Raw genomic sequence first — 56914 nt, 5'->3', positions numbered from 1 at the left:
TCGCCATGCTCGCCGCTGTAGGCACCCTTGAACTTGCGCACCAGCTCGGAGGCTTCCTCGGCAATGGCCCGCATCTCCGGCGCCCCGTTGCGCCGCATGTCCAGGATGGGCCGCACGTGCAGCGTGCCGACCGACGCGTGGGCGTACCAGGTGCCCTTGGTGCCGTGCTTGCGAAACACCTGCGTCAGGGCGTCGGTGTATTCGGCCAGGTGGACCAGCGGCACGGCGCAGTCCTCGATGAAGCTCACCGGCTTGCCGTCGCCCTTCAAGCTCATCATGATGTTCAGGCCGGCCTTGCGCACTTCCCACAGCGCTTTCTGCGGCCCTTCGTCGGGCATCAGCACCACCGAGCCGGGCAGGCCCAGGTCGCCCATCAGTTCCTGCAGCTCCTGCAGCTTCTTCAGCAGGGCGGCGCGGTCGGCGCCGGCGAATTCCACCAGCAGCACCGCCTCCGGTTCACCGATGAGGGCCGCGCGCACCGTCGGCGCGAACGCCGGGTTCTGCAGCGACAGCTCGATCATCGTGCGGTCGACCAGTTCGACCGCGGTCAGGCTGCCGTCGCTTCCCAGCTTGACGATGTGCTGCGCCGTGTCCATCGCCTTGTAGAAGGTCGGGAAGTTCACCACCCCCAGCACCTTGGCGCGCGGCAGTTCCGACAACTGCAGCTTCAGGCTGCGGGTGAGGGCCAGCGTGCCCTCGCTGCCCACCAGCAGGTGCGCGAGGTTGACGCTGCCGTCGGCGGTGTACGGCTTCTCGTTCTGGTTGTGGAAGACGTCCAGGTTGTAGCCGGCCACGCGGCGCAGCACCTTGGGCCACCTGGCCTCGATCTCGGGCGCGAGCGCCAGGGCCAGGTCGCGCACGCGCTCGCCCATGGCACGCGCGGCGCCGGTGGCTGCTTCGAAGCGGCCGAAGGTGTGCAAGGCGCCGTCGGACGTCCACGCCTGCGCGCCCAGCACGTTGTGCACCATGTTGCCGTAGGCGATGCTGCGGCTGCCGCAGGAGTTGTTGCCCGCCATGCCGCCCAGCGTGGCCTGCGCCGCGGTGGACACGTCCACCGGGTACCAGAGTCCCAGCTTCTTCAACTGCGCGTTCAGGTGGTCCAGCACGATGCCGGGTTCCACGGTCGCCGTGCGCCGTTCGGCGTCGACTTCCAGCACGCCGCGGACGTGCTTGGAGAAGTCGATCACCAGCCCGGCGCCCACCGTCTGGCCGCACTGGCTGGTGCCGCCGCCGCGCGGCACCACCGGCACCTTCAGGTCGCGGCAGATGTCCAGGGCCAGGCGCGCGTCTTCGGCCGTCCGCGGCAGGAAGACCCCGACGGGCGTGACCTGGTAGATGGAGGCGTCGGTGGCGTAGCGGCCGCGGTCGGCGGCCGAGAACAGCACTTCACCGGTCGTTTCGGCGGCGAGGCGCTGCGCCAGCCGGCCCGCGACTTCATTGCTGGCGCGGGAGACCGCGTCATAGGCCTTGCCTGCGGCTTCGCGGGTCACCTCCAGCGGCAGCGGCGCATTCATGCGGCATTTCCCCGCTGCGCCTGTGCTTCCCGCACCTGCTCCAGCACCACATCGCGCTTGTTGCGCAGGTGGCCCAGCAGGACGTCGCGCATCGCCGCGCCGTCCCGCGCCGCCAGGGCGTCGATCATCTGTTCGTGTTCCTTCAGCGCCCGCTTCCACTTCTCGCCGTCCTGGTTGGAGCGGAAGCGCAAGGCCTGCAGCCGCGCGTTGACCTGGTTGTAGACGGTGGACAGCACGGGGTTCTTGGCCGCCGCGTTAATGGCGTTGTGGATGCGCGCGTTGAGGGTGTAGTACGCGGAGAGGTCGCGCCGCGTGTACGCCGCCATCATCTCGAACTGCATGGCCTGGATTTCGGCCAGTTCCCCGTCGGTGATGCGCTGGGCGGCCAGTTCCCCGGACAGTCCCTCCAGCCCTGCCATGACTTCGAAAGTATTCAGTACGTCATCCTCTGATAGGGAAACTGCTATCGCTCCCCGGTTCGGCAGGAGTTCCACTAGGCCCTCCGCCGCCAGCATCTTGATCGCCTCCCGCAAGGGGGTGCGCGAAACGTGCAGCAGCTCCGCGAGCTCGCGCTCGTTGAGCTTGGCGCCGGGTGCGATGCCGCCTTCCACCAGCATCTGGCGCAGGCGGTGCGCCACCTGCTCATGCAGGCTGGCGCGGGGAATGGAGATCACGTCCGCTGTCATGGCGGCGATTTTGTATGCAAATTTCCGGTGTGGCAAGTCATCCGTAGGGAGAAGAGGGGTTGACAAGAGAATTTTGTATGCAAAAAATGCCAACTCTTGCCCACCCACCGGACCGACCATGCTGACACTCGACTTCCACCCCACCGGCCGCCACTTCCTGCAGATCCCGGGGCCCTCTCCCGTGCCGGATCGCATCCTGCGCGCCATGAGTTTCCCGACCATCGACCACCGCGGTCCGGAGTTCGGCGTGCTCGGCCTGCGGGTGCTCAAGGGCATCCAGCAGATCTTCCAGACCCGCCATCCGGTGGTGATCTACCCGGCGTCCGGCACCGGCGCGTGGGAAGCGGCGCTGTCCAACACGCTCAGCCCCGGCGACCACGTGCTGATGTACGAGACCGGCCACTTCGCGGCGCTGTGGCAAAAGCTGGCGGCGCGCCTGGGCATCAAGACCGAGGTGCTCGGCCTGCCCGGCGTGGAGGGCTGGCGCAAGGGCGTGCAGGCGCACATGATCGAGGAGCGCCTGAAAGCGGACAAGGAACACGCCATCAAGGCCGTGTGCGTGGTGCACAACGAGACGTCGACCGGCGCCACCAGCAACATCCTGGCCGTGCGCCGCGCCATCGATGCGGCGAAGCACCCCGCGCTGTTGCTGGTCGACTCGATCTCCGGCCTGGCTTCCGCGGAATACAAGCATGACGAGTGGGGCGTGGACGTCACCATCAGCGGCTCGCAGAAGGGGCTGATGCTGCCCCCGGGCATCAGCTTCAACGCGCTGTCGCCCAAGGCCATCGAGGCCAGCAAGACCGCGAAGCTGCCCAAGTCCTTCTGGGCCTGGGACGAGATCATCGAGATGAACAAGACGGGCTACTGGCCCTACACGCCCAATACCAACCTGCTGTACGCCCTGTCGGAGGCGTGCGACATGCTGCTGGACCCGCACTTCGGCGGGCTCGAAGGCACGTTCGCGCGGCACCGCCGCTGGGGCGAGGGCGTGCGCGCCGGCGTCAGGGCCTGGGGCCTGGAAATCCAGTGCAACGAGGCAGCGAGCCACTCGCCGGTGCTCACCGGCGTCATCACCCCCGAAGGCGTGGACGCCGATGCGGTGCGCAAGCTGATCTACGAACGCTTCGACCTGTCACTGGGCACCGGCCTGGGCAAGGTGAAGGGGCGCATGTTCCGCATCGGCCACCTGGGCGACTGCAACGACCTCACCCTGATGGCGGCATTGTCCGGTTGCGAGATGGGCCTGAAGCTCTCCGGCGTGAAGCTGGCCGGCTCCGGTGTCGCGGCCGCCATGGATTACTTCGCCGGCCACCCGGCACCCGTCGCCCTGCAGAAGGCGGCCTGAGCAATTTCGACAACCCCCCAGGAGAGAAGACATGCAACGCAGAACTTTCGTGACCGGTGTGGCGGCTTCGGTCGCTTTCCCGATGGCGTATGCGCAGAACCTGCCCACCGGGCCGGTGCGCATCATCGTGGGCTTCGCGCCCGGCGGCGGCACCGACATCCTGGCGCGCGTGATCGGCCAGAAGCTCGGCGACATGTGGAAGACGACGGTGATCGTGGAGAACAAGGCCGGCGCTTCCGGCACCATCGCCTCCGACTATGTTGCCAAGCAGGCCGGTGACGGCACGGTGCTGCACATGGCGCACATCAACAGCCATGCGCTCATGCCCAACCTGCAGAAGCTGGGCTACGACGCCGAGAAGGACTTCCAGCCGATCGCCCTGGTGGGCGTGACGCCCAACCTGCTGATCTGCGGCCAGATGCAGCCCGCCAAGACGGTGAAGGACCTGGTGGCGCTGTGCAAGGCCAACCCCGGCAAGATCAGCTTCGGTTCCGCCGGCCCCGGCTCCGCCCAGCACATGGCGCTGGAAATGTTCATGCTGCAGGCGGGCGTGAAGGCGATCCACGTACCGTACAAGGGCTCGGGCCCGATGCTGACCGACCTGATCGGCGGCCAGGTGCAATACAGCTTCGACACCATGACGGCCGCAACGCCGCACGTGAAGGGCGGCAAGGCCATTGCCATCGCGCAGACACGCCAGAAGCGCGCGTCCGGCCATCCGAACGTGCCGACGATGAACGAGTCCGGCTTCCCCGGCTTCGAGGCCACCACCTGGTACGGCTTCGTGGGCCCGGGCAAGATGTCTCCCGCGCTGGCCAAGCGCATGAATGAAGACGTCAACAAGGCATTGGCCATGCCCGACGTGATCGAGAAGCTGGAAGCTTCCGGCGCGGAAGACGGCGGCGGCTCCACGGAGAAGTTCGCCGAATTCATGCGCGTGGAACAGTCCAAGTGGGCCAAGGTCATCCGCGAAGCCAACGTGAAGGTCGACGCCTGATGCAGACACAGGACACCGGCCGGCCCTTGCCGCTGGCCGGCGTCCGCGTCCTCGATATCTCCCAGGTGATGGCGGGCCCGTTCGCCAGCATGCTCCTGGGCGACCTCGGCGCGGACGTCATCAAGATCGAGACGCCGGGCACGGGTGACCAGACCCGCGGCTCCATGGGTTTCAAGATGAAGGGAGCCGACTCGCTCGGCTTTCTCAACATGAACCGCAACAAGCGCAGCGTCACGCTGGACCTCAAGGCGCCCGCCGGCAAGGAGGTCCTGCTCAAGCTGGCGAAGGACGCGGACATCCTGATCGAGAACTACCGGCCCGGCGCGCTGCGGCGGCTGGGGCTGGGCTATGAGGTGCTCAAGGACGTGAACCCGCGCCTGGTCTACACCAGCATCTCGGGTTTCGGCCAGACCGGCCCGTGGGCCGACCGCCCCGGCTTCGACCTGATGGCGCAGGCCATGTCCGGCGTCATGAGCGTCACCGGTTATCCCGACAGCCCGCCGGTGAAGGCCGGTGTGCCGGTGGCCGATATCGGCTGCGCGCTGTTCGCGGTCTACGCCACCCTGTCCGCGTACATCGGCGCGAAGAACACCGGGCAGGGACAGCATGTCGACGCGTCGTTGTTCGATGCCGCGATCTCCTTTGGCGTCTGGGACATCTGTGACTGGTGGGGCACCGGCCGGCCACCGGAACCGCTGGGCACCTCCAACAAGATGACGGCGCCCTACCAGGCGATGGCCAGCTCCGACGGCTATTTCGTGATGGGCGCCAACAACCAGAAGCTGTGGGGGCAGCTGTGCAAGTTGATGCAGCGCGAGGCGCTCCTGCAGGATCCACGCTTCACCACCATCTCGCTGCGGCTGGCCAATCGCCCCGCCTTGCAGGAAGAGCTGGAGCGGACGTTCAAGCAGCGCACGAAGGAATATTGGGTGGGCCTGCTGCTGGAAAACGGCATCCCCGCCGGGCCGATCCTCAGCTACCCCGAAGCGTTCGGCAGCGAGCACGTCAAGGCGCGCAACATGCGCATGGAAATCGACCACCCCGTCGAAGGCAAGGTGCCCAACATCGGCTTCGCCGTGAAGCTGTCCGGCACGCCGCAGCAGGTGCGCCGCCATCCGCCGCTGCTGGGCGAGCACAACGAGGAAGTGATGGCCGAAATCGGTCTCGACGGACCGGGCATCGAACGGCTGCGCGCGCAAGGCGCGTTCGGATCATGAGCGCCGAAGGCAGCGTCCATCTCTCGCGCGAAGGCGGTGTCGCCTCGGTCACCTTCGACCGGCCCGACGCGCGCAATGCGATGACGTGGGCCATGTACGAGAGCCTGCGCGTCATCTGCGAACAGCTGCGCGCGGACCCGTCGGTGCGCGTCGTGCGTTTCCAGGGCGCGGGCAGCGAAGCGTTCGTGGCCGGCACCGACATCGCGCAGTTCCAGGCGTTCACCACCGGCGAGCACGGCGTGCAGTACGAACGCCAGATCGACGCCACCATCGCCCTCGTGGCATCGCTGCCCATGCCCACCGTGGCGGTGGTGCAGGGTTGGTGCATCGGCGGCGGCCTGGCCATTGCCAGCGCCTGCGATTTCCGCATCGCCACGCCGGGCGCGAAGTTCGGCGTGCCGATCGCGCGCACGCTGGGCAACTGTCTGTCGATCGGCAACGTCGCGGGCCTGGTCGCCGCCTTCGGGCGCCCGCGCGTGCAGCGGCTGCTGTTGCTGGCCGACCTGGTGGGCGCCGAGGAGGCGGCGTCTTGCGGCTACGTGGTCGAGGTCGTCCCCGCCGACGGTATCGAAGCCTCCGCGCGGAAGCTCTGCGCCAAGCTCGCGAGCCTGGCGCCGGTGACGCAGCAGGTCAGCAAGGAAGCGTTGAACCGGTTGCTGAGGAACGGCCTGCCCGAAGCCGAGGACCTGATCCGTCGCACCTACGGCAGCGAAGATTTTCGCGAAGGCGTCACCGCGTTCGTCGCCAAGCGTCCGCCGGCCTGGCAGGGCAAATGACGTCATCCCCGCGCAGGCGGGGACCCAGGGCTCGCTCTCCCCGGCCGCAGGGGGCCGCGTCCTACGCCCTGCAACCGTGCGTGTGCCTATGCTGAAGCCGGAGGCACCCATGGCCAACCCCCAATCCCCCCAGACCCCGGTCTCCCGACCCGGCCATCCGCTCGACCTCGGCACATCCGTCGCCGGCGAAGAAGACCCCGGCGCTTCGTTCGATGCGCCGCGCGGCACCGAAGGCCGCAGCGACCAGCCGGCCGGCACGGCGGGCTCGCAGCCCGCGGCGCCGCCTGCTGACGAAGCACCTGCCAAGCCGCATGCGCGCGCATGAGCCAGGTTGCGGGCCAGGGCAGGTTGCCTCCCGTGCGTGCGCTGCCAACACGCAGGGGACGCCTGTGCTGCATGCTCTCCGGGCGCAGTGCGCCGGCCTTCGTTCTGTTCAGCGGAGCGGGCGTCGGCCTGCAGGGGTGGGAGCCGCTCTATCCCGGCATCGAGCGCCTGGGCCAGGTCGTGGCAGATGTCGCCTGCAGTCATCGGTGCGAAGCGCGCGAACCAGCAGGACCTGGCGCGGCTGTCGTCCCTGGGCGAGCAGGTCATCGCGCAGAAGAGCGGTCCATTTCCCCCAGCTCACGGAGCCGGGACTGGTCCTCGAGGTCCTGGAGAAACTGATCGAGGATGGGAAGGCAGTCCCGGGTCAGCCCGAACTTGCATGCCCGGGGCTGCCGAAGCGCCGGCGGATGCCGTTGGCGACGCGGTCCGACAGCGCGGACATCCTCGAACGGCGGCGCAGCGACGCGTAGTCGCGTTGCGGGTCGTAAGGCAGGCAGGCGACGGTGGGCCCGTAGCTGCGGCCTGCTTCACGCTGCACGCGCGCGGCGTCCGGGTGCACCGCACGGCAGGGTTCGTCCAGGAACGCGTAGCGATCGACGTAGGCCCGCGCATCGCTGTACAGGGTGCCGGGCACATGGCGGTCGAGGAACGTGCGCTCCTCGGAACCCAGGCCGCAATCGTGGATGAACACCACGCCGGGGCGGCAGCGTGCGAGCACGTCGAAGGCCAGGCGCAGCGCGCGATATCCCTTGGGGCCGTCGATCAGCACGGCGTCGCCGGGTTGCACGAGCTCGGGCACGACGACCATGGAGTCGCCGAACAGCAGCTTGACGTTCGCGAACGGGGCCAGGCGGGCCGCCGCGACGGGCACGTCCGGCGAGTTCGGATCGTGCTCGACGCTGAGGATCTGCGTGCCGGGCAGGCATGCGGCGAGCAGGTGCGTGCTCTGGCCGCGCGCGCGGCCCGATTCGACCAGCCGCGGCGGCGGCGAATCGCCCAGCGCGGCGCGCAGGAACAGCATCTCGCTGTAAAGCACGCCTTTGCGCTCGTACGGGATGTCGGCCGCGGTCCGCGAGAAGCTGTCGACGCGGGTCGCCGCCTGGGCCAGGATGCTGTCGAGTGTGATCATGGGAGTGGTGCGCTGCGCGGGGTGGCGCACGGTGGCCGCGATTATAGGTTCGCGTTCCTGACGCGCTCGCGCGTGAACGGCACGGTGCGCAGGTGCACGCCGGTCGCGTCGAAGACGGCGTTGGCCAGCGCCGCGGGCACCGGCGCCGACGGGATTGATCATCAGGTCGCAGTCGTGCACGCAGGCAACGCGCAGCACGCATTGCGCCATGCGGTTCTCCTGGGGATGGGGGAGCTTAGGGGAAAGCTGCGACGCCAGCAATCCGTCATTCGGCGCGGGGGCGGGAACCCAGTGGCCCCGGAAATCCGTCGCTGAATCCGGGCCGGAACGGGGCAGCCCGTCTCGGCGAATGTCCTCCGGAGCGGGCTCGCGCCTCCATCTCCCCCTTTACTTCGCCGAGACGGGCTGCCCCGTCCCGGTCCTCGCTCGTGGCGTGCATGCGCGCGGCCGCGCGGCCGCCACGTCACGGTGCAGGGCCAGGGTGGGTCAGTCCGCTTCGGGGAAGTAAAGGAGGAGGGAGCGGGCGCGCCCGCGACGGGGGACATTCCCCGAAGCGGACTGGCCCACCCTGGCCCGGGACGCGACGCGTCACGAGTCTTACCCCGGTCCCCTCCCGCAAGAGGGAGAGGGAGGAGGTCAGGTTGCCGCCAGCGAATTCGCCATTGCCTGCCCGCCGCCAAAACTCACCTGCTCGGGGGGAACGCCACCGGCAGTGACGCGCACGGCGCAGTACTTCAGCTCGGGGATCTTCGCCACCGGGTCGAGCGCATCGTTGGTCACGCGGTTGATCGCCGCTTCGTAGTAGCAGAACGGAACGAACACCGCACCGCGCGGCGAGGTCTCGTCGGCACGGCCGTACAGCGAGACCTTGCCGCGGCGAGACTCGATCGTCAGCAGCTCGCCCGGGTTCACGCCCAGGGCGGCCAGGTCCAGCGGATGCACCAGCGCCACCGGATCGGGCTCGATCGCATCCAGCACCGTGGCGCGCCGCGTCATGCTGCCGGTGTGCCAGTGTTCGAGCTGCCGCCCCGTGATCAGGATCATCGGGAACTCGGCGTCCGGCTTCTCGGCCGCGGGGATGACGTCCGCGGGCACGAAGCGCGCCTTGCCGGTGTCGCGCGGGAAGTCGTTGACGAACACCACCGACTGGCCGGGGTCGCCTTCGTTCGTGCACGGATACGTGACGGCGTGCTCGCGCTCCAGCCGGTCCCAGGTGATGCCGGAGATGCTGGGCATGGTGTGCCGCATCTCGTCGAACACCTCGGACACGTGCTTGTAATCCCAGTCCACGCCGATGCGGCGCGCGATCTCCTGGATGATCCAGAGGTCCTGCTTCGCGTCGCCGGGCGGATCGATCGCCTGGCGGCCCATCTGCACCAGGCGGTCGGTGTTGGTGAAGGTGCCGGTCTTCTCGGGGAAGGCGCTGGCCGGCAGCACGACGTCCGCCAGGCACGCGGTTTCCGTGAGGAAGATGTCCTGCACCACCAGGTGGTCCAGCTGGGCCAGCATCTCGCGTGCGTGGTTGGCATCGGGATCGGACATCGCCGGGTTCTCGCCCATGATGTACATGCCCTTGACCCGGCCGTCGCCGATGGCGTGCATCACTTCCACGACCGTCAGTCCCGGCTTGTCGTCCAGGGTGCCGGGCGCGAGCTTCCACGCCTTCTCGAACTTGGCGCGCGCCGCCGGCTCCACCACCTTCTGGTAGTCGGGATACATCATCGGGATGAGGCCGGCGTCGGACGCGCCCTGCACGTTGTTCTGGCCGCGCAGGGGATGCAGGCCGGTGCCCGGACGGCCGATCTGGCCCGTGAGCAGCGACAGCGCGATCAGGCAGCGCGCGTTGTCGGTGCCGTGGATGTGCTGCGACACGCCCATGCCCCACAGGATCATCGAGGCGCGCGATGTCGCGTACAGGCGGGCCGTCTCGCGCAGCACGTCGGCGGGGATGCCGCAGATGGGCGCCATCTGCTCGGGGCTGTAGCCCTCCAGGTTGCGCTTCAGTTCGTCGAAGCCGATGGTGCGCGCGTCGACGAAGGACTGGTCGACCAGTCCCTCCTCCACGATGACGTGCATCATCGCGTTGAGCATCGCGACGTCGGTGTCGGCGGTGAACTGCAGGTGGCTGTGCGCCAGCCGCGTCAGGTCGGACTTGCGCGGGTCCATGATGACCAGCTTGGTGCCGTTCTTCGCCGCGTTCTTCATCCACGTGGCGGCCACCGGGTGGTTCACCGTGGGATTGGCGCCGATGACGATGATCACCTCGGCCTGCGTCACGTCCATCACCGGGTTGGATACGGCGCCGGAGCCGATGCCTTCCAGCAGCGCGGCGACGGACGATGCATGGCAAAGGCGCGTGCAGTGGTCGACGTTGTTGGTCTTGAAACCCGTGCGCACGAGCTTCTGGAACAGGTAGGCCTCTTCGTTGCTGCCCTTGGCGGAGCCGAAGCCCACCAGCGCGTTCGGACCGCTCGCGTCGCGGATGCTTTTCAGCTTGCCTGCGGCCAGCGCCAGCGCTTCCTCCCAGGTCGCTTCGCGGAACACCTGCATCACCTGGTCCGGGTCCAGCGTGACGTGCGGCAGCTTGGGCGCGTCGGCGCGGCGGATCAGCGGCTTGGTCAGGCGTTGCGGGTGATGCGCGTAGTCGAAGCCGTAGCGGCCCTTCACGCACAGCCGCCCGTGGTTCGCGGGGCCGTCGCGGCCCTCGACGAACAGGATCTTGTTGTCCTTGACGTTGTACGTCAGCTGGCAGCCGACCCCGCAGTACGGGCAGACCGACGACACCTGCTTGTCCGGCACGGGCAGGGCGGCGCCGCGCGCGGGCATCAGCGCGCCGGTGGGGCAGGCCTGCACGCATTCGCCGCAGGCCACGCAGGTGGACACACCCATGGGGTCGTCCATGTCGAACACGATCTTCGAACCCTCGCCGCGGAAGGCCAGGCCGATGACGTCGTTGACCTGTTCGTCACGGCAGGCGCGCAGGCACCGCGTGCACTGGATGCAAGCGTCCAGGTTGACCGAAATCGCGGGATGCGAAAGGTCCGCCGACACCTGGCCGCGCGAAGGGAAGCGCGGCTTGCCCACGCCGAGCTTCGCGGACCACTCGTCCACCTCGTTGTGGCGCGTGTAGTCGGCCTCCGGCATGTCGGACTGCAGCAGTTCCAGCACCATCTTCTGCGACGCGACGGCGCGGGGGCTGGCGCTGTTGACGTCCATGCCGGGCGTGGGCGTGCGGCAGCAGCTGGGCGCCAGCACGCGCTCGCCCTTGATCTCCACCATGCAGGCCCTGCAGTTGCCGGCCACGTCCAGGCCAGGCTTGTAGCAAAGCCGCGGGATCTCCACGCCCTCGCGATCCGCCACCTCGATCAGCGTCTCGTTGGCGCGCGCCTCGACCGCCTTGCCGTTCAGGGTGAACTGCACGACGGGAGTTTCGATCAGCGCCATTTCGGCGCGGGTGACGGCGTTCATTTCGTTCTTTCCTGAATACCAAAACCGGATACCGGACGCAGAAGACGCGAAAGTTACGCAGAAGACGCAGAAAAAACCAAGAAGGGTTCTTTGGATGTTTTTTGCGTCTTCTGCGTAACTTCTGCGCCTTCTGCGTCCGGTTGTTGGTCTTAACTCTCGGCCTACCCCAACTCGTGCGGGAAATACTTGATCACGCAGTCCACCGGATTCGGCGCCGCCTGCCCCAGCCCGCAGATGGAAGCGTCGCGCATCACTTGCGACAGGTCCGCCAGCAACGGCAAATCCCACTTCGGCGCCTGGATCAACGCCAGCGCCTTCGCGGTTCCCGCGCGGCAAGGCGTGCACTGCCCGCACGATTCGTCGCGGAAGAAGCGCGTCAGGTTGCGCGCGGCAGCCGTCGCCGTGTCCTTGTCCGACAGCACCATCACCGCCGCCGAGCCGATGAAGCAGCCGTAGGGCTGCAGCGTGTCGAAGTCGAGCGGGATGTCGTTCATGCTGGCCGGCAGGATGCCGCCGGACGCGCCGCCCGGCAGGTACGCGTAGAACTTGTGGCCCTCGGCCATGCCGCCGCAGTGCTCGTCGATCAGCTCCTGGATCGTGATGCCGGCCGGCGCTATCTTCACACCGGGTTCGCGCACCCGCCCGGAGACGGAGAAAGCCCGCAGCCCCTTGCGCCCGTTGAGGCCCTCGCGGGTGAACCACTCGGTTCCGTTCTGCAGCAGCTTGCGCACCAGGAACAGGGTCTCGAAGTTGTGCTCCAGCGTGGGGCGCCCGAACAGGCCGACCTGGGCCACGTAGGGCGGGCGCAGCCGAGGCATGCCGCGCTTGCCCTCGATCGATTCGATCATCGCGGATTCTTCGCCGCAGATGTAGGCGCCGGCGCCGCGCCGCAGCTCGATGCGGGGCAGGCCGGCCGAGGGTGGATCCGCCTGCAGCCGCGCCAGTTCCTGTTGCAGGATCGCGCGGCAGCCGTGGTATTCGTCGCGCAGGTAGATGTAGATCGCGTCGATCCCCACCGCCCAGGCGGCAACGAGCATGCCTTCCAGCAAGCGGTGCGGATCGCGCTCCAGGTAGACCCGGTCCTTGAAGGTGCCGGGTTCGCCCTCGTCGATGTTCACCGCCAGCAGCCGCGGCCCCGGCTCGGCCCGCACGATGCGCCACTTGCGGCCGGTGGGGAAGCCCGCACCCCCCAGGCCGCGCAGGCCGCTCGCCTCCATCGTGGTGATCACGGATTCGACGTCGCGCTTGCCCTGCAGGCACTGTTCCAGCAACGTGTAGCCGCCGGCCGCGCGGTATTGCGACAGGCCGATGTAGCCTTCGGGTTCGTGCAGCACGGCGCCCTCGCGCACCAGCTGCGCCACCTTCTCGACGGTGGCGCAGGGCACGGGGTTCTGGCCCACCACCGCGGCCGGCGCCTGTTCGCAGCGGCCGATGCAGGGTGCCGCAAGCACGCGCACGTCACGTCCCAGGATCGCCGGCAGCTTCTGCAGCAGTTGCTGCGCGCCCGCGAGTTCGCACGACAGGCTGTCGCAGACGCGCACGGTCAGCGCCGGAGGCGGCTCCTCGCCCTCCTTGACGATGTCGAAGTGGTGATAGAACGAAGCCACCTCGTACACCTCGGACTGCGCGAGGCGCATCTCCTGCGCCAGCGCACTCAGGTGCGCAGCCGACAGGTGGCCGAAGCGGTCCTGCAGCTTGTGCAGGTGCTCGATCAGCAGGTCGGGCTGCCGCGAGGCGTCGCCCAGCAACTCGCGCACTTCCGCCAACGCCTGTTCACCCGGCCGGCGGCCTTTCGGCCCCTGCCGCTTGAGTTGCCTCAGCGGCGTGGCCGCCGAGGCGATCGGTATGATTTTCTTCAGCACACGACTCCGCTTACAGCAGGCCCGCCGAGCGCGCCCACTGGTATTTCGCACCCAGCACTTCCACCGGCAGTTCGGTGGAGTAGGCATAGGCGGGGATGCCGTTCTCGTACAGGTACTGCGCGGCTTCCTCCACCTCCACGTCGCCGGCCAGCGAAGCCACGACGGGCTTGACCTTGCCCTTCTTCTTCATCTCGTTGACGATCTCGACCATGTTCCTGGCGAAGACCATGGGCGGCGTCACGATGGTGTGCCAGTAGCCCAGGATCAGCGCGTGGACGCGGTCGTCTTCCAGGCCCAGCTTCACCGTGTTCACGTAGGTGATGGGCGGCTCGCCGCCGGTGATGTCCACCGGGTTGCCGGCCGCGCCGAAGGGCGGGATGAACTTGCGGAAGGCGGCGTCCAGGTCGTCGGGCATCGGCTTGAGCAGCTTCAGGCCGTTGTCCACGCAGGCGTCGGACAGCAGCACGCCCGAGCCGCCGGCGCCGGTGATGATCACCACGTTCTCGCCCTTGGGCGTGGGCAGGATCGGCACGCCGCGCGACAGCTCCAGCATCTGGCGCAGGCTGCGTGCGCGGATCACGCCGGACTGCCGCAGCACGTCCTCGTAGATCTTGTCGGTGCCGGCGACCGCGCCGGTGTGCGACGCGGCGGCGGCGGCGCCCATCTCGGTGCGGCCGGCCTTGAGCATGATGACGGGCTTCTTCTTGGAGACGCGCTTGGCGACTTCGGCGAAGGCGCGGCCGTCCTTCAGGTCTTCGCAGTGCTGGGCGATCACCTTGGTGTTGTCGTCCTGCTCGAAGAACAGCAGCAGGTCGTCCTCGTCGATGTCCGACTTGTTGCCCAGGCCGACGATGGCGGAGACGCCCATCTTGGCGGAGCGCGAGAAGCCGATGATGGCCATGCCGATGCCGCCGGACTGCGAGGACAGGGCGGTGGAGCCCTTGACGTCGTAGGCCGTGCAGAAGGTGGCGCACAGGTTGGCCGGCGTGTAGTAGAAGCCGTAGATGTTGGGCCCCATCAGGCGGATGTTGTATTCGCGGCCGATGCGCTGCAGTTCTTCCTGCCCTTCGATGTTGCCGGTCTCGCCGAAGCCGGAGGGGATCAGGATGGCGCCGGCGATCTTCTTCTCGCCGCATTCCTTGAGCGCGGCGGCCACGAACTTGGCGGGCACCGCGAAGACGGCGGTGTCGATTTCTTCCGGAACATCCTTGACGCTCTTGAAGGCCTTGATGCCCATCACTTCGGCGTCCTTCGGGTTGATCGGGTAGATCTTGCCCTTGTAGCCGCCGTTGATGAGGTTCTTCATCACCGAGTTGCCGATCTTGCCGGCCTCGTTGGAAGCGCCGACCACCGCCACCGACTTGGGCTGCATGATCCGCTTCATGGACGTGACGACGTCCTTCTCCTTGGGGCGGAAGCGCGCCGGCGGCTGGTTGAAGTTCACCACGATGCGCACGTCGGCGGCGATCGCGCCCTCCGGGGAGGCGAACACCGGGTTCAGGTCCATCTCGGCGATCTCCGGGAAATCGGAGACCAGTTGCGAGACGCGGACGATGATGTCCTGCAGCGCCTCGCGGCTGGCCGGCTTGGCGCCGCGCACGCCCTTCAGGATCTCGGCGGCCTGGATGCCGTCGAGCATCGAAGCAGCGTCTTCACGCGTGGCCGGGGCCAGGCGGAAGGTGACGTCCTTGAGCACTTCGACCAGCACGCCACCCATGCCGAAGGCAACCAGCTTGCCGAAGCTGGGATCGGTCATCGCGCCGACGATCACTTCCTGGCCGCCCTTGATCATCTGCTGCACCTGCACGCCGACGATCTTGGCGTCCGCCTTGTACTTCCTGGCATTGGCGATGATCTGTTCGTACGCCGTCGATGCCTCGTCGGCGCTCTTCACGCCGACGATCACGCCACCGGCTTCGGTCTTGTGCAGGATGTCGGGGGACACGATCTTCATCACCAGGGGGAAGCCCATGGACGAAGCCGTGCTCATCGCCTCCTTCGCGCTGGAGACCACGGCTTCCTTCGGCACGTTGATGCCGTAGGCGTCGCAGATCAGCTTGCCTTCCGGCGCCGTCAACGCATCGCGCTTTTCCTTCTTCACCGTGTCCAGGATCGCGCGGACTTTCTGCTTGTCGCCTTGGGAGTTGGCCATGTCGTGCCCCTTGAATAAACGTTGAGATGCTTGCCGGGATGCGCGGAGGTCAGATGACCTTGGCCGCGCGCAGTTCTTCGATCTGGTCCTTGCCGTACCCGAGCTGGGCCAGCACCTCTTCGGTGTGCTCGCCCAGCAGCGGCGAGCGCTTCACGTCGGTCTGGCTGTCGGACATCTTGATCGGGTTGCCCACGGTCAGGTACTTGCCCCGCGTCGGATGGTCCACCTCGACCACCGTGCCGGTAGCGCGCAGCGCGGGTTCCTCGGCGATCTCCTTCATCGACAGGATCGGGCCGCAGGGGATGTCGTACTTGTTCAGGATGTCCATCGCCTCGAACTTGGTCTTGGTCTTGGTCCATTCCTCGATGCGCGAGAAGATCGTCTTCAGGTGCGGCAGGCGCGCCTTGGGCGTCGCGTAGCTCGGGTCCGTGATCCAGCTTTCCTCGCCGATCACCTTGCAGATGGCGCCCCACACCGGCGCCTGGGTGATGAAGTAGATGTAGGCGTTCGGGTCGTGCTGCCAGCCCTTGCACTTGAGGATCCAGCCCGGCTGGCCGCCACCGGAGGCGTTGCCCGCGCGCGGAACGGCGTCGCCGAATTCCTTGTCGGGGAACTGCGGGTACTCCTGCATCACGCCGGTGCGGTCCAGGCGCTGCTGGTCGCGCAGCTTGACGCGGCACAGGTTCAGCACGGCGTCCTGCATGGCCGCCAGCACCTTCTGGCCGCGGCCGGTGGTGTTGCGCTGGTAGAGCGCGGCCACGATGCCCAGCGCCAGGTGCAGGCCGGTGCCCGAATCGCCGATCTGCGCGCCGGTCACCAGCGGCGGGCCGTCGTCGAAGCCGGTGGTGGAGGCGGAGCCGCCGGCGCACTGGGCGACGTTCTCGTACACCTTGCAGTCCTCGTACGGGCCGGGGCCGAAGCCCTTGACGGACGCGACGATCATGCGCGGGTTGATCTGCTGGATCTTCTCCCACGAGAAGCCCATGCGGTCCAGCGCGCCGGGGGCGAAGTTCTCGACCAGCACGTCGCACTGCTTGATCAGCTCGATCAGCACTTCCTTGCCCTTGGGATTCTTGGTGTCCAGGGTGATGGAGCGCTTGTTGTGGTTGAGCATCGTGAAATACAGGCTGTCCACGCCCTCGATGTCGCGCAGCTGGCCGCGCGTCGCATCGCCTTCACCGGCCTTCTCCACCTTGATCACGTCCGCGCCGAACCATGCCAGCAGCTGCGTGCAGGTGGGGCCGGATTGCACGTGCGTGAAATCGAGGATCTTGACGCCGTCGAGTGCTTTGCCCATTTCTTCTTCCTATCTCAAAGTTTCGAATCCGCTTCCGTCACCCCCGCGGAGGCGGGGGCCCAGGGCTTCCTGAATTCGGGAGCGCTGGTTCCCTGCCTGCGCGGGGATGACGAACTTCATTTCTTCTTGGCCGCGGCGGGGTTGAGCGACGTGATGCGGCCGCTCTCGGTGCCGGCGCTCTCGTCGATGAACGCGTTGATCAGCGTCGGCTTGCGCGAGGCGACGGCTTCGTCCAGCGCCTTCTTCAGTTCTTCCGGGTTCTTGGCCACCACGCCGACGCCGCCGAAGGCCTGCATCATCATGTCGTAGCGCGCGTTCTTGACGAACTGCGTCGGGGCCATCGCGTTGCCATGCGGGTTGACGTCGGTGCCCTTGTAGATGCCGTTGTTGTTCATCACGACGACGCAGATCGGCAGGTTGTAGCGGCAGATCGTTTCCACCTCCATCCCGCTGAAGCCGAAGGCGCTGTCGCCTTCCACGGCGATGACCTGCTCGCCCGTGACGACCGCGGCCGCGACGGCGAAGCCCATGCCGATGCCCATGATCCCCCACGTGCCCACGTCGAGGCGGCGGCGCGGCTCGTACATGTCGACGATGGAGCGCGTGAAGTCCAGCGCGTTGGCGCCTTCGTTCACCAGGTAGGCCTTCGGGTTCGCCTTGACCGTGTCGCGCACCACGTTCAGCGCGCTGTGGAAGTTCATGACCGGCGGGTTCTTCGACAGCGTTTCCTGCATCTTGGTCAGGTTCTTGTCCTTGCGCTCGGCGATCGCGCCCGTCCAGTCGGCGGGCGGCTTCTGCCAGCCGGAACCCATCGCCTGGTTGAAGGCGGCGATGCACGAGCCGATGTCGCCGATCACCGGGGCGGCGATGGCGACGTTGCTGTCGGCCTCCGTCGGCGAGATGTCGACCTGGATGAACTGCTGCCTGCCGGCTTCCTTGGAGGAGCCGCCCCCCCACGTCTTGCCCTTGCCGTGCGACAGCAGCCAGTTCAGGCGCGCGCCGACGAGCATCACGACGTCTGCTTCGGCCAGCACGTACGAGCGCGCGGCGGAGGCGGACAGGCTGTGGTTGTCCGGCAGCAGGCCCTTGGCCATGGACATCGGCAGGTAGGGGATGCCGCTCTTTTCGACGAAGGTCTTGATGTCGGCATCGGCCTGCGCATAGGCGGCGCCCTTGCCAAGGATCACCAACGGCTTCTTGGCGGACTTCAGCAAGTCCACGGCGCGCTTGATCGCGTCCGGCGCGGGAATCTGCCTGGGCGCCGGGTCGACCACCTTGATCAACGACTTCTTGCCGGCTTCCGCGTCCATCGATTGCGCGAACAGCTTCGCCGGCAAATCCAGGTACACGCCGCCCGGACGGCCGGACACGGCGGCGCGGATGGCGCGGGCAATGCCGACGCCGATGTCTTCGGCGTGCAGCACCCGGAAGGCCGCCTTGCACAACGGCTTGGCGATGGCCAGCTGGTCCATCTCTTCGTAGTCGCCCTGCTGCAGGTCGACGATCTCGCGCTCGCTGGAGCCCGACACCAGGATCATCGGGAAGCAGTTGGTGGTGGCGTTCGCCAGCGCGGTGAGGCCATTGAGGAAACCGGGCGCGGACACGGTGAAGCAGATGCCCGGCTTGCCGGTGATGAAGCCGGCGGCCGCGGCGGCGTTGCCCGCGTGCTGCTCGTGGCGAAACGAGATGACCTTCATGCCCTCGGCCTGCGAGATGCGCAGGAAGTCGGTGATGGGGATGCCGGGCAGGGCGAAGATCGTGTCGATGTCGTTCAGCTTGAGGGCATCGATGACGAGGTGGAAGCCGTCGGTGGTGGCGCGCTCTTGCGTATCGGTGCTCATGGGGGAGAGTCCTGGTAAAGGTGTCGGGCTATGATAGGAATGGCCGTCGGCTTTCCCTCTTGACTGCGGTCAATTTTCGAAGAATTGCACCTGCCCATTCGGGCGACTCCCCGGCCCACCCGCACCATGTCGTCCATCGAAAGCCATCCCGAGAGAAACGTCATTCGCGTGCAGCTCGCGCATAACGTGGTGCTCAAGGGCATGACGGTGGCCCAGATGGCCGAGCTGGAGCCGCACCTGGTGGTGGTGGACTGCCAGAAGGGCGAGGCGCTGCTGCACCAGGGCGTGCACGAGATGGAGCAGTACTTCATCCTCGAAGGGATCCTCAAGCGCGTCGTTTCCAACCAGGAAGCCAAGGAAATGATCCTGCGCTTCGCCGAGGAAGGGCAGATGGAAACCAGCTACGCCGCCTGGCGGCTGGGCACGCCTGCTCCCTACAGCATCGTCTGCGTCACCCGGGCGCGCGTCGCCAAGCTGCCGCTGCGCGAATGGGTCGCATTCATCGACAAGCATCCCGGCCTGAAGCAGGCCTTCGAATACGACGTGATGTTCGTCATGAGCGACATCATGGCGCACACGATCACCCTGCATCTGCTGGATGCGCCGGGGCGCGTCAAGCGGTTCCTTCGCAAGCATGCGGACCTCGCCGAGCGGATGCCGAAGAAGGAACTGGCGTCCTACCTCAACCTTTCCGCCGAAACGCTGAGCCGGTTGAAGCAGCGGGGAAAGATCTAGCAAGGGCCCGGGTCCCCGCCTGCGCGGGGACGCGATGCCTCGACATCAGGTCTTGGAGTGCGTGAACTTGCGCGTGGTCGTCATCAGGCGCAGCTGGTTGTCCACATTTCCCGCGCCCGCGATCGCCTTGGCCACCTGCCCGGTGTCCCGTTTCTCGCGCTCGTTCACCACGATGCCCGCCAGCGTCACGCGTCCCTCCCGCGATTCCACCTGCACGTCGACGTCCCGCGTCGATTCGTTGGCCTTGAGCGCCGCGCGCACGCGCGCGCTGAGCGCCAGTCCTTCCAGGATGGAACGCGACTCGGCCGTTTCCTGGAACTCGGGCCGGCCGGCCAGGGCGAGAATCTGCTCGACGCAACCTTCGATCGAGATGCGTTCCGTGTTCAGCACCATGTCGTAGAGCAGGGGGTCGCCCCAGGTCACGCCGAACTGCGCGTTCATGCGCGAGGCGTGCGCGGCATCGCTGCGCCGCACTTCCGACTCGGCGGCGTCACGCTGGTCGGTGCCCAGGTGGTTCATCACCCAGTCGACCCGCAGCGCAAACGGGCGCGTGACGCGCACCCGCACCACGTGGCGCACGGGCTGCAGCAGGCAGGTGGCGCCCCAGCCCCGCAGCACCGCGTTGCCGCGCAGCGCCTGCGCGAACACTTCCTCGGCCGTGTACACGGCAACCTGGTCCTTGTCGGTCGACAAGCGCTCCACCAGTCCCGCCTTGCCTTCCCGCAGGCGGCGGATCAGGCTGGCGGGCACCTGCATCCTGCCGGCGACGTTCTCGACCACCTCGTTGCGCATGACGGCCAGCTGCGCGGACTCCCCCAGCCGCAGCGCGACGTCCTTGGCGAGCGAGCCCATCTCCTGGGTCAGTGCGATGACGGGCATGGCGCGGTGCTCCTCAGTCGACTGGTTGTTCCGCCTTGAACGCGGGCGGCTTGGGCGGCCGCACCTTGGCGATCACGCGGGAGATCAGTGGCCAGAACAGCAGCAGCAGCGCCAGGCCGGTGATGCCGCCCACCAGCGGGTTGGCCACCATGATCGACATCTGGCCCTGCGACATCAGCATCGACTGGCGGAAGGCGTCTTCCGCCTTGTCGCCCAGCACCAGCGCCAGCACCAGCGGCGCCAGCGGGTAATCGAGCTTCTTGAAGACATAGCCGACGACGCCGAAGGCCAGCATCAGCCAGATGTCGAACATCGCGTTGTGCACGGTATAGGCGCCGATCGCGCAGATCACGATGATGATCGGCGCGATGATCGAGAACGGGATGCGCAGGATCGAGGCGAACAGCGGCACCGTGGTCAGCACGACCACCAGGCCCACCAGGTTGCCCAGGTACATCGAGGCGATCAGGCCCCACACGAAGTCCTTCTGTTCCACGAACAGCAGCGGCCCCGGCTGCAGGCCCCAGATCAGCAGGCCGCCCAGCAGCACGGCCGCCGTCGGCGATCCCGGGATGCCCAGCGCCAGCATGGGCAGCAGCGCCGCGGTGCCGGCGGCGTGCGCCGCGGTCTCCGGCGCGATCACGCCCTCGATCTGGCCGGTGCCGAACTTGGCGCCGTCCTTCGACATCTTCTTGGCCAGGCCGTAGCTCATGAACGAAGCGGGAGTCGCGCCGCCCGGCGTGATGCCCATCCAGATGCCGACCAGCGCGCTTCTTACGGACGTCATCCAGTACTGGGGCAACGACTTCCAGGTTTCGAGCACGACCTTGGGGCTGATCTTGGCCGTCTTGCCGGAGAACGCCAGGCCTTCTTCCATCGACAGCAGGATCTCGCCGATGCCGAACAGGCCGATCACCGCGATCAGGAAGTCGAAGCCGCGCATGAGCTCCTCGACACCGAAGGTCAGGCGCAGCTGCCCCGTGACGGTGTCCATGCCGACAGCGGCCAATGCGAAGCCGATGGCCATGGAGGCCAGGATCTTGAACGGGGATCCCTTGCCCATGCCGACGAAACTGCAGAACGTGAGCAGGTACACGGCGAAGAACTCCGGCGGCCCGAACCGCAGCGCGAACTTCGCAACCATCGGCGCCAGGAAAGTGATCATCACCACCGCGACGAAGGCGCCGATGAAGGACGACGTGAAGGCGGCGGTGAGCGCCTGGGCGGCCTGGCCCTTCTGCGCCATGGGATAGCCGTCGAAGGTGGTCGCCACCGACCACGGCTCGCCGGGGATGTTGAACAGCACCGACGTGATCGCGCCGCCGAAGAGGGCGCCCCAGTAGATGCACGACAGCATGATGATCGCGGAGGTCGGCGACATCGAGAATGTGAGCGGCAGCAGGATGGCCACGCCGTTGGCGCCGCCCAGGCCGGGCAGCACGCCGATGAGCACGCCGAGGATGATCCCGACGAACATCAGCAGCAGGTTCATCGGCGTCAGGATGACGCTGAAGCCATGGAAGAGGGCGCTGAGTTCGAGCATGTCAGTACCCCAGGAAGTCGAGCGGCTTCAGCCAGCCCTTGTACAGGGGGATCTTGAACCAGACCTCGAACATGAAGAAGAAGAACGCCGAGATCGCGATGCCGAGCAGGATGCTCTTCACGCGCGAGAACTTCCCCAGGATGATCATGAAGCCCGCGATGTAGATGGCGGATGCGAGGTAGATGCCGAACACCTGGATGGCCAGGACGTAGACCACCGCCGGGATCAGCACCGACAGCACCCGCCGGATCTGGACGCCGTCCACGAAAATGTCGTGATTGCGCTTCTTCCCCCGCAGCGCCTGGTACAGCGTCCCCGCGCCGGAGATGCACAGGATCAGGCCGATGTAGAACGGGAAGTAGCCGGCGCCGGGGCCGTCGCTGGTCCAGCCGGAGCCGAGCTTGCGGCTGCCGAACAGCACCACGAGCCCGAACACGAAGACGAGGCCTGCAACAACGGCCTCCACTGCAAAAGTCGGTACGCCCGTTCGCTCCTGGGCGACACCGTCCTGTGGGGAATCCATTGCGCTTGTCTCCTGCCGTGTACCCGGCTCGTTATATCAATCGCGAACGCAAAGGCGCGCGCCCCGGTGGCACGGGGCGTGTGCCGGGGGTCAGTTGGCCAGGAAGCCGGCTTCCTTCATCAGCTCGCGATGGCGTTGTTCGGCGGCGCCGAGCCACTTGGTGAAGTTCTCGCCTTCCATGGACGTCTGGTTGAAGGCGCCCTTTTCCATGTAGTCCTTCCACTCGGGCGTCTCGCGCACCTTCTTGAGCAGGCCCAGGTAGAAGTCGGTCTGGTCCTTGGTCACGCCCGCGGGCATGAAAATGCCGCGCAGCATCGTGTATTCGGTCGGCACGCCGGCTTCCTTGCAGGTCGGCACGTCGCCCCACGATTGCGTCTGCGTGATCTTTTCCTTGTACGGCATGCGCTTGGCGTCGAACACGCACAGCGCGCGCAGCGTGCCGGCGCGCCACTGCGCCACCGCCTCGGCCGGGTTGTTCACCGTGGAGTCCACGTGCTTGCCCACCAGCTGCACGGCGACTTCACCGCCGCCGCGGAACGGCACGTAGATGAACTTGGTGCCGGTGGCCTTCTCGATGCCGACGGTGAGGATCTGGTCCTCCTGCTTGGAGCCGGTGCCGCCCATCTTCATCTTGCTCGGGCCCGCCGCCTTCACGGCGTCGAAGTATTCCTTGGCGGTCTTGTAGGGCGACTCGGCGTTGACCCACAGCACGAAGTTGTCCAGCGCCATCATGGACACGGGCGTCATGTCGCGCCAGTTGAAGGGCACGCCGGTCGCCAGCGGCGTGGTGAACAGGTTGGACAGCGTCACCACCAGCTTGTGGGGTTCGCCCTTGGCGTTCTTGACGTCGAGGAAGCCCTCGGCGCCCGCGCCGCCGGACTTGTTGACCACCACCAGCGGCTGCTTCATCAGGTTGTGCTTGACCACGATGCCCTGGATCAGGCGCGCCATCTGGTCCGCGCCCCCACCGGTGCCCGCGGGCACGACGAACTCCACCGGCTTGGTGGGTTCCCAGGCGGCATGCGCGGCGGGGGTGGCGAGCATGGTGGCCGTGGCCAGTGCAGCCGCCGCGGCCGACACCAGGGACTTTGCATTCATTCGTTTCGTCATCGCGTTGTCTCCTAACATTGAACACCCCGCGAGCACGATCTTCTGTGCTGTGACCTTGTCTCGCGAAGCCGTGCGTGGATGCTCCGACGAAGCATGGCGCATGTCTCTTGACTGCGGTCAAGTTTGCGAAATTCAGGCGGGGTTTCAGGGTTTGTCCGGAGAGCTGGGCCCGCACGCGGACAGGCGCACCGAAGCACGCCGATCGAGGGCGTGCGCAGGGTTCATGCGGCGTAAGGGGTTCGCCTACCTCGACCGCACGGCGGCCGCGCCGCGCGCCTGTGTGCGGCCGGCCTGCATGGCCGCGAAGCAGCGTTCCTTGGTGCTCTCCACGGCGTTCGCCAGGAAATCGGCGTCATACGCCCGCAGCAGGTGGGGGTGTTCCCGCTCGAGGTAGGCCTGCACGCGCTGGCGCTCGCCGGCCGGCAGCCGGGCGAAGGTATCGGCATCCCAGCTCCAGCTGAGCCCCAGCTCGTCGAATGCGGCGTTGTAGGCCAGCCGTTGGGACTCTGCGTGCTGGTCGTCGATGCGGGCGTTGGTGGGGTCTGCGTACATGCTGTGCCTCCTGCTGTGGGGCCGCACTTCGCAGCCGTGAAGCCAAATCTAAGCTTCTCGGACGATAAATGACAGTCAAACTATTTGATGGAAAGCATTCGCTATTGGTTATAGTTCGGGCATGCGCAACGCGACCTTGAGGCAGCTGAAGGTGTTCGAGGCCGTGGCCCGCCATCGCAGTTTCTCGCGTGCCGCCGAGGAGTTGCACCTGACGCAGCCCGCGGTGTCCACCCAGGTGCGCAAGCTGGAAGACCACGCGGGCCTGCCGCTGTTCGAACAGCTGGGCAAGAAGATCCACCTCACGCCCGCGGGTGCGCAGATGCTGCAGTCGAGCCGCGAGATCATCCAGAAGTTCAAGGAGGCCGAGGAGGCGATGGCCCAGTACAAGGGCGTCGCCGGCGGCCAGCTCAACGTGTCGGTGATCAGCGCCGGCGACTATTTCTTTCCGCGCCTGCTGGTGGAGTTCGCGCAGCGGCATCGGGGCGTCACGCTGAACTTCGGCGTGTGCAACCGCGAGGAGTTGCTGGCCCAGCTGGATGCCAACCAGACCGACCTGGCCGTGATGGTGCGGCCGCCGCTCGATGCCGACATGGTGGCCGAGCCCTTTGCGCCGCACCCCTATGTGATCGTCGCCGCGCCCACGCATCCGCTGGCGGGCAAGCGGCGCATTGCGGCGGCGCGCGTGGTGAAGGAGCCGTTCGTGGTGCGCGAGAAGGGCTCGGACACGTGGAACTCGATGCAGGAGGCCTTCGGCGAGCGCATCGGCGACGTCAACATCGGCATGGAGATCAAGAGCACCGAGACCATCAAGCAGGCCGTGATGGCAGGCATGGGCGTGAGCTTCCTGTCCGCCCATACGATCAGCCGCGAGCTGCAGGCGCGCAGCATGGTGGTGCTGGACGTGGTCGGTTTCCCCCTGATGCTGAACTGGTACGTCGTCCACCGCCACACCAAGCGCCTGCCCCCGGTGGCGCAGGCCTTCAAGGCTTTTCTGTTGGCGGATGGGGCGTCACTTGTGGAGCAGGCGCTGAATGTGGGAGGGGGGCGGAGAGGGCGTTGAAAGCGGGAGCGGACTACCGGACGCAGAAAGCGCAGAAGTTACGCAGAAGACGCAGAAAAAACCAAGAAAAGGTTTTGGATGTCTTTTGCGTCTTCTGCGTAACTTCCGCGTCTTCTGCGTCCTGTAGTTGGGTTTAGCCCTTCGCGCCCAACCCAACCTGTCTCGCGTACTCCCCCGCGCCCATCTTCTTCCCGCCCTGCGCCTTCAGACGCAGCACCTCGATGCGGCCGCCCTGGGCGTTGATGAAGATCGAGGTCTCGCTGACGGATGCAATTTCGCCCGGCTTGCCGCGCACGTCGCCATAGGTGCGCACCGGATGCTTGCGCACGTCGTACAGCCACGTCTTCACCCCGCCCAGCATCGTCCACGCCCCCGGCGCCGGATTGCACGCGCGGATCAGGTTGTAGACCTGGTCGACGTGCTGGTGCCAGTGGACCTGCGCTTCCTGCTCGTGGAACCAGCCTTCGTAGGTGGCCAGCGATTCGTCCTGCACGCGCTCCTCGTGGCGGCCGGAGACGACGAGGTCGGCCGCTTCCAGCAGTCCGGCGACGCCCAGCGGGAACAGCTTGTTGAAGTACAGCTCGCCCAGCGTCTCGTCGGCGCCGATCGGGCAGGCCTTTTGCAAAATCACCGGGCCTTCGTCCAGGCCGTCGGTGGGCCGGAAGATGGTGACGCCGGTCTGCGTCGCGCCTTGCGAGATCGGCCAGCTGATCGACGACGGCCCGCGATGCCGCGGCAGCAGCGACGGGTGGAACTGGATCGTGCCCAGGCGCGGGATGTTCACGAAGGACTGGGGCGCGAACTGCGTCACGTACGCCATCACGCCGATGTCCGCGTTCAGCTCGCGCATGGCGTGCTCCGCGTACGGGCTGCGCAGGCTGCTGAACTGGTAGACGGTGAGGCCCCGGCCCTGGGCCGCCTCGCGCAGCACGTCCGCCTTGGCGCCGGCCTTGTCGGGCTCGCAGAACACGCCCGCGACCTCGTCGCCCCGGGCCAGGAAGGCCTCGAGCACCTGCTTGCCGAACTCCTGCTGGCCGATGAATGCGATTCTCATGGGACGCGATGGTACGAAATTCGGGAGGCCGGCTTCAGCGGAGCAGGAAATACGCGGCCAGGCAGTACAGCACCACCGCGAACACCTTCTTCAGCGGCTGGATGTCCATGCGGTGCGCGGTGCGCGCGCCCAGGGGCGCCATCAGCATGCTGGCGATGGAGATGATCACCAGGCCGGGCAGGTACAGGTAGCCGAACGAGCCCGGTGGCATCTGGGGCATGCCCTGGCCCGCCCAGACGTAGCCGAGCGTGCCGGCCACGGCGATGGGAAAGCCCAGGGCCGACGAAGTGCCCACGGCGTCGTGGATCTTGATGTTGCACCAGGTCATGAACGGCACCGACACGAACGCGCCGCCTGCGCCCACCAGCGCGGAGACCAGGCCAATCACGTTGCCGACGCCGAAAGTCGCCAGCGGCCCCGGCAGCGTCCGGCTGGGCTTGGGCTTGCGATTCAGGAGCATCTGCGTGGCGGAGAAGGCCACGAAGATCGCGAACAGGATGCCCAGCCACTTGCCGGGCAGGGCCACCGCCACCTGGGCGCCGAGCAGCGATCCCACCAGGATGCCGGGCGCCAGCACCTTGACCACCGGCCACAGCACGGCGCCGCGCTGGTGGTGCGCGCGCACGGACGAAATGGAGGTGAAGCAGATGGTGGCAAGCGACGTTGCCACCGCCATCTTGACCGTGTAGTCCGCCGGATAGCCCCTGGCCGTGAGGATCATGGTCACGAACGGCACCATGATCATGCCCCCGCCGATGCCCAGGAGCCCCGCCAGGAAACCGGTGCACGTGCCGATCAGGACGAGGCCCAGGACGAGTTGTGGATCCAGCAGGGACATCTTGTCGTTATGGTTTGCGCGCGAAGGTCAACCTCGCATTCTCGCAGCACCAAAGGGAACGGGCTGCCGAAGGGGCAGCCCGTGGGTGTAGGTGTCTGCGAGCGGTATCGGACCGCATCCTGAACCGGGGTTCAGGTGGGCGAGGTCAACCTGGCGTTGGGTTCGTCTGACGCGAGACGATCACGCTCACCAGGCGATGTTCCAAGCCCGGGCTCGAATGAGCATTGGTTCAAGGAAATATAAAGCCCGACACACACTGCAGACGAGCCCATTCTAGGACGCAAATCGCCGCGTGGTGCAAAGGACGCATGAAGCCGCGAAGAATTCTGGTCTTGACAGGAGCGCGCAGAGCTGAACTGTGTTCGCGATGGCGGGGTCGCTGTGCGAACCCGCCCTACGAGAGGCACCGTGCTTGGCGTAGGGCGGGTTCGCGAAGCGACCCCGCCATGCCCCTCAGAGCAGCCGTCCGTCGTCGGCCAGGGCCTGGTCCAGGCGCACCATCAGCTGCGCGAGGCGCACGTCTTCGGCCAGGTTGCGCAGGCCCGTGACGGTGGCGTCGGGCTGCACGAAGGTCGCAGCGTTCATCGCAGGCGGGGCCGCGCGGTCCGCCACGTCGAACGCCAGGTTGAGCGCGGCGAGCACCGCGATGCGGTCGCGCGCCTTCACCTTGCCGGCGTCGCGGATCCTGCACATCGCGGTGTCCACTTTTTCCACGGCTTCGAGCAGGCGCTGCTCGCCACCGACCGGGCATCCGAGCAGGTAGCTCTGGCCCATGATCTGCACTTCCAGTTGTTTCATGCGGGGGTGTTCAGGTCCGGCAGGCGTTCGAGCAGCGCGTCGACACGCGAGCGGGCCGCGGACAGCCGCGACTTGAGCGAGTCGCGCTCCTGCGTGAGCAGCTCGACCTGCTCCGCCAGCAGCACATTGGTGCGTTGCAGCTCCTCGTAGCGCACGAGCAGGCGTTCGACGCGTTCGACGAGAGGGTCGATCTGGGAGCCACTGGCCATCCGCTGAATTGTAGGGTTTTGTTTCCGCGACCGCTCTACAATCGCGGCCGTTGGTGCCAGCGGTGTGGTTCACATGCCGCAGTTCAACGGGAAGCAGGAGGATGGCGCGCGCCGAGCGTGCGTGCCGCCCAACCTGCGCTGCCCCCGCAACGGTAAGCGGAGGCATGCGGTGTCCGCACTGCATGCCACTTCCATCACACAGCCACTGGGGCCGCCTGAAACAGCGGCCCTGGGAAGGCGATGGAGGCGACCTCCGCCAGCCCGGATACCGGCCAACGAAGGTGGCTGCACGCCTGCGTGCGGCCGTGACGCCCATGCGCCGGCGGGGAAGCCGGCGAGGGCCTGACAACCGGCTCGTCTCATGTCGAAGAAGCTCCATCCCCTGCCCGCCTGCCTGCTGGCTGCGGCTACGTCCCTTTGCACAACTCCAGGTCTGGCCCAGACTGCAACCCTGCGCGAAACCGTGGTCACATCCACGCGCGTACCCACGCGCGTCGACCAGCAGCTGACCGACGTCACCGTCCTCACCGGGGACGACATACGCCGCTCGGGCATCCTCAACGTTACCGACCTGCTGAATAGCTTGCCCGGGGTGCAGGCGACTCCACCGGGCGTCCGCGGCGCCAACGCTTCCGTCTTCATTCGCGGCAATAACCACGCACACACTCTCGTGCTCGTGGATGGGCAGCGAATTTCCTCCGCCACCACGGGCGCCACCGCGATCCAGCACATTCCGCTGGAGCAAATCGAGCGCATCGAGGTGATCCGCGGCCCGGCCAGCAGCCTGTATGGCTCGGACGCGATCGGCGGCGTGATCCAGGTCTTCACCAAAGGCGGCACCGGCGCGCCCACATTGACGGGCGCGCTCGATGTCGGTTCGTATGGAACCGTGTCCGCGTCAGCCGGCTACGGCGGGCGGGTGGGAGACACCGCCTTCCACGTGCAGGTTGGCGGCGAGCGCAGCCGCGGTTTCAGCGATATCCGGGACGCGAACGGCGGCCCGTTCGACTCATTCAACCCGGATGCTGATGGCTACCGCCAGAGCAATCTCGGTCTGAGCGCGAGCCATCGGATCACTCCGGACCTGGAGGTCGGCGCGAAGTACCTGTTGACACATGGCCGCAAGCGCTCGGACGCGCTCAACTGCGACCTCGCCTTCACCGCCTGCACGGCGGATTTTGATAACCGCGACGATCAACAGTTGGAAGCCTTCAACGTGCACGCGGACTACCACGTCACCGCGGATTGGAGAAGCGTTCTGCGCGTCGGCGCCAGCCGTGATGACTTGCGGTCCTGGATGTTCGATCCAGTGGCGGTGCAGGACAACGTCTCGCGCTATACGACCCGGCAGCGCCAGGTTTCCTGGCAGAACGACTTTCGCCTGGGGCCGGGCGTATTGATGGCAGCCCTGGAGTCACGCCAGGTGCGCGTGGCGTCGACGCAGACGTTCGTCCGTTCCGACCAGGAGACGACCTCCTTGTCGCTTGGCTATCAGGCTTGGATGGGGCCGCACCTGCTGCAGGCTAGCGCGCGACACGACCGCATCTCGGGATTCGAGCCCGCCAACACCGGAACCGCCGGTTACGGCTACAAGTTTGCGGAAGGCTGGATCGCGCGCGCGTCCGCAGGCACCGGCTTTCATGCACCCAGCTTCAATGACCTGTATTGGCCGTTCGATCCGGTGAACTTCTTCGTGGGCAATCCCGCTCTCAGGCCGGAGCGTTCGAAAAACCTCGAAGTTGCGGTGGGCTACGACATCGCACCGGTGCGTTTCTCGGTCACTGCGTACCACAACAAGGTGAAGGACCTGATCCAGCTGGTGACGAACCAGACAACCTTCATCAGCACGATGGAGAATGTCAGTTCGGCCACGCTGCAAGGCGTGACCCTTGACGGCAGCTACCAGATGGCCAACTGGACTTTCTCCGGTCACTATGACGTGCTCAGTGCCCGCAACGACAGCACCGGGAACACCCTGCAGCGCCGCACCCCTCGTTGGGGAACGATCGACGTGGCGCATCGCAGCGGCAAGCTGCAAATTGGTACCCGGCTGGATGGGTATAGCCACCGGTACAACGATGCTGAAAACACCCAGAGGCTGGGCGGCTACATGCTGCTGGGGCTGCGTGCTGCCTATGATGTGGCCCCGGGCTGGACGCTCACCGCCAGCATCAACAATGCGCTCGACAAGCAGTACGTCGTGAATCGGGTCTCTTTCACTCCTTTCAGCGACTACGGGACAGCGGGACGCAGCTTTTTCGTCGGCGTGCGCTACACCGGTGGGTAATGACGCAGCAGGTAGCATGAACCCACGGAGCATCGCCATCCCGCGCGGCCCGCGCCGCATCGTCTGCCTCACCGAGGAGGCGACGGAGTGGCTGTACCTGCTGGGCGAGGAGGAGCGCATCGTCGGCATCTCCGGCTACACGGTGCGGCCGCGCCGCGCGCGGGAGGAGAAGCCGAAGGTCAGCGCCTTCCTCTCGGCGAAGATCGACAAGATCCTGGCGCTGCGGCCCGACTGCGTGTTCGGTTTCTCCGACCTGCAGGCCGACATCGCCGCGGAGCTGGTGCGCAAGGGCGTGCAGGTCACGATCTTCAACCAGCGCAGCGTCGAGGAGATCTTCTCCATGCTGTTCCAGGTCGCGGCCATGGTGGGCCGCGCCGACGACGGGTTGCGCCGGCTCGAGGCGATGCGCGCGCGGCTGCTGGCGATCGAGGCGGCCGCAAGCGCCTTGCCGCGCCGGCCGCGCGTGTATTTCGAGGAGTGGGACGAGCCGCCGATCAGCGCGATCCGCTGGGTGTCCGAGCTCGTGGGCATTGCCGGCGGCGACGACGTGTTCCCCGAACTCGCGGCGCAGCCGATGGGCAAGGACCGGATCGTCGCGGACAGTGCGGAGATCATCCGCCGCAATCCCGACATCGTCATCGGCTCCTGGTGCGGCAAGAAGTTCCGCCCCGAAAAAGTGGCCGCGCGGCCGGGATGGGAGGCCGTCAACGCGGTGCGCGACCGGCAGCTGTTCGAGATCAAGTCCGCGGACATCCTGCAGCCCGGCCCGGCGGCGCTGACGGATGGCGTGGAGCAACTGCATCGCATCGTGCTGGACTGGAGCAGGGCGCATGCGTAGCTGGCTGGCTGTCCTGCTGCTGGCTGGCACCGCCTGCGCGCACGCGGTGCAGGTGACGGACGATCGCGGCGCGCGCGTGGCGTTCGCGCAGCCGCCGCAGCGCATCGTCTCGCTGCTGCCGTCGCTGACCGAATTCGTCTGCGCGCTGCAGGCCTGCGAGCGGCTGGTCGGCGTCGATGACTATTCCAACCATCCCGCTTCGGTGCGCGCACTGCCGCACGTGGGCGGGCTGGAGGACGCCCGTATCGAGAGCATCGTGGCGCTGAAACCGGACCTGGTTCTGGCGCCGACCTCGTCGCGGGCGCTGGAGCGCCTGCAGGCGCTGGGGCTGCAGGTGCTGGCGCTGGAGCCGCGCACCTTTGCCGACGTGCAGCGGGTGCTGGCGCTGCTCGGCCCGGTGCTCGGCACGCGCGACGCCGCCGCGATCTGGCGCGGCATCGAGCAGGACCTGGCGGTGGCCGCGCGCGAACTGCCGCCGCACTTGCGCGGAACCCGGGTGTACTTCGAAGTCAGCAGCTCGCCGCACGCGGCCAGCGAATCGTCCTTCATCGGCGAGTTGATCGCGCGGCTGGGCCTGCGCAACATCGTGCCGGGCGCGCTGGGCCCGTTCCCTCTCCTGAACCCCGAGTTCGTGGTGCGCGCGGATCCGCAATGGATCCTGGTGGCCGACGACGACGTCACGCGGCTGCCGGCGCGCCCGGGCTGGGCCAACCTGCGCGCGCTGCGCGATGGGCATGTCTGTGTCTTCACGGCGGCGCAGGGCGACGTGCTGGTGCGCGCCGGCCCGCGCCTGGCGGAGGCTGCGCGGCTGATGGTGCGCTGCCTGCGTGGCGAGCTGGCGGCGCAGGGGCCGCGGCGGTGACTGCCGCGGTGCGCGCCCCGGCCTTCCTGGCGGGTTGGCTGATCGCGGCGAGCGCGGGACTGCTCGCGCTCGGCGTGGCGGTGGGCAGCACGGGGTGGGAGCCGCTGCGCGACGTGGCCGGCGCCGGCCAGACGATCCTGTGGGAGATCCGGCTTCCGCGCTCGGTGGGCGCGTGGCTGGCCGGTGCGCTGCTTGGCCTGGCGGGCGCCATCGCGCAGGGACTGTTCCGCAATCCGCTGGCCGATCCCTACCTGCTCGGAAGCGCCACGGGCGCGGCGTTCGGCGTTGCGGTGCTGCTGGTGACGATCGGCGCCGCGCCCGCCGCTGCCACCGGTTGGGCCGCGCTGTTCGGGACTACCGGCGCCGCGTTCATCGGCGCCCTTGCCGGGGTCGCCGCGACGCTGGCGATGGCGCGCGGCGTGCAGCACACCCTGCGCCTGCTGCTGGCGGGCGTGATCGTCGGCATGGTGTTCGGCGCCCTTGCGGCGCTGATGATGTTCATGGCGCCTGACTTGTTGCGCACCATGCAGGCCTTCCTGCTCGGGACCACCGGCTTCCTCGGCTGGCCGGGCGCGGTGGCGCTGGGGCTGTCGCTCACCCTGAGCGCGGCGGTGGCGATCGGGTTCAGCCGCTCGCTCGACGCGCTGGCGCTGGGCGAGACCACGGCGGCCAGCCTGGGCGTCGCCCTGGGTCCCGTGCGCATGCTGCTCGTCGGCGCGATGGCGCTGGCCACCGGTGCCGCCGTGGCCCACGTGGGACTCATCGCCTTCATCGGCCTCATGGCGCCGCACCTGGTGCGGGCGCTGGCGAAGCCGACGCACCGCTGGCTGCTGCCCTTGTCCGCGCTGGCAGGCGGCGTGCTGCTGCTGGCCGCGGACGTCATCGCCCGGTGGCTGCTGGCGCCGCGCGAATTGCCGGTGGGCGTGGTGACGGCGGTGCTCGGGGGTGGCTACCTGCTGGCGCTGATGCAGCGGAGGCCGCGATGAATGCAGCGCTGGCCTGCCGGGACCTGCGCGTCACGCTCGGCGCGCGCGAGGTATTGCACGGTGTGGACCTCCAACTGCCGGCGGGACGCTGGACCGCGCTGGCGGGGCCCAACGGTGCCGGCAAGACCACGCTGCTGAAGGCGCTGGCCGGCCTGCTGCCCTCCCGTGGCGAGGTGCAGGTGCTGGGCCGGCCTGCCGGCGCGTGGCCGGGCCGCGAGCGGGCGCGCGCGATCGCCTGGCTGGGGCAAGGCGACAGCGGGGCAGAGGATTTGCTGGTCGATGACGTGGTGATGCTCGGACGCTTGCCGCACCAGGACTGGCTGGGCCTGCCCACCGCCGCCGACCGCGAGGCCGTGCAGTCCGCCATGCAGGAGACGCAATGCGGCGCATGGCGCGGCCGCGCGCTGGGCAGCCTGTCCGGTGGCGAGCGCCAGCGGGTGTTGCTGGCGCGCGCGCTCGCCGTGCAGGCGCCGCTGCTGTTGATGGACGAGCCGCTGTCGCACCTGGACCCGCCGCACCAGGCCGACTGGCTGGCCATCGTGCGCCGCCACGTGGCGCGTGGCGGCACCGCGGTGAGCGTGCTGCACGAGATCAGCATTGCGCTGCAGGCCGACGACCTGGTCCTGCTCGATGCCGGCCGGGTGGTCCACCATGGCGCCACCTCCGAAGCTGCCACCCATCGCGCGGTGGAGAAGGTATTCGGCGATCGCCTGCAGGTGCATGCGGTTGCCGGGCGGTGGGTGGCCCTGCCGCAGGAGGCCGGTCAGGCCTGACCGCGCGTTACCGCGTCGCTTCGATGGTGCGTCCGTTGAGCGGCTGCGTCGGCCTGGCATTCATCTTGTACAGCTTGCCGAACGTGGCGATCTGGCCCTGCTGCATCTTCACGGGCGTTTTCAGGACGAACCACCGCACGTCCTCGCTGCACGGCGGCGTCGTGAGCGAACCCTGGAACGTGTAGTAGCCCTTGTCCGCCGGCAGCAGCATGGCGGCGTCGATGCTCGCATCGGTGACCGATTCCTTTTCCTTCTGCCGGGGCAGGTTCTTCCACACCGCGTCGATGGCGGGATTCGCGCCACCCTTGTCCAACAGGACGGCGACCACCGCGAGCTTGCCGTCGGGCCCCTGGTGCACCAGGTGCGCGACCATGTCGTGCGACTTGCCGTCGATCTTCTCTTCGCTCGGCTTGTGGAAGTGGAACTGCACCAGCTCGTAGCGCACGCCGCCGACTTCCAGGGAGCTGCCCGGGGCGTAGTTCACCTGGATGGTATGGCCGTTGTCGATCAGCTTGAGCAGGCCTGGCTTGTAGTCGAACTTCAGGGCGGGCAGTTCCGCTGGCCTGGCGCCGCGGATGTCGATCGGCGACTGCACCTTGCCGATCTTGCAGGTGGCGAATTCCTTGCCGATCTGCCCCCACTCCTGCGGACCGCCATGGCCCTCGTAGGCCCAGTGCTTGTCCGCGGCCTGGGCCTGGAGGTGGCAGCACAGCGCCGCGGCGAAGAGTACGGGGACCGACTTTGCGACTGGCATGGCGATTCTCCTGTGGGGCGACGGGTTCGAGCCGTGTCCCAAGATAGGGAAGCCGCCCCACCGCGTCCACTGCACCTTGGGGCAGTCTGCCCTGGGCCGGGGCAGCTCTGGAACGGGATCCCGGCTAGGGGTTACGCCCGACGCCAGGGTGTTCCCAACAGGCCGCCTCCCGGTCTATGCTCGGCCAGCCGCGGCATGGTGCCGCAGGCGCGTCCTTGGGGGTGCGGCATGTACAAGAAGATCCTGCTGGCTTATGACGGCTCCGATGCGGGGCAGAAGGCGCTGCTCGATTGCCGCGACGTCGCGCAGTGGAGCAATTCCGAGCTTCACCTCGTGGCGGTGATGCCCTCGGCCATGAGCTTCGTCGGCCTGGAAGGGGGCGTGTACGACGTCGAACTGGAGGAACGCGAGAAGACCAAGTACCGCGGCGTGCTCGAGGACGGGCTGCGACGCCTGTCCGAGGCCGGCTTCACCGCCCGCGGCGAAGTGATCACCGGCGAGGCGATCGACGAGTTGAGCAAGTACGCCCGCAAGATCGGCGCCGACCTCATCGTGGTGGGCCACAAGCACCTGGACAGCTGGGCGGCGCGCTGGTGGCGGGGCTCGATCTCCGGCGCGCTGATCGAACACGCCCCTTGCAGCGTGCTGGTCGTCATCACGCACTAGCCGGCCGGGCACCATGCAGTACCCCACCGGCCCCGGCCGGAGGCCCGATGCTTCGCGGGCCAGGGCGCAGTACCGCGGCCGCGCGGCGCGTTACGACGCCGAACTCGCGCCCTTCGAGCCCCTGCGCCGCGAGGCCCTGGACCTGCTGGAACTGCACGCCGGCGACACCGTGCTGGACGTCGGCTGCGGCACCGGCCTCAGCTTCGACGGTCTCAAGCGCAAGGTCGGAACGGGCGGGCACATCGTCGGCATCGATCCGTCGCCCGAGATGCTGGCGCAGGCGCGGGTGCGCATCGCGCTGCACCATTGGACGGGCATCACGCTGCTGCCGGCCACGGCCGCTGAAGCGCCTTTGAACGGCAGCGCCGACGCGGCGATGTTCCATTTCACGCACGACGTGCTGCGCGACCCGCAGGCGCTGGACCATGTGTTCGCCCATCTCAAGCCCGGCGCGCAGGTCGTCGCCACCGGCTTGCAGTGGGGCCCGCCGTGGCTGCCGCTGACCAATGCATTCGTGCTCGGCGCTGCGCTGTATTCGGTCACTTCGATGGCCGGGCTGGCACGACCCTGGGACCTGCTGGCCGCACGCCTGACCGGCGTGCGCCTGCACTCGATGCCCTGGGTTGGCCTCTATGTCGTGAGCGGGCGCGCAGCGGTAACCTGAGCGCATGAAAACCTCGCTGCTGCTGCGCCGCTGGGCGCTCCTGTTCGTCGCCGTCCTCGTCTGCGCGTGTGCCGGGGTGCAGCCGCCGGAGCGGCCCAGGCTGGTGGTGCTGTTCGTCATCGACGGCTTGCCGCAGCGGCAGGTGACCGCCTACCGCGACCAGCTGGCGCCCGACGGCTTCGCGCGCTTCCTGGACCGGGGCAGCTGGTTCAGCAACGCGCACTACGGCTACGCCTTCACGGTCACCGCGGCGGGCCACGCCACCATGCTGACCGGCGCCTACCCGCATCGCACCGGCATCATCGGCAACGAGTGGAACGACGTTGCGACCGGCCAGGCGGTGTACTGCACCGGCGACACGTCGGCCACCTACATCGGCAACGACACGAAGCCGCTGGACGGCACCAGCCCGCGCAACCTGAAGGTCGAAACGGTGGGCGACGTGCTGCGCCGCGTGGATTCCCGCGCCAAGGTGATCGCGCTGTCCGGCAAGGATCGCGGCGCCATCCTGCCGGGAGGACACCGGGGCACGGCCTACATGTACATGTCCGGCAGCGGCCAGTTCGCGTCCACCACCTACTACATGCCGCGCCACCCGGCGTGGGTGGACCAGTGGAACGCGGCCAAGCCGGCGGACCGCTACTTCAAGACGGAATGGAAGGCGCTGTTGCCCGAAGCGGCCTACGCGCGTTCGTTGCCGGACAGCCAGGCGTGGTTCGGCCCGCGCGGCGGTGCGCTGCCCATGTTGATGGGCGCCCGCGCCGACGACCAGCCGGGCCCGAACTACTATTCCGCCCTGCTCGCCAGCCCCTACGCCGACGCGCTGACGCTCGATTTCGCCCGTGCCGCCATCGCCGGCGAGCAACTCGGCGCCGACGACGTGCCCGACATCCTGTCCATCAGCCTGTCCGGCCACGACTACGTCAATCACCGGTGGAGCGCGGAGTCGCGCCTGTCGCACGACCACTTCCTGCACCTCGACCGCATGCTGCAGGCCTTCTTTGCCGACCTCGACCGCACCGTCGGCCGCGACAACTACGTGGCCGTGCTGTCCGCGGACCACGGATTCATGCCGGCGCCCGAGACCAGCCAGGCGCAAGGGCGTGCGGCCGGGCGGGTGAGTGGCAGCCAGCTGCTGGCGCAGGTGAACACCGCGCTGGAGGCGAAGTTCGGTGTGCCCAAGCTGGCGCGAAACCTCTCGGCCTCGGCGGTCGTGCTGGACCGCAAGCTGCTGGCCGAGCGCGGCCTCGACCTCGACGTGGTGGCCAATGCTGCCCGTGACGCCGCGGCGGCGCATCCGCAGGTGGAGGCCGCCTACACGCGGCGCGAACTGCAGGCGGGAAGCCGCGCCGGCGCGCCGTATTTCGACCAGATGCGCCTGAGCTGGAACCGCCAGGTGTCCGGCGACGTGCAGTTGGCGCTCAAGCCGTACTGGATGTTCGGCTCCAGCACCTCCATCACCACCCATGGCTCGCCGCATCCATACGACACGAACGTGCCGATCCTCGCCTGGGGGCCGCGCTGGGTGCGTGCTCAGGCGGTGGAGCAGCGGGTGGAAGTGGCGGACATCGCGCCCACGCTGGCCCGCATCCTGGGGGTGCCGGCCCCGGCCGCCAGCGAAGGGCGACTGCTGCCGCTCGCCCAACGGTAGGCGGCGGGCGGACCGGCGGCCCGTCTTCACGAACGGGAAACACGGCGCACACGGCCGTTTTACGCCTGGGGCTCATGCTGGCGGACAAGCGGACCCAGCAGAAGAGCGCCTACAGTGTCATGCGACGCCTCCTGTCGGGCCGGCAAGCCGGCCGAAGGCACGCTCTGCGCCTGCTGAACTTGCCGCGCCCCGAAGAACAAGAAGGACATCGATGCCCACCACTCCGCCGCGGCCCCCTGCCGATCCCACCCACCAGATGCCCGCGACAAGCCCCGCAGCTCCGCGCAAGCTGAGCCGCCGGGCCTCGCTCATCGGTACGGTGCTGGCCCTGCTCGTCGCCGCCGGACTGGCGTGGCTGGCCTGGGACCTGACGCGGCCCGACCAGGCGGCGCAACGTCCGGGTGCGGCCGGCGCCAGGCCGGGTGGAGGTGGCGGCGGCGCGGGCGGCGGACGCGGCGCGACCACCGTCGGCATCGCGGTGGCCGAGCCGGCGGACATCCCCGTCAACATGGAGGCGCTGGGCACCGTGGTGCCGCAGGCCACGGTGCGCGTGCGGCCGCAGGTCAACGGCGTGCTGACGCAGGTGCTGTTCAAGGAAGGCCAGCAGGTGAAGAAGGGGCAGTTGCTCGCCACCATCGATCCCCGCCCCTTCGAGATGGCGCTGCAGCAGGCCATCGGCCAGCGGATGCGCGACGAGGCGCAGCTCGCGGCCGCGCGCGTGACGCTGGAGCGCTTCGAAACCCTGCTGGGGCAGGACTCCATCGCGCGGCAGGAAGTCGACACGCAGCGCGCCACCGTCAACCAGCTCGCCGCCACCGTGGTCAGCTCCAAGGCTGCCGAAGGCACCGCCCGCCTGAACCTCAGCTACACCCGCATCGTCGCGCCCATCGAAGGGCGCGTCGGCCTGCGCACCGTGGATGTCGGCAACCAGGTGAGCCAGAGCGACACCAATGGCGTGGCCATCATCACCAAGCTGTCGCCGATCGACGTGGAGTTCGCGGTGCCGCAGGACAGCGCCTCGTGGCTGCAGCAGAACGCCGGGGCCGCCATGGAAGTGAAGGCTTTCGACCGCACCCGCACGACGCTGCTGGAGACCGGCACCTTCGCCTCGCTGGACAACCAGGTCGACACCAGCACCGGCACGGTGCGGGCCAAGGCGCGCTTCGACAATGCCCGCCTGCAGCTGTTTCCCAGCCAGTTCGTCAACGTGCAGCTGCAGCTGCGGGTGCTCAAGAACGCGGTGGTGGTGCCTGTCTCGGCGGTGCGCCAGAGCGGCAGCGGCGAGTACGTCTTCGTCCTGCTGCAGGACCGCACCGTCAAGCAGCGCCAGGTGGTGCGTGGGCAGATGGTGGCGGACCGGGTCCAGATCGTGTCCGGGCTGCAACTGGGCGAGCGCGTGATCACCGAAGGCGCCGACCGGCTGCGCGATGGCGCGCGGGTCCTGCTGCCGGGCGACACGCCAGGGCAGCAGGGTGGACCGCGGCAACGCCGCAATGCAGCGTCCGGTCCCGCCGCCCCCGCTTCGGCTGCGTCTGCCGCGGCCGCGGCCGCTGCGCCCGCAGAGGCGGTTGCCCCGGAACAGGCTGCGTCCTCCGACGCGCGCGCGCGGCGGATGGCGGAATTCATGAAGCTCTCGCCCGAAGAGCGCGAGCAGCGGCGGCGCCTGCGCCGTGAGGCGTCCGGCAACGCGGCCCCCGGCCAATGAGTCCATCGCGCCCGTTCATCCTGCGGCCGGTCGCGACCGCGCTGCTGATGGTGGCCATCGTGCTGGCCGGGCTGGTGGGCCTGAAGTTCCTGCCGCTGTCGGCCCTGCCGCAGGTGGACTACCCCACCATCCAGGTGCAGACGCTGTACCCGGGGGCCAGCCCGGAAGTGATGGCGCAGACCGTCACGGCGCCGCTGGAACGGCAGTTCGGGCAGATGCCGGGGCTGCAGCGCATGGGCTCCAGCAGCGCGGCGGGTGTCTCGATCATCACCCTGCAATTCGGGTTGGGCCTGGCGCTCGACGTCGCCGAGCAGCAGGTGCAGGCCGCCATCAACGCCGGCGGCTCGCTGCTGCCGGCCGACTTGCCGGCTCCCCCCGTGTACGCCAAGGTCAACCCGGCCGACGCGCCGGTGCTCACGCTGGCGATCACGTCGTCGACGCTGCCGCTCACCGAGGTGCGCAACATCACCGACACGCGGCTGGCGCTGAAGATCAGCCAGGTGGCCGGCGTCGGGCTGGTCACGCTGTCCGGCGGCCAGCGGCCCGCGGTGCGCATCCAGGCGGATGCCCGGGCGCTGGCATCGCTGGGCCTGACGCTGGACAACGTGCGCACCACCATCGGCACCGCCAATGCCAATGCCGCCAAGGGCAGCATCGACGGGCCGACGCGCTCGTACACGATCAACTCCAACGACCAGTTGCTGACCGCCAAGGACTACAGCAACCTCGTCATCTCGTTTCGCAACGGCGCACCGGTCCGGCTGACCGACGTCGCGCAAGTGGTCGAAAGCGCCGAAAACGTGAAGCTGGGAGCGTGGGCCAACCTCCAGCCGGCCATCATCCTCAACGTGCAGCGGCAGCCCGGCGCCAACGTCATCGCGACGGTGGACGCCATCAAGCAGCGCCTGCCGGAGCTGACCGCGGGACTGCCCGGCTCGATCCAGGTGGAGGTGCTGTCGGACCGCACCACCGGCATCCGGGCGTCCGTGCACCACGTCGAGATCGAGCTCATGCTCGCGGTGCTGCTGGTGGTGCTGGTGATCTTTGCCTTCCTGCACAGCCCGCGGGCCACGGTGATCGCCAGCCTGTCGGTGCCCATCTCCCTGATCGGCACCTGCGGCGCGATGTACCTGCTGGGGTACAGCCTGAACAACCTGACGCTGATGGCGCTGACCATCGCCACCGGTTTCGTGGTGGACGACGCCATCGTGATGATCGAGAACATCTCGCGCCACATCGAAGACGGGGAGGAACCCATGCGGGCGGCGCTCAAGGGCGCCAGCGAGATCGGCTTCACCATCATCTCGCTCACGGTGTCGCTGATCGCCGTGCTGATCCCGCTGCTGTTCATGGGCGACGTCATCGGCCGGCTGTTCCGCGAGTTCGCGGTCACGCTGGCGATCACCATCCTGATCTCGATGGTCGTCTCCCTGACGCTGGTGCCGATGATGTCGGCGCGCTGGCTGAAGGCCCACCATGCGCCGGAAACCGGTTGGGGTGGCAGGATGCAGCGCGGCTTCGACCGCGTGATCCACCATTACGACCGCGCGCTCACCTGGGTGCTGGCCCGCCAGCTGCTGACGCTGGGGGTCGCGCTGGCGACGCTGGTGGTGACGGTGCTGCTGTACGTGGCCATCCCCAAGGGGCTGTTCCCGACGCAGAACACCGGACAGCTGCAGGTGCGGGTGGAGGGCGAACCATCCATCTCCTATCCGCGCATGGCCGCGGTGCAGCAGGACGTGGCGCGGCTGCTGCTGGAAGACCCGGCGGTGAGCAGCATCGCCAGCTTCGTCGGCGTGGACGCGGCCAACAACACCATGCTGCACACCGGCCGGCTGCTGGTGAACCTGAAGTCGTCGCGCGGCGACCTGCAGGAGACCATGGACAACCTGCGCCGGCGGGGCCAGGGCGTGGCGGGCGTGCGGCTGTTCCTGCAGCCGATGCAGGACATCACCATCGACTCGGAAAGCGGCCCCACTCGCTACCGGCTGTCCGTCGAAGGGTCCGACACGGCCACCGTGAACGAGTGGGCGCAGCGGGTGGTGGAGCGGCTGCGGCAGGAGCGGCGCATCGCCAACGTCACGACGGACGCCGGCGCCACCGGGGCGGCCATGTTCGTGGACGTCAACCGCGACACGGCGTCGCGGCTCGGCATCACCTCCTCGGCCATCGACGAGGCCTTGTACAGCGCCTTCGGCCAGCGCATCGTGTCGACCATCTTCACCGAGACCAACCAGTACCGCGTGGTGCTCGAGGCGACAGCAGGAGGCGGGGGCGACGTCACCGCGCTCAGCGGCATCCAGCTGCGCGGCAGTTCCGGCGAGCCCACGCCCCTGACGGCGGTGGCGCGCATTTCAGAGCGCCGCGCGCCGCTGCAGATCACGCACGTGGCCCAGTATCCCGCGGCCACCGTCGGCTTCGACACCGCGCCGGGCGTGGCGCTCGGCACCGCGGTGGACGCGATCCGCGCCGCGACCGCCGGCCTGGACCTGCCGCCCACCGTCAGCATCACGTTCCTGGGCGCGTCCGGCGCGTACGAGGCTTCCTTGAGCAACCAGCTGTGGCTGATCCTGGCCGCCGTGGTGTGCGTCTACATCGTGCTGGGCGTGCTGTACGAGAGCTACGTGCACCCGCTGACGATCCTGTCCACGCTGCCCTCGGCGGGGGTCGGTGCGCTGCTCGCGCTGATGGTCACCGGCAACGACCTCGGGGTGATCGGGATCATCGGGATCATCCTGCTGATCGGCATTGTCAAGAAGAACGCGATCATGATGATCGACTTCGCGCTGGAGGCCGAGCGGGTCGGCGGCAAGGCGCCGCAGGAGGCCATCCACCAGGCCGCGCTGCTGCGCTTCCGCCCGATCCTCATGACCACGCTGGCGGCCCTGTTCGCCGCCGTGCCGCTGATGCTGGGATGGGGGGAGGGCGCCGAGCTGCGGCGTCCGCTGGGCCTGGCGATCTTCGGCGGGCTGATCGTGAGCCAGTTGCTCACGCTGTTCACGACGCCGGTGATTTACCTGGGGTTCGATCGGTTGGGGCGGCGGTGGCGGCGGCGCCCCCACCCCAACCCTCCCCCGGGGGGGGAGGGAGGAAGACCTGAATTGCTCCCTCCCCCTCTGGGGGAGGGCGGGGGTGGGGGCGCTCCCGAAGGGGCACGATGAACCTCTCCGCCCCCTTCGTCCGCCGCCCCGTCGGCACCGTGCTGCTGACGGTGTGGATCGCCCTTGCCGGCATCGCAGCGTTCTTCAACCTGCCGGTCGCGTCGCTGCCGCAGGTCGACTACCCGGTGATCTCGGTGTCGGCCAGCTTGCCGGGCGCCAGTCCCAAGACCATGGCGTCGAGCGTGGCGACGCCGCTCGAGCGCCGGCTGGCCACCATCGCCGGCGTCAACGAGATCACCTCCAGCAGCAGCACCGGCAGTTCGCGCGTGACGCTGCAGTTCGACCTGAACCGCAACATCGACGCCGCCGCCCGCGAAGTGCAGGCCGCCATCAACGCGTCACGCAGCGACCTGCCGGCCAACCTGCGCAGCAATCCGACCTACCGCAAGGCCAACCCGTCGGCGGCGCCGGTGATCATCCTGGCGCTGACCTCGCCGACGCGCTCGCCCGGGCAGATCTACGACGCGGTGTCCAACATCGTGCAGCAGAAGATCGCGCAGGTGCCAGGCGTCGGCGACGTCGAGCTCGGCGGCGGCTCCCAGCCTGCCGTGCGGGTGGAACTGATTCCCTTCGCGCTGAACCGCTACGGCATCTCGATGGAGGACGTGCGCGCGGCGCTGCAGTCCGGCACCGCCAACCGGCCCAAGGGCGACATCGCCGTGAACGGCCAGCGGATGCAGATCTACACCGGCACGGGCATGGCCAACAACGGCAAGTCGGCCTCGGACTACCGCACCATGGTGGTGGCCTGGCGCGACGGGGCGGCCGTGCGGCTGGCCGACGTGGCGGAGCTCAGCGACGGCGTCGAGAACATCAACACCATGGGCCTGTTCAACGGCAGTCCCGCCGTGATCGTGCTGGTGACGCTGCAGCCCGGCGCGAACGTGATCGCCACCGTGGACGGCGTGCGGGCGCTGCTGCCCAACCTGCAGGAAGCGCTGCCCGACGACATCCAGCTGGACGTCGCGTCCGACCGCACGCATTCCATCCGCGCCTCGCTGCACGAGGTGGAGCTGACGCTGGCCATCTCCATCCTGCTGGTGGTGCTGGTGGTCAGCGTGTTCCTGCGCAGCGCCCGCGCCACGTTCATTCCCGCCGTGGCCACCGTCGTCTCGCTGCTCGGCACCTTCGGCGTGATGCACCTGCTGGGCTTTTCGCTGAACAACCTGTCGCTGATGGCGCTGACGGTGGCCACCGGCTTCGTGGTGGACGACGCCATCGTGGTGCTGGAGAACACGGCGCGCCACATCGAAGCCGGCATGGACCGCTTCGAAGCGGCGCTGGCGGGCGCGCGGGAGGTCAGCTTCACGGTGCTGTCGATCAGCCTGTCGCTGGTCGCCGTGTTCATCCCGCTGCTGTTCATGGGCGGGCAGGTGGGCCGCCTGTTCCGCGAGTTCGCGGTCACGCTGTCGGCCGCGGTGCTGATCTCGCTGCTGATCTCGCTGACCACCACACCGATGATGTGCGCCTGGCTGCTGCGGCGCGACGCGCACGAGCGCCAGCCGGGGCGGCTGGCCCGCTGGTCCGAGAAGGCGTTCGGCTGGACCCAGAAGGCCTACGAGGTCAGCCTGGACTGGGCGCTGTCGGCGCGCTGGCTGGTGGTGCTGATCCTGCTGCTTGTGATCGGCCTCAATGCCTTCCTCTTCGTCCAGATCCCCAAGGGCTTCTTCCCGCAGCAGGACACAGGGCAGATCAGCGGCGGCATCCGCGCGGACCAGAGCATCTCGTTCCAGCAGATGCAGGACAAGCTCAAGCAGCTGGTGGAGATCGTCCGCAACGACCCCGCGGTCGACACCGTGGTGGCGTTCACCGGCGGCGCGCGGGCCGGCGGTGGCTTCATGTCCATGACCCTCAAGCGCGGCGACGGCGCCGAGCGCGGCCAGGCCGTCATCGCCCGCTTGCGGCCGCAGCTGGCGCGCGTCACCGGCGTCAGCCTGTTCCTGAACCCGGTTCAGGACCTGCGCATGGGCGGCCGCCAGTCCAACAGCACTTACCAGTACTCGATCAAGAGCGACAACGAGGCCGACCTCAAGCTGTGGGCTGCGCGGCTTGCCGAAGCGATGAAGCGGCAGGAGGCACTGGTCGACGTCGACACCGACCAGCAGGAAAACGGCGTCGAGGCCTATGTCCAGGTCGACAAGGAGACTGCCGCGCGGCTGGGCGTCACGTCGCGCGCCGTCGACAACGCGCTGTACAACGCGTTCGGCCAGCGGCAGGTGGCCACCATCTACGACGAGGTCAACCAGTATCGGGTGATCATGCAGCTGGCGCCGCGCTACATCCGCAGCCCGGAGGCCTTGAAGGACATCTACGTGCCGGGGACCAACACCGGCGCGCCGACGGACCTGGCAGCGACGCTGGCTGCATCCTCCAACACGTCGTCCACCAGCACGGCGACAACCTCCGCCGCAACGACCCCCACGCCCACGTCCGCCAACCTGTCCCTGCGCGACGGTTCCACCGGACAGGCGGTCAGCTCCTCGGCGCGGACGATGGTGCCGCTGTCCGCCATCGCCAGGTTCGACGAGCGGCCCACGGCCACCTCGGTGAACCACCAGGATGCGGAGCTCGCCACCACCATCTCCTACAACCTCGCCGAGGGCGCGACGATGGCGCAGGGCCAGGCCGCCGTGCGGGCGGCGGAGGCGGAGATCCGCATGCCGATCAACGTGCGCGGCAGCTTCCAGGGCCAGGCGCGGCAGGCGCAGGAGACCAACCAGCAGCAGCCGCTGCTGATCCTGGCCGCCATCGTGGTGATCTACATCGTGCTCGGCGTGCTGTACGAAAGCCTCGTGCACCCGATCACGGTGCTGTCCACGCTGCCGTCGGCCGGCTTCGGCGCGGTGCTGGCGCTGCTGATCGCCAAGCTGGACTTCTCGATCATGGCGCTGATCGGCGTGTTCCTGCTGATCGGCATCGTCAAGAAGAACGCGATCCTGATCATCGACTTCGCCCTGGATGCGGAGCGCTCGCGCGGCCTGAGCCCGTACGAAGCCGTGCGCGAGGCCTGCCTGCTGCGCTTCCGGCCGATCCTGATGACGACGCTGGCCGCGCTGCTCGGGGCGCTGCCGCTGGCCATCGGCTTCGGCGAAGGCGCGGAACTGCGCCGGCCGCTGGGCATCGCCATCATCGGCGGGCTGATCGCCAGCCAGGTCATCACGCTGCTCACCACGCCCGTCGTCTACCTGATGCTGGACAAGCTGCGCCGCCGCAGCCCCATCGAGCGCCAGCTTTCCCGCCACGGCGAGTCCGAAGTCCAACCCGCCTGAACACCGCATGCCCACCCGCTTACCGCAACGCCTGCTCCTGTCCGTGCTGACCGCCAGCCTGGTGCTGTCCGGTTGCGCCAACCTTGCGCCCAAGTACGACGTGCCCGCCGTTGACACGCCGGTTGCCTTCAAGGAGGGCCGCGGCGCCTGGGTGCTCGCCGCGCCCGCCGATACGTTGCAGCGCGGCCCCTGGTGGGAGCTGTTCGACGACCCCGTGCTGAACGGCCTGGCCGCGCAGGTCGAAGTGAACAACCAGAACGTGGCCGCCGCCGTCGCCGCGTATGCGCAGGCGAGGGCGCTCACGCGCGAGCAACGCGCCAGCCTGTTCCCGCAGGTCAACCTGGACGCCGGCGCCAACCGCAGCGGCACTGACCGCACCAGCGCCCGCAGCTACCAGGTCGGCATCGGGGTGAATTGGGAGCCGGACGTGTTCGGCCGGCTCGGCCTGGTCGTGCAGGGAGCGCGCAGTGGCGAGCAGGCGGCGCAGGCGGACCTGGCGGCGGCAACGCTGGCCGCGCAGGGCGAACTGGCCACTGCCTATTTCGGCCTGCGCGAGGCGGACGTGTTGAGCGGATTGCTGACGGAGATCATCGTCGGCTTGCGCCGGGCGCTGCAGATCACGCAGAACCGCTACGCAGCCGGCGTCGTGGCGCGCACCGACGTGTTGCAAGCCGAGGGCCAGCTGGCCAATGCCGAGGCGGAGCTGCTCACGCAGGCGAGCCAGCGCGCGACGTTCGAGCACGCGATCGCCGTGCTGATCGGCAAGGCGCCGGCCCACTTCAGCCTCGCCGTCGACCCGAACTGGAACGTCAGCGTGCCCCTCATCCCGCCGGAAGTGCCGTCCACGCTGCTGCAGCGCAGGCCGGACATCGCGGCCGCCGAACGCCGCGTGGAACAGGCCAACGCGCAGATCGGCATCCAGCGTGCCGGCTACTTTCCCAGCTTCAACCTGACGGGGTCGATCGGGCGCAGCGCAGCGAGCATCGGCGAGCTGTTCAGCGTGTCGGGGCTCGTCTGGGCCGTCGGGGCGTCGCTGGCGCAGATGCTGTTCGACGCTGGCGCCACCACCGCGCGGGTCGACCAGGCCAGGGCGGCGCTGGAGCAGGCCGCGGCGCGCTATCGGCAGGCGGTGCTGGCCGCGTTCCAGGATGTCGAAGACCAGCTGGTGGCGCTGCGCATCCTGTCGGAGCAGCAGGTGCTGCGCCTGCAGGCCAGCCAGGCATTGGCCCTCGTGGAGCAGCAGGTGCTGAACCGCTACCAGGCCGGGCAGGTGAACTACACCGAGGTGATCACCGCGCAGAGCAATGCGGCGACGTCGCGGCGCGCGCTCGTGCAGTCGCAGATCGACCGGCAGCTGGCGGCCGTGGCGTTGATCCAGGCGCTGGGGGGTGGGTGGCGGGGGCTGTGACCACGCCCAAGCTGGCGCTCGTGGGGGTGCCCCCACCCCAACCCTCCCCCGGAGGGGGAGGGAGAAAGCCAATCATGTACAAAGACCAAGATGAACGCCCCGGCACCGCGCCTGCGGCGACCGATGGGAAGGCCAAGACAATGAACCGCTTCCAGGTAAAAAAAGTCGCCGTCCTCGGCGCCGGCGTGATGGGTGCGCAGATCGCCGCGCACCTGGTCAACGTCAAGGTGCCCGTGGTGCTGTTCGACCTGCCGGCCAAGGAAGGCCCGAAGAACGGCATCGTCACCAAGGCCGTCGAAGGGCTGAAGAAGCTCAAGCCGTCGCCGCTGGGCGTGCCGGAGGACGCATCGCTGATCCAGCAGGCCAACTACGAAGAGCACATGGCGCTGCTCGGTGAGTGCGACCTCATCATCGAGGCCATCGCCGAGCGCATGGACTGGAAGCTGGACCTGTACAAGAAGGTCGCGCCGCATATTGCCACGCACGCGATCGTGGCGTCCAACACCTCCGGCTTGTCGATCACCAAGCTGTCCGAGGCGCTGCCCGATGCGCTGAAGCCGCGCTTCTGCGGCATCCACTTCTTCAATCCGCCGCGCTACATGCAGCTGGTGGAACTGATCCCCACGCCGACGACCGACGCCACTATCCTGGACCAGCTGGAGACCTTCGTCACCAGCGGCCTGGGCAAGGGCGTGGTGCGCGCCAAGGACACCCCGAACTTCATCGCCAACCGCGTCGGCATCTCCGGCATGCTGGGCACGATGCGCGAGGTGGAGAAGTTCGGCCTCACGTACGACGTGGTCGACGACCTGACGGGCAAGAAGATGGGCCGCGCCTCCAGCGGCACCTTCCGCACGGCGGACGTGGTGGGCCTGGACACGATGGCGCACGTCATCAAGACGCTGCAGGACACGCTGTCGCCCGAGACCGACCCGTTCTACGAAAGCTTCGGCACGCCGCCGGTGTTGAAGAAGCTGCTGGAGCTGGGCAACCTGGGGCAGAAGAGCAAGGCGGGCTTCTACAAGAAGGTGGGGCGCGACATCCTGCGCTTCGAGCTGGACAGCGAGGAATACATCCCCGCCGGCCAGAAGTCCGACGAGGTGTATAGCCGCATGCTCAAGAAGCCGGCCGCCGAGCGGCTGAAGTTGCTGCGCAACAGCACGGGCGCGCAGGGCCAGTTCCTCTGGTCCATCCTGCGCAACGGCTTTCATTACGCCGCCGTGCACCTGGCCACCATCGCCGACACCGCGCGCGACGTCGACCAGGCCATGCGCTGGGGCTTCGGCATGAAGCAGGGCCCGTTCGAGCTGTGGCAGGAGGCGGGTTGGCTGCAGGTGGCGCAGTGGATCAAGGAAGACATCGATGCGGGCAAGGCGCTGTCCAAGGCGCCGTTGCCAGCGTGGGTGTTCGAAGGTCCTGTCGCCAAGGCGGGTGGTGTGCACACCGCCGAAGGCTCGTTCAATCCCACCACGGGCAAGTTCGAGCCGCGCCGCGTGCTGCCGGTGTACGAGCGCCAGCTGTTCCCCGAGATGCTGCGCGGCGAGGGCGGTACGCGCTTCGACAAGGCGGGCACCACGCTGCACGATGACAAGAACATCCGCCTGTGGACGCTGGACCAGGAAGTGCTGATCGTCAGCCTCAAGACCAAGATGCACACCATCAGCCCGGAGGTGTGCGAGGGCCTGATGCAGGCGGTGGAACTGGCCGAGAAGGATTACCAGGGCATGGTGATCTGGTCCGGCGACGATCCGTTCAGCGCGGGCGCTGACCTGGAGTCGACGCTGCCGGCGTTCATCGCGGTGGGCATTGCGGCGATCGAGGATGCCGAAGGGTTCATGCAGCAGACGATGCTGCGGTTGCGGTATGCCGCGGTTCCCGTCGTCTCCGCGATTCGCGGTCTGGCGTTGGGTGGCGGCTGCGAGCTGGGCTTGTATTCGGCCAGGCGTGTGGTGGCGATGGAGAGCTACATCGGTTTCGTCGAGGTGGGCGTGGGCCTGGTGCCGGGCGCGGGCGGCCTGACCTACATCGCGCGCCGGGCTGCGGAGAATGCTGCGTTCAGTACCGACAAGGACTTGTTGAAGTACCTGACCGAGGGCTTCACCGCCGCCGCGATGGCGAAGGTGGGCACGAGCGCGATCGAGTCGCGCAAGCTCGACTACCTGCTGGACAGCGACATCATCGTTCCGCACAAGGACGAACTGCTCTATGTGGCGTTGCAGCAGGCGAAGTCTCTCTATGACGCCGGGTATCGACCGCCGCATCGGCGTCAGTTCCCGGTAGCGGGGCGCAGCGCCAAGGCCACGATCCAGGGGCAGTTGGTGAACCTGCGCGACGGCGGGTTCGCGAGCCGGCACGACTTTCACATTGCTTCTCTCATAGCGAATGTCGTCACCGGCGGAGATGTCGACGCGAACACGCTGGTGACCGAGGAGTACCTGATGACCCTGGAGAGGCGGGCGTTCTGCGAGCTGGTGCAGCATCCGAAGACGCAGGAGCGGATCTTGGGGATGTTGAGTACGGGGAAGCCGGTGAGGAACTAGCCCGACGTGCCTCTCTCTTCCTCCCTCCCCCTCCGGGGGAGGGCCGGGGAGGGGGCGCTGGGGGCGCAGAACAATTGCCATGCGAAGCCAAGCCTTTTCAACCACGCACACCAATGCTCGCGCACTGCGTGCGGGGATGACGGATTCGGAGCGCAAGCTCTGGTCCCGGCTTCGCATGGAACAACTGGGCGTGAAGTTCCGGCGCCAGCATCCCCTTGGAAACTACATCGCGGATTTCGCTTGCCTGGATCCCAAGCTGATCGTCGAACTCGATGGTTCGCAGCATGCAGATCAAGTCGCTTATGACCTCAAGCGGGAAGCGTTCTTCCGTGAGAAGGGCTTTGCGGTGCTGCGGTTTGCGACGGACGAACCTTTCAAGAACATCGATGGCGTGCTGACTGTCATCGCTGATCAATTGCAGATGGCGCGCGCCTCCGCCGCCCCCAGCGCCCCCAGCGCCCCCTCCCCAGCCCTCCCCCGGAGGGGGAGGGAGTAGACAGAGAGAACCTCATGACCAAACAAATCCAGGACGCCTACATCGTCGCCGCCACCCGCACCCCCATCGGGCGCTCGCACCGCGGCTTCTTCCGTAACACCCGGCCGGACGACCTGCTGGCGACAGTGCTCAGATCTGCACTGGCCCAGGTCCCCGGCCTCGACCCGCACGCCATCGAAGACATCATCTGCGGCTGCGCGATCCCCGAAGGGCCGCAAGGGCTCAACGTCGCGCGGATCGGCGCCGTGCTGGCGGGCCTGCCCAAGAGCGTGGGCGGCATCACGGTCAACCGCTTCTGCGCTTCCGGCCTCGCCGCGGTGCAGATGGCCGCCGACCGCATCCGCGTGGGCGAAGCCGACGTGATGATCGCGGCTGGCACCGAGAGCATGAGCATGGTGCCGATGATGGGCAACTCGCCGTCGCTGTCGCCCACGATCTTCTCCAACCCCGACGACATCGAAAGCTACGGCATCGCCTACGGCATGGGCCTGACGGCCGAGAAGGTCGCGCAGCAGTGGAAGGTGAGCCGCGACGCGCAGGACGAGTTCGCCTACCGCTCGCACATGAAGGCGGTCGCTGCCATGAAGGCCGGCGAGTTCGCCGCCGAGATAACGGAAGTGGAAGTGGCCGAGCGCTCGCTCGACCTCGAGTCGGCCGACGTCTCCATCTCCACGCGCAAGGTGGCACTCGACGAGGGCGCGCGGCCCGACACCACGGTGCAGACGCTCGGCAAGCTCAAGCCCGTGTTCGCCGCGCGCGGCAGCGTGACAGCGGGCAACAGCTCGCAGACCTCCGATGGCGCCGGCGCGCTGATCCTGTGCAGCGAAGCCGCCATCAAGCGCTTCGGCCTGAAGCCGCTGGCCCGCTTCGTAAGCTACGCCAGCCGCGGCGTGCCGCCGCACATCATGGGCATCGGCCCGATCGAGGCGATCCCCGCGGCGCTCAAGTCCGCCGGGCTGAAGCACCAGGACATCGACTGGATCGAGCTGAACGAAGCCTTCGCCGCGCAGTCGCTGGCGGTGATCGAAACGCTGGGGCTGGATGCCAGCAAGGTCAACCCCATGGGCGGCGCGATCGCGCTGGGCCACCCCCTCGGCGCCACCGGCGCCATCCGATCCGCCACCGTGGTGCATGCGCTGCGCCGCAAGAACCTGAAGTACGGGATGGTGACGATGTGCGTGGGGATGGGGCAGGGGGCGGCGGGGATTTTCGAGAGGGTTTGAGTGAATTCCTCCCTCCCCCTCTGGGGGAGGGAAGGGGTGGGGGCGCACCGCCGAGCGCCCCCACCCTAACCCTCCCCCAGAGGGGGAGGGAACAAGACAAGAGGAGAGCCAATGCAAAGCATCACTCTGAAATCGGACAGCGCCCCCATCGCCGCCCGCGTCTTCGAGCCCGCCGGCCTCCTCGAAGGCAACGTCGTCATCGGCGGCGCAATGGGCGTGCGGCAGTCCTACTACGAGCCCTTCGCCGAGTGGCTGGCAAGCCAGGGCTGGCGCGTCACCACCTTCGACTACCGCGGCAGCGGTGATTCCGCCCCCAAGACACTCAAGGGCTACAAAGCCGACCTGTTCGACTGGACCCGCGACTACGCCGCCGCCATCGACCACGCGCACGCGGCACTCCCCGGCGCACCGCTCTACCTGGTCGGCCACAGCCTCGGCGCGCAACTCCCTGGACTGCTCGAAAACCAGGACAAGGTCAGCGGCCTCCTCAGCATCGCCGCCGGCAGCGGCTACTGGCGCGAGAACGCGCCGAAGCTCAAGCGCGTCGTTCCCTACTTCTGGTTCGTGCTCGTACCGATCGCAACGAAACTCTGCGGTTACTTCCCCGGTCGCGCACTGCGCAAGGTGGGCGACCTGCCGACCGGCGTCGTCATGCAATGGCGCAAGTGGTGCCTCAATCCGCGCTACAGCGTCGGGGCCGAGGGCGAATCGGCGCGACGGTCGTATGCGAGCGTGCGTTTCCCGGTGCTGGCGCTCTCCATCACCGACGACGAACTGATGACGCTGCAAGGCACGCGCAGCCTGTTCGACCTGTACGAGAACGCGCCACGCCAGATCGAGCGCATCGGCCCCACCGAACTCGCGCTGCGCCGCATCGGCCACTTCGGCCCCTTCCGCGCCGAGCAGGAAACGCGGCTCTGGCCCCGCATGGCCGCCTGGCTGCGCGACATGGCCGCACCGGCGAGGGTCGCAGCATGAGCACGCCGCACGTCTTCGACACCGCGATCGCGTTGCAGCCGCAAGGCGACGGCGTGTTCGCCGGCAGCACCAGCCCCGCCTACGCCAACATGATCGGACCGTTCGGCGGCATCACCGCGGCACAGGTGCTCAACGCGGTGTTGCTGCATCCGGATCGGCTCGGTGACCCCATCGCACTGACCATCAATTTCGCCGGGCCGGTGGCGGACGGGCCGTTCACGATCCGCCCGCGCGCCGCGCGCACCAACCGCTCCACCCAGCACTGGACGGTGGAGCTGCTGCAGGGCGATGAAGTGCTGGTGACCGCCACCGTGTTCACGGCCGTCAGGCGCGACACCTGGACCGGCGACGAATCGCAGATGCCAGACGTGCCGCGCGCGCCAGAGGTCCCGGTGACGCCGCGGCACGGCGTCGAATGGCTGCGTCGCTACGAGATGCGCTTCCTGGAAGGATCCATCCCGGCGAAGTGGGATGGGGCGGTGCGCGACGAGAGCCTCTCGCGCATGTGGGTGCGCGACCACCCGCCGCGCCCGCTGGACTACCCGTCGCTCACCGCGCTGTCCGACGTGTTCTTCCCGCGCATCTGGCTGCGGCGCGCGACCTTCGTCCCGATAGGCACCGTCAGCATGACGGTCTACTATCACGCGGACGCCGCCCAGCTCGCGGCCGCCGGCACCAGCCACCTTTTGATCCAGGCGCAGGGCCAGGGCTTCGGCGGCGGCTATTTCGACCACGCCGGCCAGCTGTGGGATGAACAGGGTACGCTGCTGGCCACGACGCACCAGCTCGTCTACTACAAGGAGTGAGCTCCATGGCAGGAGAAACCGCGCGCCCCGTCGCGCTGGTCGTCGGCGCCGGTGACGCCACAGGCGGCGCCATCGCGCGGCGCTTTGCCCGCGGCGGCTTCACCGTGTGCGCGGTGCGCCGCAACCTCGACAAGCTGCAGCCGCTGCTGGACCAGATCCGCGCGGACGGCGGCCAGGCGCACGGGTTCGCCTGCGACGCACGCGACGAGGACGCCGTCAACGCGCTGTTCGACGACATCGAAAGCCGCATCGGCCCGGTGGAGGTGTTCGTCTTCAACATCGGCGCCAACGTCGCGACCAGCGTCCTGGACGAGACGGCGCGCAAGTACTTCAAGATCTGGGAGATGGCGTGCTTCGCCGGCTTCCTGACCGCGCGCAAGGCGGCCCGCTGCATGGCGCCGCGCGGCAAGGGCACGATGCTGTTCACCGGCGCCACCGCTTCGCTGCGCGGCTCGGCCAACTTCGCCGCGTTCGCCGGCGCCAAGCACGCGCTGCGCGCGCTGGCGCAGAGCCTGGCGCGCGAGCTCGGCCCGCGCGGCATCCACGTGGGGCACGTCGTGATCGACGGCGCCATCGACACCGAGTTCATCCGCTCCAACTTCCCCGAGCGCTACGCGCTCAAGGAGCAGGAAGGCATCCTCAACCCCGACCACATCGCCGACGCCTACTGGATGCTGCACACGCAGCCGCGCGATGCCTGGACCCACGAAATGGACCTGCGGCCCTGGATGGAGAAATTCTGATGACCAAAGCAGTGGAGTTCTACTTCGACGTCGGCAGTCCCGCCGCCTACCTGGCCTGGACGCAGTTGCCGCGCATCGCGCAGGAGATGCACGCCGAGATCGAGTACCGGCCTTTCTTGCTGGGCGGCGTGTTCCAGGCCACCGGCAATCGGTCCCCGACGGAAGTGCCCGCCAAGGGCCAGTACATGCAGGACGACCTGGCGCGTTTCGCGCGGCGGTATGGTGTGGAGTTTCGCCACAACCCGCACTTTCCCATCAACACGCTGACGCTGATGCGCGGCGCGATCGGCCTGCAGATGCGCGAGCCCGCGCGCATGCAGGCTTATGTGGATGCCGTGTACCGCGCCATCTGGGTGGAAGCGAAGAACATGAACGATCCGGCCACGGTGGCCGAAGTGCTGCAGAAGGCCGGCTTCGATGTCGACAAGCTGCTGGCGCTGGCGTCCGACCCGTCGGTCAAGGATCAATTGAAGGTGCAGACGCAGGACGCGGTGTCCCGCGGCGTGTTCGGCGCGCCCACCTTCTTCGTCAACAACCAGATGTTCTGGGGCCAGGACCGCCTGGACTTCATCAAGGAAGCATTGCAATGACCGAAATCCTCGTGCACGCCGAAGCCGGCGTCATGACCATCACCCTCAACCGGGTGGAGCGCAAGAACTCCATCACCTCCGACATGTACGGCGCCATGGCCGACGCCCTCGAACGCGCGCTCGGCGACGATGCGGTGCGGGTGGTGCTGTTCCAGGGCCACGAGACGGTGTTCTCGGCGGGCAACGACATCGGCGACTTTCTCCACAAGCCGCCGGCCGGCAGTGACTCGCCCGTGTTCCGCTTCCTGCACGGCATCGCCTCGTTTCCGAAGCCCTTGCTGGCTTCGGTGTGCGGCCCGGCCGTCGGCGTCGGGACCACGATGCTGTTCCACTGCGACCTGGTCTATGCCGGCGACAACGCTGCGTTCTCGATGCCGTTCGTGAACCTGGGCTTGTGTCCGGAAGCGGCGTCGTCGCTGCTGGTGCCGCAGATGCTGGGTTACCACCGCGCGGCGGAGGCGCTGATGCTGGGCGAGCCGTTCATGGCCGAAGCGGCGCTGGAGGTGGGCCTGGTCAACCGCGTGCTGCCGCCGACCGAAGCCAACAACTACGCCAACGCCCAGGCCCGCAAGCTCGCCGCCAAGCCGATCTCCAGCCTGGTCGAGACCAAGCGCCTGATGAAGAAGGGGCTGCAGCCGCAGGTGCTGCAGCAGATGCAGGACGAAGGCGAAAGTTTCCGCCGCCTGCTCGTGGCGCCGGCGGCGAAAGAGGCGTTCACGGCTTTCATGGAGAAGCGGAAGCCGGATTTTTCGAAGACGTAAGGCACGCATCGTAGGCCGGGTTGCCGCAGGCACCCCGGCATCGCAAGCGCCACGCCGGGGTGCCTTCGGCAACCCGGCCTACGGGGACAACGGGGAACATTTTCATGAATCTGCGCGGCAAGACCCTCTTCATCACCGGCGCCTCCCGCGGCATCGGCCTGGCCATCGCCAAGCGTGCGGCTGCCGACGGTGCCAACATCGTCATCGCCGCCAAGTCGGCCGAGCCCAACCCCAAACTGCCGGGGACCATCTACAGCGCCGCCGAAGAGATCCGCGCGGCCGGGGGCCAGGCGCTGCCGGTGCAGGTGGACATCCGCGAGGAGGAACAGGTGCGCGTAGCCATCGCGCAAGCAGTGCTCACCTTCGGCGGCATCGACATCCTGGTCAACAACGCCAGCGCCATCAGCCTCACCGGCACCGACCAGACGCCGATGAAGCGCTTCGACCTCATGCACGGGGTCAACGCGCGCGGCACCTACCTGTGCACGCAGGCCTGCCTGGCCGAGTTAAAGAAGTCGGCGGCCGCCGGACGCAACCCGCACGTGCTGACCATGTCGCCGCCGCTGTCGATGAAGACGCACTGGTTCGCGCCGCACACCGCCTACACCATGGCCAAGTACGGCATGAGCATGTGCACGCTGGGTCACGCCGGCGAGTTCCGCGAATTCGGCATCGCCGTCAACAGCCTGTGGCCGCGCACGGCCATCGCCACGGCCGCACTTCAGATGATCCCGGGCGTGGATTTGAAGGCCTGCCGCACGCCGGAGATCCTGGCCGATGCGGCGTACCTGGTGCTGACGTCCGATGCGAAGGACCAGCGCAACACCGGCAACTTCTACATCGACGACACGCTGCTGGCCGCGCATGGGCAGACGGACCTCGATCGCTATGCGGTGACGCCGGGGAACCGGAAGTTCATTCCCGACTTCTTCGTCGATTGAGGGTGTGTGTCGGGGTGCCTTCGGCAACCCGACCTACGGGGACGACGGCGGGCGGTAGGTCGGGTTGCCGAAGGCACCCCGACGCCCCTATCATCCCGTCCATGGCCTACATGCTCCTCATCCTGGAAGACCCGGCTCAACGCGGCACGCGCACGCGCGAGGAAGGGGAGGCGCTGTTCGAACGGATGGTGCAGTTCGGCAGCAAGCTGAAGCAGCAGGACAAGCTACTCGCCACCGAGTCGCTGGCCGCGCAGTCCAAGGGCGCGCGGGTGCAGGTGCGCGGCGGCAAGTCACAGGTGCTGGACGGCCCCTTCGCCGAAGCCAAGGAAATGGTCGGTGGCTTCTTCCTGTTGAACTGCGCGACGCGGGAGGAGGCGGTGGCCATCGCCCGGACCTGCCCCGCCGCCGAGTGGGCGACGGTGGAGGTCAGGGAAACCGCGCCCTGCTATTTGTAAGTTTTCCGCGCCGACGGCCCAGCCATGTCGATTCGGCGCCTTCTCCTTCGTCGTACCCGTAGAAGCCGCCGAAACGGCCGCTTCGACCCACTTCCGAAGGAGATGCCATGCGCTTCATGATCATCGTCAAGGCCACCGCGGACAGCGAGGCCGGCCGCTTCCCGCCGAATCCGGAACCCCTGTTCCAGGCCATGGCCACGTACCACGAGGAGCTGTCGCGCGCCGGCGTGCTGCTCGACGCGTCCGGCCTGCAGCCCAGCAGCAAGGGCTGGCGCGTGCAGTACGACGGCGCCAGGCGCAAGATCACGGACGGCCCCTTCACGGAAAGCAAGGAGCTGATCGCCGGCTACACCCTGATCCAGACGCGCACGCGCGACGAAGCGGTCGAGTGGTCCCGCCGCTTCCCAAATCCCGTCGGCGACGGCGCCTCCTGCCACATCGAGGT

The 56914-nt window shown here is 67.9% G+C and carries 48 protein-coding genes and 1 riboswitch (2 of these 49 only partly in view); of the genes, 30 read left to right on the top strand and 18 right to left on the bottom strand.

Annotated features, from left to right (window positions below; translation table 11 throughout):
* Both WG902_RS08465 and WG902_RS08460 read right to left on the bottom strand, forming a co-directional pair.
* A protein-coding gene (locus WG902_RS08465; protein ID WP_340059581.1) for an FAD-binding and (Fe-S)-binding domain-containing protein crosses the window boundary here: on the bottom strand, positions 1-1514 show its beginning. It extends 1546 nt beyond the left edge of the window; only the first 1514 of its 3060 coding nucleotides appear in the window; the start codon lies at positions 1512-1514; its stop codon lies beyond the left edge, outside the window.
* Entirely contained in the window at positions 1511-2200 is a 690-nt protein-coding gene (locus WG902_RS08460) for a GntR family transcriptional regulator (protein ID WP_340059580.1), read from the bottom strand. Before WG902_RS08460 ends, WG902_RS08465 begins: the two co-directional genes overlap by 4 nt.
* Before the next feature lie 118 nt (positions 2201-2318).
* Here WG902_RS08460 and WG902_RS08455 point away from each other — a divergent pair, with 118 nt between their 5' ends.
* The 5 genes from WG902_RS08455 to WG902_RS08435 all read left to right on the top strand — a co-directional run bounded on the left by WG902_RS08455 (position 2319) and on the right by WG902_RS08435 (position 6863).
* Positions 2319-3548 carry a pyridoxal-phosphate-dependent aminotransferase family protein gene (locus WG902_RS08455; protein WP_340059579.1) on the top strand — a complete coding sequence of 410 codons (1230 nt, stop codon included), beginning with the start codon at positions 2319-2321 and terminating at the stop codon, positions 3546-3548.
* Positions 3549-3579: 31 nt separating this feature from the next.
* Positions 3580-4545 (top strand): Bug family tripartite tricarboxylate transporter substrate binding protein, encoded by a 966-nt coding sequence (locus WG902_RS08450; RefSeq protein ID WP_340059578.1) that lies wholly within the window; start codon positions 3580-3582, stop codon positions 4543-4545.
* Complete coding sequence (locus WG902_RS08445) at positions 4545-5762, top strand: CaiB/BaiF CoA transferase family protein (protein ID WP_340059577.1); 1218 nt, start codon at positions 4545-4547, stop codon at positions 5760-5762. The genes WG902_RS08450 and WG902_RS08445 overlap by 1 nt, the downstream gene beginning before the upstream one ends.
* Positions 5759-6538 carry an enoyl-CoA hydratase/isomerase family protein gene (locus tag WG902_RS08440; protein WP_340059576.1) on the top strand — a complete coding sequence of 260 codons (780 nt, stop codon included), beginning with the start codon at positions 5759-5761 and terminating at the stop codon, positions 6536-6538. Before WG902_RS08445 ends, WG902_RS08440 begins: the two co-directional genes overlap by 4 nt.
* A 109-nt stretch (positions 6539-6647) precedes the next feature.
* Positions 6648-6863 carry a hypothetical protein gene (locus WG902_RS08435; protein WP_340059575.1) on the top strand — a complete coding sequence of 72 codons (216 nt, stop codon included), beginning with the start codon at positions 6648-6650 and terminating at the stop codon, positions 6861-6863.
* 363 nt (positions 6864-7226) lie between these two features.
* Here the strand turns inward: WG902_RS08435 and WG902_RS08430 are convergent, their stop codons facing one another.
* From WG902_RS08430 to oxc, 6 genes are all read right to left on the bottom strand, one after another.
* The gene (locus WG902_RS08430; RefSeq protein ID WP_340059574.1) at positions 7227-7991 is read right to left on the bottom strand and encodes a class I SAM-dependent methyltransferase; all 765 of its coding nucleotides are present in this window, start codon (positions 7989-7991) and stop codon (positions 7227-7229) included.
* 636 nt (positions 7992-8627) lie between these two features.
* The gene (gene fdhF, locus WG902_RS08425; RefSeq protein ID WP_340059573.1) at positions 8628-11459 is read right to left on the bottom strand and encodes a formate dehydrogenase subunit alpha; all 2832 of its coding nucleotides are present in this window, start codon (positions 11457-11459) and stop codon (positions 8628-8630) included.
* 161 nt (positions 11460-11620) lie between these two features.
* A complete protein-coding gene (locus WG902_RS08420; RefSeq protein ID WP_340059572.1) occupies positions 11621-13321 on the bottom strand; it encodes an NAD(P)H-dependent oxidoreductase subunit E in 1701 nt (566 codons plus the stop codon).
* Between the two features lie 10 nt (positions 13322-13331).
* Entirely contained in the window at positions 13332-15473 is a 2142-nt protein-coding gene (locus WG902_RS08415) for an acetate--CoA ligase family protein (RefSeq protein ID WP_340059571.1), read from the bottom strand.
* Between the two features lie 49 nt (positions 15474-15522).
* A complete protein-coding gene (gene frc, locus WG902_RS08410; protein ID WP_340059570.1) occupies positions 15523-16770 on the bottom strand; it encodes a formyl-CoA transferase in 1248 nt (415 codons plus the stop codon).
* A gap of 116 nt (positions 16771-16886) precedes the next feature.
* Positions 16887-18611, bottom strand: a complete 1725-nt coding sequence (gene oxc, locus WG902_RS08405; RefSeq protein WP_340059569.1) for an oxalyl-CoA decarboxylase — start codon at positions 18609-18611, stop codon at positions 16887-16889.
* 126 nt (positions 18612-18737) lie between these two features.
* Here oxc and WG902_RS08400 point away from each other — a divergent pair, with 126 nt between their 5' ends.
* The gene (locus WG902_RS08400) at positions 18738-19346 is read left to right on the top strand and encodes a Crp/Fnr family transcriptional regulator (RefSeq protein ID WP_340059568.1); all 609 of its coding nucleotides are present in this window, start codon (positions 18738-18740) and stop codon (positions 19344-19346) included.
* Between the two features lie 45 nt (positions 19347-19391).
* On the opposite strand, the gene WG902_RS08395 is transcribed toward WG902_RS08400, so the two are convergent.
* The 5 genes from WG902_RS08395 to WG902_RS08375 all read right to left on the bottom strand — a co-directional run bounded on the left by WG902_RS08395 (position 19392) and on the right by WG902_RS08375 (position 23953).
* A complete protein-coding gene (locus WG902_RS08395; protein WP_340059567.1) occupies positions 19392-20225 on the bottom strand; it encodes a cytidylate kinase family protein in 834 nt (277 codons plus the stop codon).
* Between the two features lie 13 nt (positions 20226-20238).
* Entirely contained in the window at positions 20239-21768 is a 1530-nt protein-coding gene (locus tag WG902_RS08390) for a tripartite tricarboxylate transporter permease (protein ID WP_340059566.1), read from the bottom strand.
* A gap of 1 nt (position 21769) precedes the next feature.
* Positions 21770-22291 (bottom strand): tripartite tricarboxylate transporter TctB family protein, encoded by a 522-nt coding sequence (locus WG902_RS08385; RefSeq protein WP_340059565.1) that lies wholly within the window; start codon positions 22289-22291, stop codon positions 21770-21772.
* 90 nt (positions 22292-22381) lie between these two features.
* On the bottom strand, positions 22382-23389 hold the full coding sequence (locus WG902_RS08380) for a Bug family tripartite tricarboxylate transporter substrate binding protein (RefSeq protein WP_445263678.1): 1008 nt from the start codon (positions 23387-23389) through the stop codon (positions 22382-22384).
* A gap of 255 nt (positions 23390-23644) precedes the next feature.
* Entirely contained in the window at positions 23645-23953 is a 309-nt protein-coding gene (locus WG902_RS08375; protein ID WP_340059563.1) for a hypothetical protein, read from the bottom strand.
* A gap of 121 nt (positions 23954-24074) precedes the next feature.
* On the opposite strand from WG902_RS08375, the gene WG902_RS08370 reads away from it, so the two are divergent.
* A complete protein-coding gene (locus WG902_RS08370) occupies positions 24075-25013 on the top strand; it encodes a LysR family transcriptional regulator (RefSeq protein ID WP_340059562.1) in 939 nt (312 codons plus the stop codon).
* Positions 25014-25146: 133 nt separating this feature from the next.
* Here the strand turns inward: WG902_RS08370 and WG902_RS08365 are convergent, their stop codons facing one another.
* The 4 genes from WG902_RS08365 to zapB form a co-directional block, all read right to left on the bottom strand.
* Positions 25147-26067 (bottom strand): methionyl-tRNA formyltransferase, encoded by a 921-nt coding sequence (locus WG902_RS08365; RefSeq protein ID WP_340059561.1) that lies wholly within the window; start codon positions 26065-26067, stop codon positions 25147-25149.
* Between the two features lie 34 nt (positions 26068-26101).
* Complete coding sequence (locus tag WG902_RS08360; protein WP_340059560.1) at positions 26102-26905, bottom strand: sulfite exporter TauE/SafE family protein; 804 nt, start codon at positions 26903-26905, stop codon at positions 26102-26104.
* A 453-nt stretch (positions 26906-27358) separates the two neighbouring features.
* Complete coding sequence (locus WG902_RS08355) at positions 27359-27703, bottom strand: cell division protein ZapA (RefSeq protein WP_340059559.1); 345 nt, start codon at positions 27701-27703, stop codon at positions 27359-27361.
* The gene (gene zapB / locus WG902_RS08350; protein ID WP_340059558.1) at positions 27700-27912 is read right to left on the bottom strand and encodes a cell division protein ZapB; all 213 of its coding nucleotides are present in this window, start codon (positions 27910-27912) and stop codon (positions 27700-27702) included. The genes WG902_RS08355 and zapB overlap by 4 nt, the downstream gene beginning before the upstream one ends.
* Positions 27913-27946: 34 nt before the next feature.
* Positions 27947-28203, top strand: a riboswitch (cobalamin riboswitch).
* 70 nt (positions 28204-28273) lie between these two features.
* Here zapB and WG902_RS08345 point away from each other — a divergent pair.
* The 5 genes from WG902_RS08345 to WG902_RS08325 are packed head-to-tail and all read left to right on the top strand — an operon-like array spanning position 28274 to position 33658.
* A complete protein-coding gene (locus tag WG902_RS08345; RefSeq protein ID WP_340059557.1) occupies positions 28274-30199 on the top strand; it encodes a TonB-dependent receptor domain-containing protein in 1926 nt (641 codons plus the stop codon).
* Positions 30200-30215: 16 nt separating this feature from the next.
* Entirely contained in the window at positions 30216-31037 is an 822-nt protein-coding gene (locus tag WG902_RS08340; protein WP_340059556.1) for a cobalamin-binding protein, read from the top strand.
* Positions 31030-31899: an ABC transporter substrate-binding protein gene (locus WG902_RS08335; protein WP_340059555.1), complete on the top strand. Its 870-nt coding sequence runs from the start codon at positions 31030-31032 to the stop codon at positions 31897-31899. The genes WG902_RS08340 and WG902_RS08335 overlap by 8 nt, the downstream gene beginning before the upstream one ends.
* Positions 31896-32885 carry a FecCD family ABC transporter permease gene (locus tag WG902_RS08330; RefSeq protein WP_340059554.1) on the top strand — a complete coding sequence of 330 codons (990 nt, stop codon included), beginning with the start codon at positions 31896-31898 and terminating at the stop codon, positions 32883-32885. The genes WG902_RS08335 and WG902_RS08330 overlap by 4 nt, the downstream gene beginning before the upstream one ends.
* The gene (locus WG902_RS08325; RefSeq protein WP_340059553.1) at positions 32882-33658 is read left to right on the top strand and encodes an ABC transporter ATP-binding protein; all 777 of its coding nucleotides are present in this window, start codon (positions 32882-32884) and stop codon (positions 33656-33658) included. The genes WG902_RS08330 and WG902_RS08325 overlap by 4 nt, the downstream gene beginning before the upstream one ends.
* A gap of 7 nt (positions 33659-33665) precedes the next feature.
* On the opposite strand, the gene WG902_RS08320 is transcribed toward WG902_RS08325, so the two are convergent.
* Positions 33666-34412, bottom strand: a complete 747-nt coding sequence (locus tag WG902_RS08320; protein WP_340059552.1) for a carbonic anhydrase — start codon at positions 34410-34412, stop codon at positions 33666-33668.
* A 228-nt stretch (positions 34413-34640) separates the two neighbouring features.
* Here WG902_RS08320 and WG902_RS08315 point away from each other — a divergent pair, with 228 nt between their 5' ends.
* From WG902_RS08315 to WG902_RS08230, 18 genes are all read left to right on the top strand, one after another.
* Entirely contained in the window at positions 34641-35078 is a 438-nt protein-coding gene (locus tag WG902_RS08315) for a universal stress protein (protein WP_340059551.1), read from the top strand.
* 13 nt (positions 35079-35091) lie between these two features.
* Entirely contained in the window at positions 35092-35742 is a 651-nt protein-coding gene (locus tag WG902_RS08310) for a class I SAM-dependent methyltransferase (protein WP_340059550.1), read from the top strand.
* A 4-nt stretch (positions 35743-35746) separates the two neighbouring features.
* Positions 35747-37393 (top strand): alkaline phosphatase family protein, encoded by a 1647-nt coding sequence (locus tag WG902_RS08305; RefSeq protein ID WP_340059549.1) that lies wholly within the window; start codon positions 35747-35749, stop codon positions 37391-37393.
* Positions 37394-37604: 211 nt separating this feature from the next.
* Entirely contained in the window at positions 37605-39098 is a 1494-nt protein-coding gene (locus WG902_RS08300; RefSeq protein ID WP_445263672.1) for an efflux RND transporter periplasmic adaptor subunit, read from the top strand.
* A complete protein-coding gene (locus WG902_RS08295; protein WP_340059548.1) occupies positions 39095-42259 on the top strand; it encodes an efflux RND transporter permease subunit in 3165 nt (1054 codons plus the stop codon). The genes WG902_RS08300 and WG902_RS08295 overlap by 4 nt, the downstream gene beginning before the upstream one ends.
* Entirely contained in the window at positions 42256-45528 is a 3273-nt protein-coding gene (locus WG902_RS08290; protein ID WP_340059547.1) for an efflux RND transporter permease subunit, read from the top strand. Before WG902_RS08295 ends, WG902_RS08290 begins: the two co-directional genes overlap by 4 nt.
* Positions 45529-45535: 7 nt before the next feature.
* On the top strand, positions 45536-46936 hold the full coding sequence (locus WG902_RS08285; protein ID WP_340059546.1) for an efflux transporter outer membrane subunit: 1401 nt from the start codon (positions 45536-45538) through the stop codon (positions 46934-46936).
* Between the two features lie 140 nt (positions 46937-47076).
* Positions 47077-49476 (top strand): 3-hydroxyacyl-CoA dehydrogenase/enoyl-CoA hydratase family protein, encoded by a 2400-nt coding sequence (locus WG902_RS08280; RefSeq protein WP_340060170.1) that lies wholly within the window; start codon positions 47077-47079, stop codon positions 49474-49476.
* Positions 49477-49555: 79 nt separating this feature from the next.
* Positions 49556-49972 carry an endonuclease domain-containing protein gene (locus tag WG902_RS08275; RefSeq protein WP_340059545.1) on the top strand — a complete coding sequence of 139 codons (417 nt, stop codon included), beginning with the start codon at positions 49556-49558 and terminating at the stop codon, positions 49970-49972.
* Between the two features lie 14 nt (positions 49973-49986).
* Positions 49987-51195, top strand: coding sequence for an acetyl-CoA C-acyltransferase (locus tag WG902_RS08270; protein ID WP_340059544.1), 1209 nt, complete (start codon positions 49987-49989; stop codon positions 51193-51195).
* A gap of 111 nt (positions 51196-51306) precedes the next feature.
* Complete coding sequence (locus WG902_RS08265; RefSeq protein ID WP_340059543.1) at positions 51307-52173, top strand: alpha/beta hydrolase family protein; 867 nt, start codon at positions 51307-51309, stop codon at positions 52171-52173.
* Positions 52170-52979 carry an acyl-CoA thioesterase gene (locus WG902_RS08260; protein ID WP_340059542.1) on the top strand — a complete coding sequence of 270 codons (810 nt, stop codon included), beginning with the start codon at positions 52170-52172 and terminating at the stop codon, positions 52977-52979. Before WG902_RS08265 ends, WG902_RS08260 begins: the two co-directional genes overlap by 4 nt.
* Positions 52980-52984: 5 nt before the next feature.
* Positions 52985-53722 carry an SDR family oxidoreductase gene (locus tag WG902_RS08255; RefSeq protein WP_340059541.1) on the top strand — a complete coding sequence of 246 codons (738 nt, stop codon included), beginning with the start codon at positions 52985-52987 and terminating at the stop codon, positions 53720-53722.
* Entirely contained in the window at positions 53722-54312 is a 591-nt protein-coding gene (locus WG902_RS08250) for a 2-hydroxychromene-2-carboxylate isomerase (RefSeq protein WP_340059540.1), read from the top strand. The genes WG902_RS08255 and WG902_RS08250 overlap by 1 nt, the downstream gene beginning before the upstream one ends.
* Entirely contained in the window at positions 54309-55073 is a 765-nt protein-coding gene (locus WG902_RS08245; RefSeq protein ID WP_340059539.1) for an enoyl-CoA hydratase, read from the top strand. The genes WG902_RS08250 and WG902_RS08245 overlap by 4 nt, the downstream gene beginning before the upstream one ends.
* Before the next feature lie 104 nt (positions 55074-55177).
* Positions 55178-56014, top strand: coding sequence for an SDR family oxidoreductase (locus WG902_RS08240; RefSeq protein WP_340059538.1), 837 nt, complete (start codon positions 55178-55180; stop codon positions 56012-56014).
* Positions 56015-56115: 101 nt separating this feature from the next.
* Positions 56116-56469, top strand: coding sequence for a YciI family protein (locus WG902_RS08235; RefSeq protein ID WP_340059537.1), 354 nt, complete (start codon positions 56116-56118; stop codon positions 56467-56469).
* Positions 56470-56576: 107 nt separating this feature from the next.
* On the top strand, positions 56577-56914 hold the 5' portion of the coding sequence (locus tag WG902_RS08230) for a YciI family protein (RefSeq protein WP_340059536.1). The gene runs 85 nt beyond the window's last position; 338 of the gene's 423 nt are visible here — the first part of the coding sequence; its start codon is at positions 56577-56579; its stop codon lies off the right edge, out of view.

It is taken from the genome of Ramlibacter sp. PS3R-8, from assembly GCF_037572435.1.
Lineage (GTDB): Bacteria > Pseudomonadota > Gammaproteobacteria > Burkholderiales > Burkholderiaceae_C > Ramlibacter.
The sequence above is the reverse complement of the archived record's forward strand: the minus strand, read 5'-3'. Positions and strand labels throughout refer to the sequence as shown.

What these genes read in the sequence shown, in the direction of transcription:
- WG902_RS08460 (WP_340059580.1), bottom strand. Translation starts at nt 2,200, where the DNA reads ATGACAGCGGACGTGATCTCCATTCCCCGCGCCAGCCTGCATGAGCAG.
- WG902_RS08455 (WP_340059579.1), top strand. Translation starts at nt 2,319, where the DNA reads ATGCTGACACTCGACTTCCACCCCACCGGCCGCCACTTCCTGCAGATC.
- WG902_RS08450 (WP_340059578.1), top strand. Translation starts at nt 3,580, where the DNA reads ATGCAACGCAGAACTTTCGTGACCGGTGTGGCGGCTTCGGTCGCTTTC.
- WG902_RS08445 (WP_340059577.1), top strand. Translation starts at nt 4,545, where the DNA reads ATGCAGACACAGGACACCGGCCGGCCCTTGCCGCTGGCCGGCGTCCGC.
- WG902_RS08440 (WP_340059576.1), top strand. Translation starts at nt 5,759, where the DNA reads ATGAGCGCCGAAGGCAGCGTCCATCTCTCGCGCGAAGGCGGTGTCGCC.
- WG902_RS08435 (WP_340059575.1), top strand. Translation starts at nt 6,648, where the DNA reads ATGGCCAACCCCCAATCCCCCCAGACCCCGGTCTCCCGACCCGGCCAT.
- WG902_RS08430 (WP_340059574.1), bottom strand. Translation starts at nt 7,991, where the DNA reads ATGATCACACTCGACAGCATCCTGGCCCAGGCGGCGACCCGCGTCGAC.
- fdhF (WP_340059573.1), bottom strand. Translation starts at nt 11,459, where the DNA reads ATGAACGCCGTCACCCGCGCCGAAATGGCGCTGATCGAAACTCCCGTC.
- WG902_RS08415 (WP_340059571.1), bottom strand. Translation starts at nt 15,473, where the DNA reads ATGGCCAACTCCCAAGGCGACAAGCAGAAAGTCCGCGCGATCCTGGAC.
- frc (WP_340059570.1), bottom strand. Translation starts at nt 16,770, where the DNA reads ATGGGCAAAGCACTCGACGGCGTCAAGATCCTCGATTTCACGCACGTG.
- oxc (WP_340059569.1), bottom strand. Translation starts at nt 18,611, where the DNA reads ATGAGCACCGATACGCAAGAGCGCGCCACCACCGACGGCTTCCACCTC.
- WG902_RS08400 (WP_340059568.1), top strand. Translation starts at nt 18,738, where the DNA reads ATGTCGTCCATCGAAAGCCATCCCGAGAGAAACGTCATTCGCGTGCAG.
- WG902_RS08395 (WP_340059567.1), bottom strand. Translation starts at nt 20,225, where the DNA reads ATGCCCGTCATCGCACTGACCCAGGAGATGGGCTCGCTCGCCAAGGAC.
- WG902_RS08390 (WP_340059566.1), bottom strand. Translation starts at nt 21,768, where the DNA reads ATGCTCGAACTCAGCGCCCTCTTCCATGGCTTCAGCGTCATCCTGACG.
- WG902_RS08385 (WP_340059565.1), bottom strand. Translation starts at nt 22,291, where the DNA reads ATGGATTCCCCACAGGACGGTGTCGCCCAGGAGCGAACGGGCGTACCG.
- WG902_RS08380 (WP_445263678.1), bottom strand. Translation starts at nt 23,389, where the DNA reads ATGAATGCAAAGTCCCTGGTGTCGGCCGCGGCGGCTGCACTGGCCACG.
- WG902_RS08375 (WP_340059563.1), bottom strand. Translation starts at nt 23,953, where the DNA reads ATGTACGCAGACCCCACCAACGCCCGCATCGACGACCAGCACGCAGAG.
- WG902_RS08370 (WP_340059562.1), top strand. Translation starts at nt 24,075, where the DNA reads ATGCGCAACGCGACCTTGAGGCAGCTGAAGGTGTTCGAGGCCGTGGCC.
- WG902_RS08365 (WP_340059561.1), bottom strand. Translation starts at nt 26,067, where the DNA reads ATGAGAATCGCATTCATCGGCCAGCAGGAGTTCGGCAAGCAGGTGCTC.
- WG902_RS08360 (WP_340059560.1), bottom strand. Translation starts at nt 26,905, where the DNA reads ATGTCCCTGCTGGATCCACAACTCGTCCTGGGCCTCGTCCTGATCGGC.
- WG902_RS08355 (WP_340059559.1), bottom strand. Translation starts at nt 27,703, where the DNA reads ATGAAACAACTGGAAGTGCAGATCATGGGCCAGAGCTACCTGCTCGGA.
- zapB (WP_340059558.1), bottom strand. Translation starts at nt 27,912, where the DNA reads ATGGCCAGTGGCTCCCAGATCGACCCTCTCGTCGAACGCGTCGAACGC.
- WG902_RS08345 (WP_340059557.1), top strand. Translation starts at nt 28,274, where the DNA reads ATGTCGAAGAAGCTCCATCCCCTGCCCGCCTGCCTGCTGGCTGCGGCT.
- WG902_RS08340 (WP_340059556.1), top strand. Translation starts at nt 30,216, where the DNA reads ATGAACCCACGGAGCATCGCCATCCCGCGCGGCCCGCGCCGCATCGTC.
- WG902_RS08335 (WP_340059555.1), top strand. Translation starts at nt 31,030, where the DNA reads ATGCGTAGCTGGCTGGCTGTCCTGCTGCTGGCTGGCACCGCCTGCGCG.
- WG902_RS08325 (WP_340059553.1), top strand. Translation starts at nt 32,882, where the DNA reads ATGAATGCAGCGCTGGCCTGCCGGGACCTGCGCGTCACGCTCGGCGCG.
- WG902_RS08320 (WP_340059552.1), bottom strand. Translation starts at nt 34,412, where the DNA reads ATGCCAGTCGCAAAGTCGGTCCCCGTACTCTTCGCCGCGGCGCTGTGC.
- WG902_RS08315 (WP_340059551.1), top strand. Translation starts at nt 34,641, where the DNA reads ATGTACAAGAAGATCCTGCTGGCTTATGACGGCTCCGATGCGGGGCAG.
- WG902_RS08310 (WP_340059550.1), top strand. Translation starts at nt 35,092, where the DNA reads ATGCAGTACCCCACCGGCCCCGGCCGGAGGCCCGATGCTTCGCGGGCC.
- WG902_RS08305 (WP_340059549.1), top strand. Translation starts at nt 35,747, where the DNA reads ATGAAAACCTCGCTGCTGCTGCGCCGCTGGGCGCTCCTGTTCGTCGCC.
- WG902_RS08300 (WP_445263672.1), top strand. Translation starts at nt 37,605, where the DNA reads ATGCCCACCACTCCGCCGCGGCCCCCTGCCGATCCCACCCACCAGATG.
- WG902_RS08295 (WP_340059548.1), top strand. Translation starts at nt 39,095, where the DNA reads ATGAGTCCATCGCGCCCGTTCATCCTGCGGCCGGTCGCGACCGCGCTG.
- WG902_RS08290 (WP_340059547.1), top strand. Translation starts at nt 42,256, where the DNA reads ATGAACCTCTCCGCCCCCTTCGTCCGCCGCCCCGTCGGCACCGTGCTG.
- WG902_RS08285 (WP_340059546.1), top strand. Translation starts at nt 45,536, where the DNA reads ATGCCCACCCGCTTACCGCAACGCCTGCTCCTGTCCGTGCTGACCGCC.
- WG902_RS08280 (WP_340060170.1), top strand. Translation starts at nt 47,077, where the DNA reads ATGAACCGCTTCCAGGTAAAAAAAGTCGCCGTCCTCGGCGCCGGCGTG.
- WG902_RS08275 (WP_340059545.1), top strand. Translation starts at nt 49,556, where the DNA reads ATGCGAAGCCAAGCCTTTTCAACCACGCACACCAATGCTCGCGCACTG.
- WG902_RS08270 (WP_340059544.1), top strand. Translation starts at nt 49,987, where the DNA reads ATGACCAAACAAATCCAGGACGCCTACATCGTCGCCGCCACCCGCACC.
- WG902_RS08265 (WP_340059543.1), top strand. Translation starts at nt 51,307, where the DNA reads ATGCAAAGCATCACTCTGAAATCGGACAGCGCCCCCATCGCCGCCCGC.
- WG902_RS08260 (WP_340059542.1), top strand. Translation starts at nt 52,170, where the DNA reads ATGAGCACGCCGCACGTCTTCGACACCGCGATCGCGTTGCAGCCGCAA.
- WG902_RS08255 (WP_340059541.1), top strand. Translation starts at nt 52,985, where the DNA reads ATGGCAGGAGAAACCGCGCGCCCCGTCGCGCTGGTCGTCGGCGCCGGT.
- WG902_RS08250 (WP_340059540.1), top strand. Translation starts at nt 53,722, where the DNA reads ATGACCAAAGCAGTGGAGTTCTACTTCGACGTCGGCAGTCCCGCCGCC.
- WG902_RS08245 (WP_340059539.1), top strand. Translation starts at nt 54,309, where the DNA reads ATGACCGAAATCCTCGTGCACGCCGAAGCCGGCGTCATGACCATCACC.
- WG902_RS08240 (WP_340059538.1), top strand. Translation starts at nt 55,178, where the DNA reads ATGAATCTGCGCGGCAAGACCCTCTTCATCACCGGCGCCTCCCGCGGC.
- WG902_RS08235 (WP_340059537.1), top strand. Translation starts at nt 56,116, where the DNA reads ATGGCCTACATGCTCCTCATCCTGGAAGACCCGGCTCAACGCGGCACG.